The organism is Pseudomonas sp. HP_12, assembly GCF_055283955.1.
This window is the reverse complement of sequence record NZ_JBTOQG010000015.1, coordinates 1-54,377: the sequence shown is the minus strand read 5'-3', so window position 1 is coordinate 54,377 and position 54,377 is coordinate 1. Positions and strand designations below refer to the sequence as shown.

At 59.1% G+C, this 54,377-nt stretch carries 60 protein-coding genes (1 of these 60 running past the window's edge); 46 read left to right on the top strand and 14 right to left on the bottom strand.

Annotated features, from left to right (window positions below):
- The 22 genes from rpsC to bfr all read left to right on the top strand — a co-directional run.
- A protein-coding gene (rpsC, locus tag ACYASU_RS13110) for a 30S ribosomal protein S3 (protein WP_003176422.1) crosses the window boundary here: on the top strand, window positions 1–596 show its 3' portion. 91 nt of this gene lie to the left of the window's left edge; 596 of the gene's 687 nt are visible here — the last part of the coding sequence; its start codon lies off the left edge, out of view; it ends in the stop codon at window positions 594–596.
- 12 nt (window positions 597–608) lie between these two features.
- Window positions 609–1,022 carry a 50S ribosomal protein L16 gene (gene rplP, locus ACYASU_RS13105; RefSeq protein ID WP_003186052.1) on the top strand — a complete coding sequence of 138 codons (414 nt, stop codon included), beginning with the start codon at window positions 609–611 and terminating at the stop codon, window positions 1,020–1,022.
- Complete coding sequence (gene rpmC / locus ACYASU_RS13100) at window positions 1,022–1,213, top strand: 50S ribosomal protein L29 (RefSeq protein WP_002555481.1); 192 nt, start codon at window positions 1,022–1,024, stop codon at window positions 1,211–1,213. The genes rplP and rpmC overlap by 1 nt, the downstream gene beginning before the upstream one ends.
- Before the next feature lie 2 nt (window positions 1,214–1,215).
- A complete protein-coding gene (rpsQ, locus tag ACYASU_RS13095) occupies window positions 1,216–1,482 on the top strand; it encodes a 30S ribosomal protein S17 (protein WP_003194644.1) in 267 nt (88 codons plus the stop codon).
- Window positions 1,483–1,505: 23 nt separating this feature from the next.
- Window positions 1,506–1,874 (top strand): 50S ribosomal protein L14, encoded by a 369-nt coding sequence (gene rplN, locus ACYASU_RS13090; protein WP_002555479.1) that lies wholly within the window; start codon window positions 1,506–1,508, stop codon window positions 1,872–1,874.
- Between the two features lie 11 nt (window positions 1,875–1,885).
- Complete coding sequence (gene rplX / locus ACYASU_RS13085) at window positions 1,886–2,200, top strand: 50S ribosomal protein L24 (protein ID WP_002555478.1); 315 nt, start codon at window positions 1,886–1,888, stop codon at window positions 2,198–2,200.
- A 20-nt stretch (window positions 2,201–2,220) separates the two neighbouring features.
- Window positions 2,221–2,760, top strand: a complete 540-nt coding sequence (rplE, locus tag ACYASU_RS13080; protein ID WP_037017720.1) for a 50S ribosomal protein L5 — start codon at window positions 2,221–2,223, stop codon at window positions 2,758–2,760.
- 13 nt (window positions 2,761–2,773) lie between these two features.
- The gene (rpsN, locus tag ACYASU_RS13075) at window positions 2,774–3,079 is read left to right on the top strand and encodes a 30S ribosomal protein S14 (RefSeq protein WP_003186042.1); all 306 of its coding nucleotides are present in this window, start codon (window positions 2,774–2,776) and stop codon (window positions 3,077–3,079) included.
- A 214-nt stretch (window positions 3,080–3,293) separates the two neighbouring features.
- Complete coding sequence (gene rpsH, locus ACYASU_RS13070) at window positions 3,294–3,686, top strand: 30S ribosomal protein S8 (protein WP_037017722.1); 393 nt, start codon at window positions 3,294–3,296, stop codon at window positions 3,684–3,686.
- A gap of 12 nt (window positions 3,687–3,698) precedes the next feature.
- On the top strand, window positions 3,699–4,232 hold the full coding sequence (gene rplF / locus ACYASU_RS13065; RefSeq protein WP_108121485.1) for a 50S ribosomal protein L6: 534 nt from the start codon (window positions 3,699–3,701) through the stop codon (window positions 4,230–4,232).
- A 10-nt stretch (window positions 4,233–4,242) separates the two neighbouring features.
- Window positions 4,243–4,593, top strand: a complete 351-nt coding sequence (gene rplR, locus ACYASU_RS13060; RefSeq protein WP_037017727.1) for a 50S ribosomal protein L18 — start codon at window positions 4,243–4,245, stop codon at window positions 4,591–4,593.
- 3 nt (window positions 4,594–4,596) lie between these two features.
- On the top strand, window positions 4,597–5,097 hold the full coding sequence (gene rpsE, locus ACYASU_RS13055) for a 30S ribosomal protein S5 (protein ID WP_037017729.1): 501 nt from the start codon (window positions 4,597–4,599) through the stop codon (window positions 5,095–5,097).
- A gap of 2 nt (window positions 5,098–5,099) precedes the next feature.
- Entirely contained in the window at window positions 5,100–5,276 is a 177-nt protein-coding gene (gene rpmD / locus ACYASU_RS13050) for a 50S ribosomal protein L30 (protein ID WP_028621547.1), read from the top strand.
- Window positions 5,277–5,279: 3 nt separating this feature from the next.
- Window positions 5,280–5,711 carry a 50S ribosomal protein L15 gene (gene rplO, locus ACYASU_RS13045; protein WP_037017733.1) on the top strand — a complete coding sequence of 144 codons (432 nt, stop codon included), beginning with the start codon at window positions 5,280–5,282 and terminating at the stop codon, window positions 5,709–5,711.
- The gene (gene secY, locus ACYASU_RS13040; RefSeq protein WP_065988454.1) at window positions 5,712–7,043 is read left to right on the top strand and encodes a preprotein translocase subunit SecY; all 1,332 of its coding nucleotides are present in this window, start codon (window positions 5,712–5,714) and stop codon (window positions 7,041–7,043) included.
- Window positions 7,044–7,071: 28 nt separating this feature from the next.
- Window positions 7,072–7,188: a 50S ribosomal protein L36 gene (rpmJ, locus tag ACYASU_RS13035; protein ID WP_002555468.1), complete on the top strand. Its 117-nt coding sequence runs from the start codon at window positions 7,072–7,074 to the stop codon at window positions 7,186–7,188.
- 131 nt (window positions 7,189–7,319) lie between these two features.
- Complete coding sequence (gene rpsM, locus ACYASU_RS13030; protein WP_037017739.1) at window positions 7,320–7,676, top strand: 30S ribosomal protein S13; 357 nt, start codon at window positions 7,320–7,322, stop codon at window positions 7,674–7,676.
- Between the two features lie 30 nt (window positions 7,677–7,706).
- Window positions 7,707–8,096: a 30S ribosomal protein S11 gene (gene rpsK, locus ACYASU_RS13025; RefSeq protein ID WP_002555466.1), complete on the top strand. Its 390-nt coding sequence runs from the start codon at window positions 7,707–7,709 to the stop codon at window positions 8,094–8,096.
- A gap of 18 nt (window positions 8,097–8,114) precedes the next feature.
- Window positions 8,115–8,735: a 30S ribosomal protein S4 gene (rpsD, locus tag ACYASU_RS13020; RefSeq protein WP_037017742.1), complete on the top strand. Its 621-nt coding sequence runs from the start codon at window positions 8,115–8,117 to the stop codon at window positions 8,733–8,735.
- Between the two features lie 22 nt (window positions 8,736–8,757).
- A complete protein-coding gene (locus ACYASU_RS13015; protein WP_007970428.1) occupies window positions 8,758–9,759 on the top strand; it encodes a DNA-directed RNA polymerase subunit alpha in 1,002 nt (333 codons plus the stop codon).
- Window positions 9,760–9,801: 42 nt separating this feature from the next.
- Window positions 9,802–10,188 (top strand): 50S ribosomal protein L17, encoded by a 387-nt coding sequence (rplQ, locus tag ACYASU_RS13010; protein ID WP_074891753.1) that lies wholly within the window; start codon window positions 9,802–9,804, stop codon window positions 10,186–10,188.
- A gap of 252 nt (window positions 10,189–10,440) precedes the next feature.
- The gene (gene bfr / locus ACYASU_RS13005) at window positions 10,441–10,905 is read left to right on the top strand and encodes a bacterioferritin (protein WP_463583043.1); all 465 of its coding nucleotides are present in this window, start codon (window positions 10,441–10,443) and stop codon (window positions 10,903–10,905) included.
- Window positions 10,906–10,978: 73 nt separating this feature from the next.
- On the opposite strand, the gene uvrA is transcribed toward bfr, so the two are convergent.
- Window positions 10,979–13,813 carry an excinuclease ABC subunit UvrA gene (gene uvrA, locus ACYASU_RS13000; protein ID WP_463583042.1) on the bottom strand — a complete coding sequence of 945 codons (2,835 nt, stop codon included), beginning with the start codon at window positions 13,811–13,813 and terminating at the stop codon, window positions 10,979–10,981.
- Window positions 13,814–14,002: 189 nt separating this feature from the next.
- Here uvrA and ACYASU_RS12995 point away from each other — a divergent pair, with 189 nt between their 5' ends.
- From ACYASU_RS12995 to ACYASU_RS12960, 8 genes are all read left to right on the top strand, one after another.
- The gene (locus tag ACYASU_RS12995) at window positions 14,003–15,397 is read left to right on the top strand and encodes an MFS transporter (protein ID WP_282370170.1); all 1,395 of its coding nucleotides are present in this window, start codon (window positions 14,003–14,005) and stop codon (window positions 15,395–15,397) included.
- A 9-nt stretch (window positions 15,398–15,406) separates the two neighbouring features.
- On the top strand, window positions 15,407–15,946 hold the full coding sequence (locus ACYASU_RS12990) for a single-stranded DNA-binding protein (protein ID WP_037017756.1): 540 nt from the start codon (window positions 15,407–15,409) through the stop codon (window positions 15,944–15,946).
- A 215-nt stretch (window positions 15,947–16,161) separates the two neighbouring features.
- Window positions 16,162–17,298, top strand: coding sequence for a tyrosine-type recombinase/integrase (locus tag ACYASU_RS12985; RefSeq protein ID WP_463583041.1), 1,137 nt, complete (start codon window positions 16,162–16,164; stop codon window positions 17,296–17,298).
- Window positions 17,298–18,827: a site-specific integrase gene (locus tag ACYASU_RS12980; protein WP_463583040.1), complete on the top strand. Its 1,530-nt coding sequence runs from the start codon at window positions 17,298–17,300 to the stop codon at window positions 18,825–18,827. The genes ACYASU_RS12985 and ACYASU_RS12980 overlap by 1 nt, the downstream gene beginning before the upstream one ends.
- On the top strand, window positions 18,820–20,853 hold the full coding sequence (locus ACYASU_RS12975; RefSeq protein ID WP_258710607.1) for an integrase: 2,034 nt from the start codon (window positions 18,820–18,822) through the stop codon (window positions 20,851–20,853). The genes ACYASU_RS12980 and ACYASU_RS12975 overlap by 8 nt, the downstream gene beginning before the upstream one ends.
- Window positions 20,853–21,266 (top strand): hypothetical protein, encoded by a 414-nt coding sequence (locus ACYASU_RS12970; RefSeq protein WP_258710606.1) that lies wholly within the window; start codon window positions 20,853–20,855, stop codon window positions 21,264–21,266. Before ACYASU_RS12975 ends, ACYASU_RS12970 begins: the two co-directional genes overlap by 1 nt.
- A complete protein-coding gene (locus tag ACYASU_RS12965) occupies window positions 21,263–21,706 on the top strand; it encodes a VPA1267 family protein (protein WP_258710605.1) in 444 nt (147 codons plus the stop codon). Before ACYASU_RS12970 ends, ACYASU_RS12965 begins: the two co-directional genes overlap by 4 nt.
- Entirely contained in the window at window positions 21,703–23,985 is a 2,283-nt protein-coding gene (locus ACYASU_RS12960) for an ATP-dependent DNA helicase (protein ID WP_463583039.1), read from the top strand. Before ACYASU_RS12965 ends, ACYASU_RS12960 begins: the two co-directional genes overlap by 4 nt.
- A gap of 347 nt (window positions 23,986–24,332) precedes the next feature.
- Here ACYASU_RS12960 and ACYASU_RS12955 read toward each other — a convergent pair whose 3' ends face one another.
- The 3 genes from ACYASU_RS12955 to ACYASU_RS12945 are packed head-to-tail and all read right to left on the bottom strand — an operon-like array spanning window position 24,333 to window position 27,852.
- The gene (locus ACYASU_RS12955) at window positions 24,333–24,812 is read right to left on the bottom strand and encodes a nuclear transport factor 2 family protein (protein WP_282370165.1); all 480 of its coding nucleotides are present in this window, start codon (window positions 24,810–24,812) and stop codon (window positions 24,333–24,335) included.
- Window positions 24,813–24,861: 49 nt separating this feature from the next.
- Complete coding sequence (locus tag ACYASU_RS12950) at window positions 24,862–25,440, bottom strand: TetR/AcrR family transcriptional regulator (RefSeq protein WP_463583038.1); 579 nt, start codon at window positions 25,438–25,440, stop codon at window positions 24,862–24,864.
- A gap of 57 nt (window positions 25,441–25,497) precedes the next feature.
- Window positions 25,498–27,852 (bottom strand): FdhF/YdeP family oxidoreductase, encoded by a 2,355-nt coding sequence (locus ACYASU_RS12945; RefSeq protein ID WP_463583037.1) that lies wholly within the window; start codon window positions 27,850–27,852, stop codon window positions 25,498–25,500.
- Between ACYASU_RS12945 and ACYASU_RS12940 the strand changes: the two genes are divergently transcribed.
- Window positions 27,851–28,051, top strand: coding sequence for a hypothetical protein (locus ACYASU_RS12940; RefSeq protein ID WP_463583036.1), 201 nt, complete (start codon window positions 27,851–27,853; stop codon window positions 28,049–28,051). The two genes, ACYASU_RS12945 and ACYASU_RS12940, sit on opposite strands and share 2 nt — an antisense overlap.
- Before the next feature lie 20 nt (window positions 28,052–28,071).
- Window positions 28,072–30,225: a mechanosensitive ion channel family protein gene (locus tag ACYASU_RS12935; RefSeq protein ID WP_463583035.1), complete on the top strand. Its 2,154-nt coding sequence runs from the start codon at window positions 28,072–28,074 to the stop codon at window positions 30,223–30,225.
- Between the two features lie 3 nt (window positions 30,226–30,228).
- On the opposite strand, the gene ACYASU_RS12930 is transcribed toward ACYASU_RS12935, so the two are convergent.
- The gene (locus tag ACYASU_RS12930; RefSeq protein WP_463583034.1) at window positions 30,229–34,542 is read right to left on the bottom strand and encodes a DEAD/DEAH box helicase; all 4,314 of its coding nucleotides are present in this window, start codon (window positions 34,540–34,542) and stop codon (window positions 30,229–30,231) included.
- A gap of 202 nt (window positions 34,543–34,744) precedes the next feature.
- On the opposite strand from ACYASU_RS12930, the gene ACYASU_RS12925 reads away from it, so the two are divergent.
- Complete coding sequence (locus ACYASU_RS12925; protein WP_122536834.1) at window positions 34,745–35,629, top strand: sugar nucleotide-binding protein; 885 nt, start codon at window positions 34,745–34,747, stop codon at window positions 35,627–35,629.
- Complete coding sequence (locus ACYASU_RS12920) at window positions 35,622–36,551, top strand: NAD-dependent epimerase/dehydratase family protein (protein ID WP_463583033.1); 930 nt, start codon at window positions 35,622–35,624, stop codon at window positions 36,549–36,551. The genes ACYASU_RS12925 and ACYASU_RS12920 overlap by 8 nt, the downstream gene beginning before the upstream one ends.
- 82 nt (window positions 36,552–36,633) lie before the next feature.
- On the opposite strand, the gene ACYASU_RS12915 is transcribed toward ACYASU_RS12920, so the two are convergent.
- The 5 genes from ACYASU_RS12915 to ACYASU_RS12895 all read right to left on the bottom strand — a co-directional run bounded on the left by ACYASU_RS12915 (window position 36,634) and on the right by ACYASU_RS12895 (window position 40,797).
- Entirely contained in the window at window positions 36,634–37,320 is a 687-nt protein-coding gene (locus tag ACYASU_RS12915; protein ID WP_282370151.1) for an OmpW/AlkL family protein, read from the bottom strand.
- 322 nt (window positions 37,321–37,642) lie between these two features.
- Complete coding sequence (locus ACYASU_RS12910) at window positions 37,643–38,167, bottom strand: DUF3299 domain-containing protein (RefSeq protein ID WP_205487251.1); 525 nt, start codon at window positions 38,165–38,167, stop codon at window positions 37,643–37,645.
- Window positions 38,168–38,177: 10 nt separating this feature from the next.
- Window positions 38,178–39,443 (bottom strand): ABC transporter permease, encoded by a 1,266-nt coding sequence (locus tag ACYASU_RS12905; protein ID WP_463583032.1) that lies wholly within the window; start codon window positions 39,441–39,443, stop codon window positions 38,178–38,180.
- A 1-nt stretch (window position 39,444) separates the two neighbouring features.
- On the bottom strand, window positions 39,445–40,155 hold the full coding sequence (locus tag ACYASU_RS12900; protein ID WP_463583031.1) for an ABC transporter ATP-binding protein: 711 nt from the start codon (window positions 40,153–40,155) through the stop codon (window positions 39,445–39,447).
- Window positions 40,156–40,218: 63 nt separating this feature from the next.
- Entirely contained in the window at window positions 40,219–40,797 is a 579-nt protein-coding gene (locus ACYASU_RS12895; RefSeq protein ID WP_463583030.1) for a DUF2796 domain-containing protein, read from the bottom strand.
- A 173-nt stretch (window positions 40,798–40,970) separates the two neighbouring features.
- On the opposite strand from ACYASU_RS12895, the gene ACYASU_RS12890 reads away from it, so the two are divergent.
- The gene (locus ACYASU_RS12890; protein ID WP_463583029.1) at window positions 40,971–41,324 is read left to right on the top strand and encodes a hypothetical protein; all 354 of its coding nucleotides are present in this window, start codon (window positions 40,971–40,973) and stop codon (window positions 41,322–41,324) included.
- 184 nt (window positions 41,325–41,508) lie between these two features.
- Here the strand turns inward: ACYASU_RS12890 and trxA are convergent, their stop codons facing one another.
- From trxA to ACYASU_RS12875, 3 genes are all read right to left on the bottom strand, one after another.
- The gene (trxA, locus tag ACYASU_RS12885; protein ID WP_122623971.1) at window positions 41,509–42,381 is read right to left on the bottom strand and encodes a thioredoxin; all 873 of its coding nucleotides are present in this window, start codon (window positions 42,379–42,381) and stop codon (window positions 41,509–41,511) included.
- Window positions 42,382–42,484: 103 nt separating this feature from the next.
- Window positions 42,485–43,141, bottom strand: coding sequence for a class I SAM-dependent methyltransferase (locus tag ACYASU_RS12880; protein ID WP_463583028.1), 657 nt, complete (start codon window positions 43,139–43,141; stop codon window positions 42,485–42,487).
- A complete protein-coding gene (locus tag ACYASU_RS12875; protein ID WP_463583027.1) occupies window positions 43,138–43,590 on the bottom strand; it encodes a hypothetical protein in 453 nt (150 codons plus the stop codon). The genes ACYASU_RS12880 and ACYASU_RS12875 overlap by 4 nt, the downstream gene beginning before the upstream one ends.
- Before the next feature lie 174 nt (window positions 43,591–43,764).
- Between ACYASU_RS12875 and nrdR the strand changes: the two genes are divergently transcribed.
- The 11 genes from nrdR to ACYASU_RS12820 all read left to right on the top strand — a co-directional run bounded on the left by nrdR (window position 43,765) and on the right by ACYASU_RS12820 (window position 52,199).
- Window positions 43,765–44,229, top strand: a complete 465-nt coding sequence (nrdR, locus tag ACYASU_RS12870) for a transcriptional regulator NrdR (RefSeq protein WP_265388127.1) — start codon at window positions 43,765–43,767, stop codon at window positions 44,227–44,229.
- 2 nt (window positions 44,230–44,231) lie between these two features.
- Window positions 44,232–45,371 carry a bifunctional diaminohydroxyphosphoribosylaminopyrimidine deaminase/5-amino-6-(5-phosphoribosylamino)uracil reductase RibD gene (gene ribD, locus ACYASU_RS12865; protein ID WP_463583026.1) on the top strand — a complete coding sequence of 380 codons (1,140 nt, stop codon included), beginning with the start codon at window positions 44,232–44,234 and terminating at the stop codon, window positions 45,369–45,371.
- Window positions 45,372–45,417: 46 nt separating this feature from the next.
- Window positions 45,418–46,089 (top strand): riboflavin synthase, encoded by a 672-nt coding sequence (locus ACYASU_RS12860; RefSeq protein WP_192173802.1) that lies wholly within the window; start codon window positions 45,418–45,420, stop codon window positions 46,087–46,089.
- Between the two features lie 17 nt (window positions 46,090–46,106).
- Complete coding sequence (ribBA, locus tag ACYASU_RS12855) at window positions 46,107–47,198, top strand: bifunctional 3,4-dihydroxy-2-butanone-4-phosphate synthase/GTP cyclohydrolase II (protein WP_192173801.1); 1,092 nt, start codon at window positions 46,107–46,109, stop codon at window positions 47,196–47,198.
- A gap of 147 nt (window positions 47,199–47,345) precedes the next feature.
- A complete protein-coding gene (gene ribH / locus ACYASU_RS12850; RefSeq protein ID WP_037017809.1) occupies window positions 47,346–47,822 on the top strand; it encodes a 6,7-dimethyl-8-ribityllumazine synthase in 477 nt (158 codons plus the stop codon).
- On the top strand, window positions 47,819–48,319 hold the full coding sequence (nusB, locus tag ACYASU_RS12845; protein ID WP_282370125.1) for a transcription antitermination factor NusB: 501 nt from the start codon (window positions 47,819–47,821) through the stop codon (window positions 48,317–48,319). The genes ribH and nusB overlap by 4 nt, the downstream gene beginning before the upstream one ends.
- A 37-nt stretch (window positions 48,320–48,356) precedes the next feature.
- Window positions 48,357–49,322: a thiamine-phosphate kinase gene (thiL, locus tag ACYASU_RS12840; RefSeq protein WP_463583025.1), complete on the top strand. Its 966-nt coding sequence runs from the start codon at window positions 48,357–48,359 to the stop codon at window positions 49,320–49,322.
- On the top strand, window positions 49,319–49,828 hold the full coding sequence (locus ACYASU_RS12835) for a phosphatidylglycerophosphatase A family protein (RefSeq protein WP_346627625.1): 510 nt from the start codon (window positions 49,319–49,321) through the stop codon (window positions 49,826–49,828). The genes thiL and ACYASU_RS12835 overlap by 4 nt, the downstream gene beginning before the upstream one ends.
- 56 nt (window positions 49,829–49,884) lie before the next feature.
- Entirely contained in the window at window positions 49,885–50,631 is a 747-nt protein-coding gene (locus ACYASU_RS12830) for a substrate-binding periplasmic protein (RefSeq protein ID WP_463583024.1), read from the top strand.
- A 106-nt stretch (window positions 50,632–50,737) separates the two neighbouring features.
- The gene (ribA, locus tag ACYASU_RS12825; RefSeq protein WP_192173797.1) at window positions 50,738–51,355 is read left to right on the top strand and encodes a GTP cyclohydrolase II; all 618 of its coding nucleotides are present in this window, start codon (window positions 50,738–50,740) and stop codon (window positions 51,353–51,355) included.
- A 43-nt stretch (window positions 51,356–51,398) separates the two neighbouring features.
- A complete protein-coding gene (locus tag ACYASU_RS12820; protein WP_463583023.1) occupies window positions 51,399–52,199 on the top strand; it encodes a cobalamin-binding protein in 801 nt (266 codons plus the stop codon).
- Between the two features lie 18 nt (window positions 52,200–52,217).
- Here ACYASU_RS12820 and ACYASU_RS12815 read toward each other — a convergent pair whose 3' ends face one another.
- On the bottom strand, window positions 52,218–54,101 hold the full coding sequence (locus ACYASU_RS12815) for a TonB-dependent receptor domain-containing protein (RefSeq protein WP_463583022.1): 1,884 nt from the start codon (window positions 54,099–54,101) through the stop codon (window positions 52,218–52,220).
- Between the last annotated feature and the right edge of the window lie 276 nt (window positions 54,102–54,377).

The window sequence follows — 54,377 nt, the reverse complement described above, 5'->3', positions numbered from 1 at the left end:
ACTATTTGTTCGCTGATCTGAAGGTGCGAGAGTATCTCCAAGACAAACTAAAAAGCGCGTCCGTAAGCCGTATCGATATCCATCGTCCGGCGCAGACTGCACGCATCACCATCCACACCGCTCGTCCAGGTATCGTTATCGGGAAGAAAGGTGAGGATGTTGAGAAGCTGCGTCAGGACCTGACCAAGCAAATGGGTGTGCCTGTGCACATCAATATCGAAGAGATCCGCAAGCCGGAGCTCGACGGTATGCTGGTTGCGCAGAGCGTAGCTCAGCAGCTGGAGCGTCGCGTAATGTTCCGTCGCGCTATGAAGCGTGCAGTGCAGAACGCCATGCGCATTGGTGCCAAAGGCATCAAAATCCAAGTGAGCGGTCGTCTCGGCGGTGCTGAAATTGCACGTACTGAATGGTATCGCGAAGGTCGTGTGCCATTGCACACCCTGCGTGCCGACATCGACTATGCCAACTACGAAGCTCACACCACTTACGGTGTGATCGGTGTAAAGGTTTGGATCTTCAAAGGCGAAGTAATTGGTGGTCGCCAAGAAGAGCTGAAACCGCAAGCACCAGCGCCTCGTAAAAAAGCTGCTAAGTAAGGGGTACGCCAAATGTTGCAACCTAAGCGTACGAAGTTCCGCAAGCAGATGACCGGCCACAACCGTGGTCTGGCATTGCGCGGTAGCAAAGTCAGCTTCGGCGAGTTCGCGCTGAAGTCTGTTGCTCGTGGTCGTCTCACCGCTCGTCAGATCGAGTCAGCGCGTCGTGCACTGACCCGTCACGTTAAACGTGGCGGCAAGATCTGGATCCGTGTATTCCCGGACAAGCCTGTCACCAAAAAGCCACTCGAAGTTCGGATGGGTAAAGGTAAGGGTAACGTGGAGTACTGGGTTGCCCAGATTCAGCCAGGCAAAGTCCTGTATGAAATCGAGGGTGTTTCCGAAGAGTTGGCGCGTGAGGCTTTCGCCCTGGCTGCTGCAAAGCTGCCGCTCGCCACCTCCTTTGTTAAGCGGACGGTGATGTGATGAAAGCGAATGAACTTCGTGAAAAATCAGCACAGCAACTGAACGAGCAACTGCTCGGCTTGCTGCGCGACCAGTTCAATCTGCGCATGCAGAAAGCAACTGGCCAGTTGGGGCAGTCTCACCTGCTCTCGCAAGTTAAGCGTGACATCGCTCGCGTGAAGACTGTGCTCAACCAGCAGGCAGGTAAGTAATCATGGCTGAAGCCGAAAAAACCGTCCGTACGCTGACTGGCCGTGTCGTCAGCGACAAGATGGACAAGACCATCACCGTACTGATCGAGCGTCGCGTCAAGCACCCAATCTACGGTAAATACGTTAAGCGTTCGACTAAGCTGCACGCGCACGACGAAACCAATCAGTGCCACATCGGCGACAAGGTCACTATTCGTGAAACTCGTCCGATGGCCAAGACTAAGTCCTGGGCACTGGTTGATGTTCTCGAACGCGCTGTGGAAGTCTAAGGGCTAGGGGTCGGAGAAATTATATGATTCAGACTCAATCCATGCTCGATGTGGCCGATAACAGCGGCGCACGCCGCGTTATGTGCATCAAGGTGCTTGGTGGCTCTCATCGTCGTTACGCTGGTATCGGTGACATCATCAAAGTTACCGTCAAGGAAGCAATTCCGCGCGGTAAGGTGAAAAAAGGCCAAGTGATGACTGCAGTAGTAGTCCGCACTCGCCATGGTGTTCGTCGCGCAGACGGCTCCATCATCCGCTTTGATGGCAACGCTGCTGTTCTGTTGAACAACAAGCAAGAGCCGATCGGCACCCGTATCTTTGGGCCAGTGACCCGTGAACTTCGTACTGAGAAGTTCATGAAGATCGTCTCGCTCGCCCCAGAAGTGCTGTAAGGAGATCCGACATGCAAAAGATTCGTCGTGACGACGAGATCATCGTGATCGCCGGCAAAGACAAAGGTAAGCGCGGTAAGGTGCTCAAGGTTCTCGCTGACGACCGCTTGGTCGTTGGTGGGATCAACCTGGTGAAGCGTCATACCAAGCCAAACCCGATGTCGGGCGTACAGGGCGGTATCGTCGAGAAAGAAGCGCCATTGCACGCTTCTAACGTCGCCATTTTCAACGGCGCAACCAACAAGGCTGACCGCGTTGGTTTCAAAGTTGAAGACGGCAAGAAAATTCGTGTCTTCAAGTCGACCCAAAAAGCGGTTGATGCTTGAACACTGCTAGGTAGAAGACCATGGCACGACTAAAAGAGATTTACTGGAAAGAAATCGCACCGAAGCTTAAGGAAGAACTTAAGCTTTCGAACGTGATGGAAGTTCCACGCGTTACCAAGATCACCCTGAACATGGGTCTGGGCGAAGCGATCGGCGACAAAAAAGTCATCGAGCACGCTGTTGCAGATCTGGAGAAAATCACCGGCCAAAAAGTCGTCGTGACCTACGCTCGCAAATCTATCGCTGGCTTTAAAGTCCGTGAAGGTTGGCCGATCGGCGTCAAAGTGACTCTGCGCCGTGAGCGTATGTATGAATTCCTGGATCGTCTGCTGTCGATCTCCCTGCCTCGGGTCCGCGACTTCCGCGGCCTGAATGCCAAGTCCTTCGATGGTCGTGGTAACTACAGCATGGGCGTTAAAGAGCAGATCATTTTCCCGGAAATCGACTACGACAAGATCGATGCCCTGCGCGGTCTGGACATTACCCTGACCACCACTGCTCGTACGGACGAAGAAGGTCGCGCATTGCTGCGTGCTTTCAAGTTCCCGTTCCGCAACTGATTGGAGTAGGACCATGGCCAAGAAGAGCATGAAAAACCGTGAGCTGAAGCGTCAGCTCACCGTTGCCAAGTACGCTACCAAGCGTGCTGCGCTGAAAGCGATCATCGTGGATCTGAACGCAAGTCCAGAAGCACGTTGGGAAGCTACGGTCGCACTGCAGAAGCAGCCACGTGACGCAAGTGCCTCGCGCATGCGTAACCGTTGCCGCCTGACAGGTCGTCCGCACGGCGTGTACCGCAAGTTCGGCCTCGGCCGTAACATGCTGCGTCAAGCAGCAATGCGTGGCGACGTACCAGGTCTGGTTAAAGCCAGCTGGTAAGGAGTTATTCACGCAGTACTCCCATTGTGTTCACGTCGAACCGATGGGCGTAGAGCCTGAATTTGAATCAAGCCCCTTTTGGGGCTTGATTCATTTCTGGGGTGCGCCTAGAATTGCCGGCTCGCCAGAGCCCGTGCTCGCACGTGCCCGGAATTTTAAGGCGACAGGTTGTAGCCGTAAGGCTCATTTTTTTTGTATCAGGAGCGTCTAGCCCATGAGTATGCAGGACCCGTTAGCGGACATGCTAACTCGTATCCGTAATGCCCAGATGGCTGAAAAGCCCGTCGTAAGCATGCCATCCTCCACGTTGAAGGTGGCTGTAGCCAAAGTCCTGAAGGACGAAGGTTACATTGCGGGTTATCAGATCAGCAGCGAAACAAAGCCGTTGCTATCCATCGAGCTGAAGTACTTCGAAGGCCGTCCGGTCATCGAGGAAGTGAAGCGCGTTAGCCGTCCAGGCCTGCGTCAGTACAAGTCCGTCGATGAGTTGCCAAAAGTTCGTGGCGGCCTCGGTGTGTCTATCGTCTCCACCAACAAAGGTGTGATGACGGATCGTGCTGCGCGCGCTGCCGGTGTCGGCGGCGAAGTGCTTTGCACTGTGTTCTAAGGGGGGATAAGCATGTCACGCGTAGCTAAGAACCCCGTTAAGTTGCCAGCAGGCGTCGAAGTCAAGCTCGTCGGCCAGCAGCTTTCGGTGAAGGGTGCCAAGGGCACTCTAGACCTGAACATTCATTCGTCCGTTGAAATTGTTGAAGAGTCCGGTGAGCTGCGTTTTGCTGCTCGCAACGGCGATCAACAAACTCGCGCAATGGCCGGTACCACTCGTGCATTGGTAAACAACATGGTCCAAGGCGTAAGCCAAGGCTTCGAGCGCAAGCTCCAGCTGGTCGGTGTTGGTTACAAAGCGCAAGCAAAAGGCACGGTACTGAACCTGGCCCTTGGCTTCTCGCACCCAGTGGACTACGAATTGCCGGAAGGCATCACCGCTGAGACTCCCAACCAAACCGATATCGTTATTCGCGGTATCGACAAGCAGTTGGTTGGTCAAGTGGCCGCTGAGATCCGCGACTTCCGCCGTCCAGAGCCGTACAAAGGCAAAGGCGTGCGTTACGCGGACGAAGTCGTCCGTCGTAAAGAAGCCAAGAAGAAGTAGGGCATAGCAAATGACCGTCAAAAAAGTTACCCGACTGCGTCGCGCTCGCAAAGCACGCCTGAAAATGCACGAACTCGAAGTCGTGCGTCTCTGCGTGTACCGCTCTTCGCAGCACATTTATGCCCAGGTCATCTCGGCCGACGGCAGCAAAGTCCTGGCAAACGCCTCGACTTTGGACAAAGAACTGCGTGATGGCGCCACTGGCAACATCGACGCGGCCACTAAAGTTGGCCAGCTGATCGCTGAGCGTGCGAAAGCCGCCGGTGTATCGCAAGTGGCTTTTGATCGTTCTGGCTTCAAGTACCACGGTCGCGTTAAGGCGCTGGCTGATGCTGCTCGTGAAGGCGGGCTGGAGTTCTAAGTTATGTCAAATAACGACCAAAAACGCGACGAAGGCTACATCGAGAAGCTGGTACAAGTTAATCGCGTAGCAAAAACCGTTAAAGGCGGCCGTATCTTCACTTTCACCGCGTTGACCGTGGTTGGTGATGGTAAGGGGCGTGTTGGCTTCGGCCGTGGCAAGTCACGTGAAGTGCCTGCTGCGATCCAGAAGGCAATGGAAGCTGCTCGCCGCAACATGATCCAGGTTGATCTGAACGGCACCACGCTGCAGTACGCTATCAAGTCCGCTCATGGGGCTTCGAAGGTCTATATGCAGCCTGCGTCGGAAGGTACTGGCATCATCGCTGGCGGCGCAATGCGCGCCGTTCTCGAAGTTGCTGGCGTCCACAACGTTCTGGCCAAGTGCTACGGTTCGACTAACCCGGTCAACGTTGTTCACGCAACGTTCAAGGGTTTGAAGACCATGCAGTCCCCTGAGTCCATCGCTGCTAAACGCGGCCTGAACGTCCAGGAGATCTTCTGATCATGGCTACCGTTAAAGTAACGCTGATCAAAAGCATGACCGGCCGCATCCCTAACCACAAATTGTGCGTTAAGGGTTTGGGTCTGCGTCGCATCGGTCACACTGTAGAAGTCGTTGATACCCCGGAAAACCGTGGGATGATCAACAAGGCTTACTACATGCTGCGAGTCGAGGGTTAATCGATGAAACTCAATGATCTGAGTCCAGCGCCGGGTTCCCGTCGCGAAAAGCATCGTCCGGGCCGTGGTATCGGTAGTGGTTTGGGTAAGACCGGTGGCCGTGGCCACAAAGGTCAGACCTCCCGCTCCGGTGGCACCATTGCTCCGGGCTTCGAAGGCGGCCAACAGCCGTTGCATCGTCGTCTGCCCAAGTTCGGCTTCGTCTCTTTGAAAGCTATGGATCGTGCTGAAGTTCGCACCTCCGAGCTGGCTAAAGTAGAAGGCGTCGTCACTGTGCAGTCCCTGAAGGATGCCAACGTGATCAACCAAAACGTACAGCGTGTGAAAATCATGCTGTCCGGTGAGGTTACTCGCGCAGTCACCCTCAAAGGTATCGCAGCCACCAAAGGTGCGCGTGCGGCTATCGAAGCAGCTGGCGGCAAGTTCGAGGAATAAATGGCTAAGCAAGGTGCTCTCTCAGCGCTAGGCAAAAGCGGCGGGTTGTCCGAACTCTGGGCTCGTCTGCGTTTCCTGTTCCTGGCGATTATCGTCTATCGGATCGGTGCGCATATCCCAGTTCCGGGTATCAACCCTGACCGTCTGGCGGACCTGTTTCGACAGAATGAGGGGACCATTCTTAGCTTGTTCAACATGTTTTCAGGTGGTGCGCTGGAGCGCATGAGCATTTTTGCACTGGGGATCATGCCGTACATCTCGGCATCGATCATCATGCAGCTCATGACCGCGGTCAGCCCGCAGCTGGAGCAGTTGAAGAAGGAAGGTGAGGCTGGTCGGCGTAAGATCAGCCAGTACACCCGCTATGGCACCGTCGTCCTGGCCCTTGTTCAAGCTATTGGTATGTCCATTGGTTTGGCCGGTCAGGGCGTTGCGTTCTCAGCAGATATCGGCTTCCACTTCGTTGCAGTCACCACCTTTGTTGCTGGTGCGCTGTTCATGATGTGGCTGGGCGAGCAGATCACTGAGCGAGGTGTTGGCAACGGTATCTCGATGTTGATTTTTTCGGGTATCGTCGCCGGTCTTCCGAGAGCGATCGGGCAGTCTTTCGAGTCTGCACGTCAGGGTGATATCAATATCTTCGCCTTGGTCGCCATCGGTTTGCTGGCAGTAGCGATCATCGGTTTCGTGGTGTTCATAGAGCGTGGTCAGCGTCGTATTGCTGTTCACTACGCCAAACGTCAGCAGGGCCGCAAGGTCTTCGCTGCGCAGACGAGCCACTTGCCGTTGAAAGTGAACATGGCGGGCGTTATTCCTGCCATCTTCGCTAGCAGCATCTTGCTGTTTCCGGCTTCGCTGGGTGCCTGGTTCGGTCAGTCTGAAGGTATGGGCTGGTTGCAGGACATCTCGCAGTCGATCGCACCTGGTCAGCCGTTGAATATTCTGCTGTTTAGTGCAGGGATTATTTTCTTCTGCTTCTTCTATACGGCGTTGATGTTCAATCCGAAAGACGTAGCGGAAAACCTGAAGAAGTCCGGTGCCTTTATTCCGGGCATTCGTCCTGGTGAGCAGTCTGCGCGCTATATTGATGGCGTTCTGACCCGTCTGACCATGTTCGGTGCTCTCTATATGATGGCCGTGTGCTTGCTTCCACAGTTTCTGGTGGTCGCTGCAAACGTGCCGTTTTACCTTGGCGGGACCTCGTTGCTGATCGTGGTCGTGGTTGTGATGGACTTTATGTCCCAAGTGCAATCGCACCTCGTTTCGCACCAGTATGAATCCCTGATGAAGAAAGCCAACCTGAAGGGCTACGGCAGCGGCATGCTGCGCTGAAGCACCCATAAGGTTCGAGGAGTTGGTGATGAAAGTTCGTGCATCGGTGAAAAAGCTGTGCCGCAACTGCAAGATTATTCGCCGCGAAGGTGTTGTTCGAGTAATTTGCAGCGCGGAACCACGTCACAAGCAGCGCCAAGGCTAAATGTGATCTGTGCTAAAAGCCCAGCAGCTAGTGCGCTGCTGGGTTGATTATTTGTTATTACAGCGATATTATCTCGCGCCCTATTTCTTGGCTTCCGGGGCGTAGGTAGCTGTCAATTGGAGTCCCACTGAATGGCCCGTATTGCAGGCGTTAACATTCCAGATAACAAGCATACTGTTATCTCGCTGACCTACATCTATGGTGTTGGTCGCACAACTGCACACAAAATCTGTGCTACTACCGGGGTTAACCCGGCGGTAAAGATCAAAGATCTGAGCGACGAGCAGATTGAACAGCTGCGTGGCGAAGTCGCGAAGTTCACCACTGAAGGTGATCTGCGTCGCGAAATCAACATGAAAATCAAGCGCTTGATGGACCTCGGTTGCTATCGCGGTCTGCGTCATCGTCGTGGTCTTCCAGTACGCGGTCAGCGTACCAAGACTAACGCGCGTACCCGTAAAGGTCCGCGTAAGCCGATCCGCAAGTAATCGCCCCAGCGAATCGACAGGAATTAAATCATGGCAAAACCTGCTGCTCGTCCTCGTAAAAAAGTTAAAAAGACAGTGGTTGATGGCATCGCCCACATCCATGCATCTTTTAACAACACAATCGTGACCATCACCGACCGTCAAGGTAACGCTCTGTCCTGGGCAACCTCCGGTGGTTCGGGTTTCCGCGGTTCCCGCAAGTCCACGCCGTTTGCTGCTCAAGTAGCTGCCGAACGTGCTGGTCAAGCTGCGCTGGAATATGGCCTGAAAAACCTCGACGTCAACGTCAAAGGTCCAGGTCCAGGTCGTGAATCTGCTGTCCGTGCTTTGAACGGCTGCGGCTACAAGATCGCCAGCATCACCGACGTGACGCCAATCCCGCACAACGGGTGCCGTCCGCCGAAGAAGCGCCGCGTGTAATCCAGGAGATTGTAAAGAATGGCTCGTTACATTGGTCCAAAATGCAAACTCGCTCGTCGCGAAGGCACCGATCTCTTTTTGAAGAGCGGCGTGCGCGCGATCGAATCGAAGTGCAACATCGAAGCAGCACCTGGTATCCACGGCCAACGCCGCGGTCGCCAGTCCGACTACGGCACCCAACTGCGTGAAAAGCAGAAAGTCCGTCGTATTTATGGCGTTCTCGAGCGTCAGTTTAGCGGTTACTACAAAGAAGCTGCCGGCAAGAAAGGCGCAACTGGTGAGAACCTGCTGCAACTGCTCGAATGCCGTCTGGACAACGTTGTATACCGCATGGGCTTTGGTTCGACTCGTGCCGAATCGCGTCAGCTGGTATCGCACAAGTCGGTCAGCGTAAACGGCAAAACCGTTAACGTTCCGTCCTACCAGGTCCGTGCTGGTGACGTAGTGGCAATTCGCGAAAAAGCGAAGAACCAGCTGCGTATTGTCCAGGCTCTCGATCTGTGTGCCCAACGTGGCCGCGTAGAATGGGTAGAAGTAGACACTGAGAAAAAGTCTGGCGTCTTCAAAAGCGTCCCAGCTCGCAGTGATCTGTCCGCCGACATCAACGAAAGCCTGATTGTCGAGCTCTACTCCAAGTAAGGGCTAGAAAATAGGTGCATCCATGCAGATTTCGGTAAATGAGTTCCTGACACCCCGCCACATTGATGTGCAGGTTGTCAGTCCGACCCGCGCCAAAATCACTCTCGAGCCTCTCGAGCGTGGTTTCGGCCATACCCTGGGCAACGCGCTGCGCCGCATCCTGTTGTCCTCCATGCCCGGCTGTGCAGTAGTCGAGGCCGAGATTGATGGTGTACTCCATGAGTACAGCGCAATCGAAGGTGTACAGGAAGATGTCATTGAAATCCTGTTGAACCTGAAAGGTCTGGCTATCAAACTGCACGGTCGAGACGAAGTTACGCTGACCTTGTCGAAGAAGGGTTCGGGGGTGGTTACCGCTGCCGATATTCAGCTGGATCATGATGTCGAGATCGTTAACCCCGATCACGTAATCGCTAACCTGGCGTCTAACGGCGCCCTGAACATGAAGCTCGTTGTAGCTCGTGGTCGCGGTTATGAACCAGCAGACTCGCGTCAGAGCGATGAAGACGAAAGCCGCAGCATTGGTCGCTTGCAGCTCGACTCTTCGTTCAGCCCGGTTCGTCGCATTGCATACGTGGTGGAAAACGCCCGTGTCGAGCAACGTACCAACCTGGACAAGCTGGTTATCGATCTGGAAACCAACGGTACTCTGGATCCTGAAGAGGCTATCCGTCGTGCAGCAACCATTCTGCAACAGCAGTTGGCTGCGTTCGTCGACCTCAAAGGTGACAGCGAACCCGTTGTAGTCGAACAGGAAGACGAGATCGATCCGATCCTGCTTCGTCCGGTTGACGATTTGGAACTGACCGTACGTTCGGCCAACTGCCTTAAGGCGGAGAACATTTACTACATCGGCGACCTGATTCAGCGCACCGAAGTAGAACTGTTGAAGACTCCGAACCTGGGCAAGAAATCCTTGACCGAGATCAAGGACGTTCTGGCTTCTCGTGGTCTCTCCCTCGGCATGCGCCTCGACAACTGGCCGCCTGCAAGTCTTAAGAAGGACGACAAGGCGACTGCCTGATCGTCGTAATCACCGAACGTACTGTTTGGTAAGGAATGAACCATGCGTCATCGTAAAAGTGGACGTCACCTGAGCCGTACCAGCTCTCACCGTAAGGCCATGTTCCAAAACATGGCGGTGTCGCTGTTCGAGCACGAGCTGATCAAGACTACCCTGCCGAAAGCCAAAGAACTGCGCCGCGTTGCTGAGCCGCTGATCACCTTGGCCAAGATTGACAGCGTTGCTAACCGTCGTCTGGCATTTGACCGTACCCGTTCGAAAGAAATGGTCGGCAAATTGTTTAACGATCTGGGCAAGCGTTATGCAACTCGTGAGGGTGGCTACCTGCGCATCCTCAAGTGCGGCTTCCGCGCTGGCGACAACGCGCCTATGGCGTACGTCGAACTGGTTGATCGTCCTGTCGGTGGCTCTGTAGAAGCCGCTGAATAAGACATCAGTCAATACAAAGAACCGGGCCTAGTGCCCGGTTTTTTGTTGTCCGCACCAAAGCCTCCCGGAGCGCTAGACTCAGCGCAATTCGTGGTGATTCTAAGTGATAAACGGAACCCTCCTCATTTATCCGTCTTTTCGGTACCAAATGTCCGACTTTCGCCGGATTTCTATGTTTATTTGCTATGCCATAGGGTGACCAACCAGTCTGGTTGGTTCAAACTAACGCCTTTCACGTGGAGATGGACGGCGATGCAAGGCCACCCGGATGTAATTGATTACCTCAACACGCTGTTGACTGGCGAACTGGCTGCGCGCGACCAGTATTTCGTCCACTCGCGGATGTACGAAGATTGGGGCTTCAGCAAGCTGTACGAACGTATCAATCACGAGATGGAAGAAGAGGCTCAACACGCTGATGCGTTGATGCGCCGGATTCTGATGCTCGAAGGCACTCCCCGTATGCGTCCTGACGATCTGGATGTGGGCACTACGGTACCGGAGATGCTCGCCAGCGATCTTCGCCTGGAATACAAGGTGCGAGCCGCACTGTGCAAAGGTATTGCGCTCTGTGAGCAGCACAAAGACTACGTCAGCCGCGACATCCTCCGCATTCAGCTCGCCGACACCGAAGAAGACCATACCTATTGGCTTGAGAAGCAATTAGGCCTGATCAAGTCCATCGGCCTCGAAAACTATCTTCAGTCGCAGTTCTGATTGCTCAGACCGCCGCTACAAAAAAAGCCCTTGCCGCATATTGCGACAAGGGCTTTTTGTTAAGCCCATGCAATCAGGCGCGATCGCGCTCCAGAAGCGGCTTCAGATAGTGGCCGGTGTAGGACTGTTTCATTTCCGCCACCTGCTCTGGCGTACCTGTCGCGATGATCTGTCCGCCTTTCGAACCTCCTTCAGGGCCCAGGTCGACCAGCCAGTCGGCGGTCTTGATCACATCCAGGTTGTGCTCGATCACAACGACTGTGTTGCCGTGGTCGCGAAGTCGATGCAAAACATCCAGCAATTGCTGAATATCCGCGAAGTGCAGGCCGGTGGTGGGCTCGTCGAGGATGTACAGGGTCTTGCCGGTGTCACGCTTGGACAGCTCGCGCGACAGCTTCACCCGCTGCGCTTCACCACCAGAAAGCGTGGTCGCTGACTGGCCAAGTTTGATATAGGACAGCCCCACATCCATCAGCGTCTGCAGCTTCCGGGCAAGGGCAGGCACTGCGTCGAAGAATGTCCGCGCTTCCTCGATCGTCATTTCCAGGACCTCGTGGACGTTTTTACCCTTGTACTTAACCTCGAGCGTCTCACGGTTGTATCGCTTGCTCTTGCACACATCGCAAGGAACGTAGATGTCAGGCAGAAAATGCATCTCAACCTTGATCAAGCCGTCGCCCTGGCACGCTTCGCAGCGACCACCCTTGACGTTGAAAGAGAATCGGCCAGGGCCGTAGCCACGAGACCTTGACTCAGGCACGCCGGCGAATAGCTCACGGATTGGCGTGAACAGCCCGGTATAGGTCGCAGGATTAGACCGTGGGGTACGCCCGATTGGGCTCTGGTCAATATCAACGACTTTATCCAGATGCTGCAGGCCGTCAATGCTGTCGTGTGCCGAAGCCTCAAGCGTCGTTGCGCCATTTAGCGCAGTAGCGCTGAGAGGGAACAGCGTGTTGTTGATCAGCGTAGATTTGCCCGATCCCGATACACCGGTCACGCAGGTCAGCAAGCCGATTGGAATTTCCAGATCGACGTTGCGCAGGTTATTGCCGCGCGCGCCTTTGAGTTTGAGCGAGAGCTTTTTATTGCGAGGCGTCCGCTTGGCAGGGACCGCGATCTTCACCCGGCCCGACAGGTATTTACCGGTCAGCGAGTCCGGATGATCCATCACCTCCTGTGGTGTGCCCTCCGCGACAATCTTGCCGCCATGCACGCCTGCGCCCGGGCCGATGTCGACCACGTAGTCGGCCAGTCGGATGGCGTCCTCGTCGTGCTCCACCACAATCACCGTGTTGCCGATGTCTCGCAGGTGCCGCAACGTGTCCAGCAGCCGATCGTTATCGCGCTGGTGCAAGCCGATTGACGGCTCATCGAGGATGTACATCACGCCGACGAGGCCTGCACCGATCTGGCTGGCCAGACGAATCCGCTGCGCCTCGCCGCCGGAAAGCGTATCGGCGCTTCGATCCAGTGTCAGGTAGTCCAGCCCGACGTTAACGAGGAACTGCAGGCGCTCGCGAATTTCCTTGAGAATTTTGTCAGCGATTTCGCCGCGTCGCCCCGTGAGCTTCAGCTCACCAAAATAATTGGTTGCGTCGCCAATCGGCATGTTGGTGACGGCGGGAAGTGTCTTCTCGCCAACCCACACATGACGGGCCTCTCGGCGCAACCGCGTGCCACGACATTCGGGGCAGGGTTGGGTACTGAGAAACTTCGCCAGCTCCTCGCGAACCGTTGTCGATTCGGTTTCCCGGTACCGGCGCTCAAGATTCGGGACAATGCCTTCGAACGGGTGCGCACGTTTGACGATGTCGCCGCGGTCGTTCAGGTAACGGAAGTCAACGCTGTCCTTACCGCTGCCGCCCAGCAGGACTTTCTGCAAGTCGGCAGGCAGTTCCTTGAACGGCACCTCCAGGCTGAAGCCGTAATGCTTCGCCAACGAGCCGAGCATCTGGAAGTAATAGACGTTTCGCCGGTCCCAGCCACGAATCGCGCCTTCTGCGAGGGTAAGTTCGCCATTGACCAGACGTTTGGTGTCGAAGAATTGCTTCACGCCCAGCCCGTCGCAGGTCGGGCATGCGCCGGCGGGGTTGTTGAACGAGAACAGCTTTGGCTCAAGCTCGCTGATCGCATGGCCACAGATTGGGCAAGCGAATCGCGCGGAGAAAATGATCTCTTCGCCGGGCTCGTCGTCCATCGGCGCAACCAGCGCGATGCCGTCGGCCAGCTTCAGCGCGGTCTCGAAGGACTCAGCCAAGCGCTGTTGCAAGTCCGAGCGCACCTTGAAGCGGTCAACGACGACATCGATCGAGTGCTTCTTCTGTTTATCGAGCTTGGGAAGTTCGTCCAGCTCGCACAGCCGACCGTTCACCCGAGCGCGGACGAAACCCTGAGCGCGAAGCTCTTCGAAGACGGCCAAATGCTCGCCTTTGCGCTCCCGTACCACGGGGGCAAGCAGCATCAGTTTGGCGCCTTCCGGCTGGGCCAGGACCAGGTCGACCATCTGGCTGACGGTTTGCGCCTCCAGAGGAATGTCGTGATCCGGGCAACGCGGCTGCCCCACGCGCGCATACAGCAGACGCAGGTAGTCGTAGATCTCGGTGATGGTGCCCACGGTCGAGCGCGGGTTGTGGGACGTGGACTTCTGCTCGATGGAAATGGCCGGCGACAGGCCTTCGATCGTGTCGACGTCCGGCTTCTCCATCATCGACAGGAACTGACGCGCGTAGGCGGACAGCGACTCGACGTAGCGGCGCTGGCCCTCGGCGTAGAGCGTATCGAACGCCAGGGACGATTTTCCTGAGCCGGACAATCCGGTGATGACGATCAGCTTGTCGCGTGGAAGGGTCAGGTCGATGTTCTTCAGGTTGTGGGTTCGAGCCCCACGAATCAAGATCTTGTCCAAAGCTGGCCTCGCACGGCGGGCGTGTAAAACGTGGAAGTATACGGGGAAATACTGGATGGATACACACTGTTGAGGATCGCGCGGCCTCACTCGGAAAAAAGAAAATTCCTGCGATGCGCGGCAAACCGTCGTATGTGCTCTAAACGATGGGACTGGTAGAATCGCCGCCGGTTCATACGAGGTTCCTTCATGCACGATTCTCACAGCGAGCGCATGAGCGGCAGCGAAACCCGCGCCGCGGGCGGTCTGGCGCTGGTGTTCGCCTTCCGTATGCTTGGCATGTTCATGGTGCTGCCCGTCCTCGCCACTTACGGGATGGACCTCGCGGGCGCCAGCCCGGCACTCATCGGTCTGGCGATCGGCGCTTACGGCCTGACACAAGCGGTGCTGCAGATTCCATTTGGCATTATTTCTGATCGCATCGGCCGTCGTCCCGTCATTTATCTGGGACTGATCGTGTTTGCGCTCGGCAGCGTGCTGGCCGCTCAGTCGACCTCGATCTGGGGCGTGATCGCCGGTCGAGTTCTGCAAGGCGCGGGCGCTATCTCCGCTGCGGTCATGGCGTTGCTGTCGGATCTGACCCGCGAGCAGCATCGCACCAAAGCCATGGCGATGATCGGCATGACTATTGGTGTGTCCTTCGCCGTTGCGATGGTGGTCGGCCCCATTCTCACCAGTGCTTTCGGATTGTCAGGCCTGTTTCTGGCGACCGGCGCGATGGCGCTGGTGGGCGTGGCAATCGTCGCCTTCGTCGTGCCCAAGTCCACGGTAACCCTGCAGCACCGGGAGTCCGGTCTGGCGCGACAGGCATTGGGCGCGACGCTTCGTCATCCTGACCTGTTGCGTCTGGACTTGGGTATCTTCGCGTTGCACGCCATGCTGATGTCCAGTTTCGTGGCATTGCCGCTGGCGCTCGTCGAGAAAGCCGGCCTGCCCAAAGAGCAGCACTGGTGGGTGTATCTGACCGCACTGCTGATTTCGTTCTTCGCAATGATCCCTTTCATCATCTACGGCGAAAAGAAGCGTCAGATGAAGCGCGTGTTACTCGGCGCCGTACTGGTGCTGATGCTCACTGAGCTATTCTTCTGGGAGTTCGGCAACACGCTGCGAGCACTGGTCATCGGTACCGTGGTCTTTTTCACCGCATTCAATTTGCTCGAAGCGTCGCTGCCGTCGCTGATCAGCAAAGTGTCTCCGGCGGGCGGGAAGGGCACGGCGATGGGGATTTATTCCACCAGTCAGTTCCTGGGTTCTGCAGCGGGGGGCATCCTCGGTGGGTGGCTGTTCCAGCACGGCGGACTGGATGTGGTGTTCCTGGGAGGCGCCGGGCTGGCCGCCCTCTGGCTAACGTTTGCTGTTACCATGCGCGAACCTCCCTACGTAACCAGCCTTCGCTTGCCGTTGTCGCCCGAGGCTCAACGCGACACAGGCCTTGCCGATCGCGTGTTGGCCGTACGTGGAGTAACAGATGCAGTAGTGGTGGCCGACGAGGCTGCCATCTATATCAAATTTGACAAAGAACTGTTGGATCGGGCGTCTTTCGACGAAGTGGTCAATCCAGCGTCGGAAACGTGTGAAGCCTAGGAGAACGTTATGGCCCGTGGGGTAAACAAAGTCATATTGGTCGGCACATGCGGCCAGGATCCCGAAGTCCGCTACATGCCTAACGGTAATGCCGTGACCAACCTGAGTCTGGCGACAAGCGAACAGTGGACCGACAAGCAAACCGGTCAGAAGGTCGAGAAGACTGAGTGGCACCGCGTATCGATGTTCGGCAAAGTCGCCGAAATCGCCGGCGAGTACCTGCGCAAGGGTTCGCAGGTTTACATCGAAGGCAAGCTGCAGACCCGCGAGTGGGAAAAAGACGGCATCAAGCGCTACACGACTGAAATCGTCGTCGACATGCAAGGCACCATGCAGTTGCTCGGTGGCCGTCCTCAGGGCGACGGCGCTCCTCAGGGCCAGGGCGGTGGCGGTTATCAGAACTCCCAGAACTCCGCGCCGCGTCCGCAGCAGCAGGCCCGCCCGCAGCAGTCCGCTCCTCAGCCACAGCGTGAATCGCGTCCCGCGCCGCAACAAGCGCCGCAGCCGGCACCGGATTTCGACAGCTTCGATGACGACATCCCGTTCTAGCTAGCCGTAGAGACTTTTTTGTAAAGTTTCTCTTGAGAGCCCCCGCACTGCGGGGGTTTTCTCGTTTTGGGCGCGTAAAAAAATTCTTGACCCATTTTAGCTACCCTCATACCTTGAATTTAGGTTAAGAATTCGAGGTGTGTATGCAACTGGCGGTGCGGAGATTCATAGCGGACTCAGGGGAGAGGTTTGCAGTACTCGTTGACGATACGGGTATGCCGCTCTTCTACCCCAACCTCTTCGTGACCGCGAAGCTGCGGAACGCATCGCTTGCTTTCAACACGATCGCTCAGGCCTTCACCGCTCTCAAAGTCGTCCTAGCTTGGGAGCGTTACTTCGCCCTGGATATAGAGTCGCGCTTTAAGCGAAGCGAGCTGCTTGAAGCACATGAAATCCATGCGCTAAGGGACTTTATGCAAGTCCCTCTCGGGCTCGATCGCGACGTCAAACCAAAGGTATCGCCCCTTCGTGCAACGCCTAAGGTTGTCTCGACAGAGTCGCAGTACAACCGCATGACCATAGCTGCAGAGTATTTGGAATTCTTGGCTGAGCGTCTGCATCCTGCCGGCGCGACGAAGCTCAAGGCCATTGCTTCCATGACGAGTCAGATCAAGGCCAACAGGCCGAAGGTCAAAGACAAGGGCGCGACTGACCGTGAGGACAAACACCTAGAAGAAGCATTGCTCGATTCCTTGGAAGAGGTGCTCCGGCCAGGATCTCCCGATAATCCTGTCGACGATTTCGGTCTCCAGGTGCGAAACGGGCTGATGTTCATGATTCTGCGGCTCACAGGTATTCGTCGGGGGGAGTTACTCAATCTCAAGATTGAAGACTTCAACTTCGCCAAGAACACTATGAAAATTGTCCGTCGTCCCGATTCGCGAGGAGATGTGAGGGTTTTCCAGCCTGTAGCGAAGACCCGTCAACGTACATTCCCGTTGCATGCGAGCGTCATGGAGAAGATCTTTGATTATGTCAAAGATGTTCGCAGTAAGATCCCTGGTACTCAGCGCCATGGGTATCTGTTTGTCACCCATAAAATTTGTCAGACGCGGGGGCTGCCTCTCTCGTATTCAGCGTTTGGCAAGTTCTTCGGCACATTATCGAAATGTGCAGGTGGTATCGAAGGTGTCCATGCTCATTCGTTGCGCCACCACTGGAACTACATATTCTCGCAGAGCATGGATGCTCAGGGAGTTTCTCCTGAGCGAGAGATTAAAATCCGCACCAACCTAATGGGTTGGAGTCCCACGTCAAAAACGGCGGCAACTTACAATCAGCGACATATCAAAGAAGCTGCGGGGGTCGCCATGACTGCTATCCAAACACGCATCCTTGAGAGAGTTAAATGATGTCCATGCCAATTTCGGTTGTATCTTCAGCAGGCGAAAAACTCTCAGGTGCTGTACTTTTCTCGTCGATGGGTTATGAGTTCGATCTGCGTTCAAATCATTGGAGGCTAAGCAAGGATGATGGCTTTCGACTAGATACCCTTCCTGAGTATTTTGGTTTTGAGCTGATGGATTCATTTAGAAGCGTTTTAGCTCATTATGCTAAGTCCTACTCGCCAAAGCATACATCGGCGATGTATTACAGGATGAAGCATTACTTGGAAGCTACTCGTGGGCACAGTCCATTGAGCATGGAGTCATTTATCTCATACCGCGCTCAGCTCGGAGAAGATGACTGGATGCTCAGTTCTCTCCGCTCAATGCTGAGTAAATGGTCATCCCTAGGCTACCCTGGAATTCCAGATGACACCTTGAGACTTCTCAAGAAATGGAAAATCAAGGGAAATAGAAAGGGCTATGCAGTCCAATCTATGTGCCCCGAAAGCGGCCCTCTAACAGATATTGAGATGGATGCACTGATCTCGAAGCTGTTGGAAGGGTACGCAAATGACTCGGTTAGTTTGCGTGATGCCTGTTATGTCATGATTCTTTCCATGACTGGCAGGCGGTCTTCTCAAATCACTGCACTCAAGATTAAAGATTTGATGCCTGAGAATGGGGGCTACTGGATCGCATTCCCTCGTGTGAAACAGAAGAGCGTAGGGTGGCGAAAGTCTTTTCGAAAATTGAGGGTTGTTGAGGATCTCTGGCTCCTGCTACAGCGTAAGGCAGAGACAGTAGTCGCGGAATTCAAAGAACGGGTGGCTGGAGAGATACCAGCTCAGCTTATTGGAAACCTTCCACTTTTCCCAGTTCTCAATGCTTATGATCCTGGCGTTGCCTTGGACAGTCAGCTTGCAGGCGACTTCTTGCACGCTCGAACTAACGAGGTCTATGAGAGTCTTCAACTGTTCACTGCGAAAAATACCGTAATCAGTGAACGTACGGGCGAGGCTTTGCATCTGCATCCCTACCGTTTTCGATACACCCTTGGCACCAACTTGGCACGTGAGGGTAAGGGAGAGTATTTGATTGCGGAAGCACTCGATCACTCGGATACCCAGAACACTGGGGTCTATGTAAAGAACATCCCGGACATCGTTGAGCGAATTGATAAGGCTGTGGCTTTGCAGCTCGCGCCGCTCGCACAGGCTTTTCAGGGAGTAGTGGTAGCCAGTGAAGCTTCAGCCAGGCGCGGCAAAAACCCTGACAGCCGAGTGTATAGCCCACGTGGCAATGTTGGGAGCTGCGGTAGCTACGGTTTCTGCGGCGCTCTAGCTCCGATTGCTTGTTACACATGCTCCCATTTCCAGCCATGGCTCGATGGCCCTCATGAGGCTGTTCTCGATGGCCTGATCAGCGATCGTGATCGCGTCTACGCCGAAACGGGCGACCTCAAAATCGCTGCGGTGAATGACCGTTTGATATTGGCTGTAAGCGATGTGGTGACTCGCTGCAACGAGATGCGGATCAAGGTGAAAAATGTCTAACGTATTGCTCTTTACGCCTAAAGCGAATCTCACCGCGAAACAGAATCTGTCCGACTTTGTCGTTATGTGCCGGGATAGGTTGACTGTTTTTGGTGCTGATCTGGATTGGTACAATAGCTCTTGGCCCGGAGTGGGTAACTTTACAAAGAAAGATGTTCCGTCACGGGGGTATAGTCCGGATCAGCTGCTTCATCCGGACATCATGTCTTTCGCCAAAGCCTATGTCCGATATCAACAAGGTCATAACCCCACTAAGCTGAGGAATGAGTTCAAGGCTCTGCGATGCATTGAGCAAGGGCTGTTGAATATCAAGGGCTGTGCAGACATCACCTTAACTGACTTGAGTGTTATGGATGAGGCTGGGCGCATTGCACAAACCTATGATAAGACGGCCTATCAAGCAGGGTTGGCTCTGGTAATTCTTCTCGAATTCCTTAATGAAAGCGGGATCATTGCCGAGAGCATTTCTTGGAAGAACCCAGCGAAGAAGGGTAAGGAAATCCATCGCACTGATGATGAGGCCAAACAGCAGCGGGCAGATAAGATGCCGGAACCTCATCTTCTCGATGCCATGGCAGAAATGTTTTCGAATGACTTGCTAGACGCTCGGGACAGATTTACGACCTCGATGTTTGCGTTATGCATGTGCGCCCCAGCCCGAATAACTGAGGTTCAGGATCTGCCTGTCAACTGCATTCATGAAGAGACTGACAACAAAGGCGTGTTACGCCTGGGCTTGCGTTTCTTCGGAGGCAAGGGGTATGGATCCGATATTAAATACGTCTCCACCTCATTCCGTGACGTCGCCGTAGAAGCGGTTAGGCGCTTGTCCGAGCTGTCCGCCCCTGGGCGCGCATTAGCAAAATGGCTGGAGAACCATCCCGATAAATTCTACCGTCATGCGAATTGTCCAAACGTCGGTGAGCATCAGCCGTTGACCAACACTCAGGCATGCGAAGCATTAGGCATCACTCCTGGGGAACGGCCTAGAGCAATGGTCGCGCTAGCATTCAGAGGCTACACGCCCTATCAAGACTTGGTGAATGGGGGAGGAAGTGTGACGCTTTCTTTCATCAATGAGTTCGTCCATAGCCGATTGCCGAAGGGATGGCCATGGAAGAACAAAGAGCGGCATATTAAGTACTCCGATGCGCTGTGCTGCTTCCGTCAAAACGAATTGCGTGCCGATTTTCCACCGAGGCCGATCCTGCTGTGGACGCCTGGTAAGTCTACGTTTACCACTGACATCAATTTTATCGCAGGACAAGAGAGAAGCATCTGGATCAGAAACGGGTACACGAACCCAGACGGCAGCCCGATGAACATGACTTCGCATCAAATCCGTCATTACCTCAACACTGCCGCAAACCTCGGAGATATGAGCCAGTTGGACATCGCCAAGTGGTCTGGGCGAGCCAACATCCACCAGAACCCGGTGTACAACCACATGAGTGACGATGACTATGTGGAACAGGCCCGTGAGGTCGGGGTGGGCGTCGCCCTAGCGAAGGTGCGTACGCATTCTCCGGTAACGCTTGCCGATCTTGACGCAGTGGGGCAGGGCATCGCTCACATCACCGAATTTGGATTCTGTGTTCACGATTATTCGATGCTTCCGTGCCAGAAGAATCGCGATTGCTTGAACTGCACGGAGCAGGTTTGCCTCAAGGGTTGGCAACCGAAACTGGAAAGCCTCAAGGCTCGCCAAGCACTTATCAGAGACCAATTGGCCAAGGCTGAATCCGCAAATGATGCTGGGGTTTACGGAGCCGACCGATGGAGTCAGCACCAGAGAAAGACACTCGCTCGCGCTGACCAGCTGATCGAAATCATGGAAAACCCTGATATCCCAGAAGGAACGGTCGTCCGCCTTAGTAATGACCAGGAATTCAGCCCACTGAAACGCGCTCTGGCTGCCCAGTCTACGGACGTAGCGCTGGCATCGCCGGCAAAGCAGATCGCAGCAGAGAACGCTGATGACGAGCTGGATGTTGAAGAACTCCGTGATCTGCTGGGAGCTTTCTGATGGCCAAGCATCTAGCAGCAAAAGACTTGGATGTAATCGTCACTTTGATTGATGGCTGGGATGGGAAGCTGAACTGGGAAGCTCTCTGCGATGCCATCAAACCGCTGATTGGTACACGGCCCACTCGTCAGACTCTCTATGCACATCAGCGCATCAAGGACGCATTCGCGCATCAAAAGGCAAGGCTGAAATCCGGATTCGTCTCCACTAAGCGACCCGCGAGCCTGAGCATCGCCGAGCAGAGGATTCGTCGCTTGGAAGCGGAGAACAGTCGACTGCAACGCGAGAATGATTTGCTCCTGGAGCGATTCGTGCGCTGGCAGTACAACGCTCACAAGTTCAACGTGTCGGCAGAAAAGCTGGATGCACCGTTGCCATTCGCTGATCGTGATTCCTCAGAAGGAAGGCAATGATGGCGAACGGACAACAGATCGCCGAAGAAAACCATGCCGCGTTCCTGGCTTGGGCAGCGGGCAAGTCAGACGGAGACTTCCGCGAGTACGTGCATCGCGGCAAGCTTAAGCGCTCGGAGATTGCTACTGAATGTGGGTTTGGTAAAAGCGCTCTCACACAGAACCCTGCTATCCGTATGGCCCTGGATAACCTTGAAACGGAGCTTAGGGCGGCTGGCGTGCTACCCCCTTTGGTCGTCTCTTTGCCTGCTGGCCAGAAAGCAGAGCCTGCCCTGAGAGATCCAAGCGCCAAGCAAAGACAGCGGGACGGGCAACGGCTGAACTCGCTTGAGCAAGAGAACGCGGCTCTACGCGCTGAGCTGCAAGCTGCGAAGCAGATGCTTGATCGCCATGCCCTGATCAACGAGTTCCTAGAAGAAACGGGAAGGATGCCACGATGAATGCCATCGCTCCCGCATTGATCAACTTGAGCGTCCGGGTCACGAGCATCCGCTCGGCAAATCGGAAAGGATGCATTGCCTTCGGTCATCGGATGGATGTGGTGTGCGGCATCAATGACAGGTCGAGTCCAGTTGTTCTCCGAGTAGCGGAATCCATTGCAAGGCTGTCGGATATCGCTGTGGGGGCGATCTTCGAGATCTACGGAGAGGTCACTACAGTCCTGCGTGCGCATGGCTCGTTCGCAATCAACGAGATGACAATTGACGTCCAGGACATCCGGCTTGTCCGACCTAGCGGTTCTCAGGTCATACAGTGGCTGGGTGACAACGTCAAAGGTGTTGGTGAGGTGAAGGCCACCAAATTGTGGGACGCTCTCGGTGAGCGGCTTTACGATGCCCTTGATAATTCAGATCACACTGCAATTGAGCGCATCATTCCAACCGAGGATGTCAGGGAGAGGTTGTTCAATCGATGGCAGGTAGATGGCGATGCCAGAACTCTGCGATTCGTCCAGGACAAGCGCATTCCGCTAGACATTGCACGCAAAGCCATCCGGTTTCACCGGAAGAATCTCATAGTCGCGCTGACGAATGACCCGTATAGACTGCTGAGCTTTGCAGGTGCCTGGGCAGACGTTGACAAGGTCGCTCGTGAAAGCTTCGGCGTTAGCCTGGATGACCCTCGACGGCTTACAGCGGCCCTGGAAGAGTCGCTCTACAGGGCATCGGAAAAGGGCCATACCTGTAGCTCGCTCGCTGATCTGCATGCCACGGTGTCATCGCTAGTCAAACCTCATTCAGCACCGACAGCTGCGATGTCAAAAGCCCTGCTATCCGGAGCGGCAGTCGGTCAGTTTGTCTGCAAAGAGCTGGGCGAGCTTGGGTTCATGCTGTTTGCTCCCGGCTCGTGGCTGATGGAGCGCCGCTGTGCTCAGTTTGTTCGAGATCTGATCCTGACGCCTGCGTACCAGCCCCAGTTGTTTCCGGTCGATGTGGGCGACGTCATCAGTCGCTTCGAAGAGGCCGAGCGAGCTCATCTCGCCCTACCTTCGTTTGGCTTAAACCACGCTCAGCGCAACGCGGTTGCCACATCATTCTCGAATCGGTTCAGCGTCATCACGGGCGGGGCCGGAGTCGGCAAAACCACAGTTTTGAAAGCTCTCTATAAGGCGCTTGATACGACTGGCCGTCCTCGCTTCCAGATGGCTCTCTCAGGCAGGGCTACAGCCCGAATGATCGAGGCAACGGGCGAAGAGGCCAGAACCATTGCGGGTTTCCTTCGGAAGGTCAGCGACAAGGACATGGGCCCAGCACCGGTCATCGTGATTGATGAGGCGTCGATGCTTGATCTAGTGACGTTCTACCGGCTTGTTCAGAAGCTGCCTGCTGAGTGCCAAGTGATCCTCGTCGGCGATCCGTACCAGCTTCCACCCATCGGCTCTGGACTCATCCTACACGTGCTCTGCGAGCTGGCTGGTGTACCCACCACGGAGCTAGTCGAGGTGAAGCGCCAGGCGAAGGATTCTGCGATTCCAAAAGCTGCGCTGCAGATTCGAGACGGCCAGGTTCCCAGGTTCAGCTCCGACGAGAGTGATGACGTCGTGTTTTTGCGGTGCGCTGATGAAGAAATTCTTCCGACTGTGCTCAGGCTCTATGAACACGATCGAGAGAACACACAGATCCTTTCGGCAACCAAATCGTGCGATTTTGCCGGAGTGACGGCACTGAACCGCACTTGTCACCAGCGATACGCTGATCATGCCCAGCAGTTGCTGGCCGAAAATCCTGAAACAGGTGAGATCGAGTCAACCGGGCTGTGTGTCGGCGATTTGGTGATGTACACAGCTAACGACTGGGGCCGGAACCTGCAGAATGGCTCTCTGGGACAGATCGATGAGATCTTCGAAAGGCCACGCTCCGTAGAGCTTGGAGATGACGAGAAGTCGCGTGTCTGTGTTGCGCTGGGGAGAGCAACATTCGACGGTGTGGGCCATTACATCTTGGACACAGATGTCGATGCATTGGAGCTTTCCTACTCGATCACGGTTCATAAAGCCCAGGGCTCTCAGTTCAGGCGTGTGATCATTCCCCTGCGCAAGTCACGTATCCTGGACAGAACCTTTGTCTACACAGCCGCTACCAGGGCACAGATTCAGGTGATCTTTGTAGGCGACTTCAAGGCCGTTGAAGAGGCTATCGTGCTGCCACCCAAGGCGTTCTCTCGCCAAGTTGGGCTGCGTGCGCTCCTAGCGGCGGAACTTGGCGCACCGGCGACGTAGGCTGGAGGAGAACGGTGCCTGTACCGTTCGTCGGGTTTCTGGGCGGCTCGGTTCCAAGCAGCAAATTCCGAAAGGCTTTTAGATTTTGTAAAGTTTTAGAGCCTGAAGTGGTGATCCTGGATGAAAATATTACGAAATTCTGTACGTTTTGAATGGGGGTTAGGGGCTGTATAGCCTCATCTGCCCAATGCCTACGGGGCAGTCACTCACTCACTCGCTCACGAAGCCAGCTTTCCGGTGTTAATAACCGTTCTAAGTAGCGCGTTACCCAAACGCAATAACGCTGCAAACAAAAGCCCCCGCACAGCTCAGCTGTCGGGGGCTTTGTTTTGGGTCGCGTTCGAGGATTACAAACCCAGATCCGACAACCCGGGATGATCGTCAGGACGACGGCCCAGCGGCCAGTGAAACTTGCGATCCGCTTCTTTGATCGGCATGTCATTGATGCAAGCGAATCGCCGCGCCATCAAGCCGTCTTCATTGAATTCCCAATTCTCGTTGCCATACGAGCGGAACCAATTGCCTGAGTCGTCGTGCCATTCGTACGCGTAACGCACCGCGATGCGGTTATCGGTGAACGCCCAGAGTTCTTTGATCAGGCGGTAGTCGAGCTCCTTGTTCCACTTGCGGATCAGGAAATTTTTCGCCTCTTCACGGTTCTCGGCGAAATCGGCGCGGTTGCGCCACTTGGTGTCGAGTGTGTAGGCCAGGGAAACCTTTTCGGCGTCACGGCTGTTCCAGCCATCTTCAGCCAGGCGAACCTTCTCGATGGCGGATTCGCGGGTGAATGGGGGAAGTGGCGGGCGAGTTTGGGCATTGGACGACATGGTGGACCTCCAGGCAGTGATGATTCGGCGGTGGGTGGGACGTTTGAGGCTAGGAACTGGAGCGCAGGCGCTGCTCAAGCAGCAACTGCGCAACCGCCTTGGCGCTTTCTGCAGCGCTGTAGTCACCCATGACGCGGGTGACGGTGATCGCGCCTTCCATGAGGATGAGTAACTGCTTGGCCAAGGCTTGCGGATCGGCAATCCCAATCTGCTCGCAGAGCTCCAGCGTGTAATCAAGCAGCTTCTGTTTGTGCAGTTTGGCGATCAGACGGATGGGGTCTTGCGGGTCGCCCACTTCACCTGCCGTATTGATGAACGCGCAGCCGCGAAAGCCTTCGGACTCGAACCAGCCTTTGAGCACGTCAAACATATTCAGGATGCGCGCTTCAGGGGTGTCAGCCTTGTCGGACTCAGTCCGGAACCAGTCCATCCAGCGCACGTCGCGGGCGTTGAGTGCAGCGGCGGCCACATCGTCTTTGGTGGCGAAATAGCGATAGATGCTTTTCCTCGCGACGCCCGACGTCTTCACCAGAAGGTCCATGCCGGTGGCCTGGATGCCGTTCTGATAAATGAGTTGCTCGGCAGTCGCGAGGATTTTCTCGCGGGTGAGGTTCGTTGATGTATTCATGACGCAGAAGGTAGAACGTACGTTCTCCCGCGTCAAGCCACTCATTCAAAAACAGACTCAACGCACCTGATCGGAGTCCGGCAGCGCACGTTTCAAATCGGCTGCGCTGGGTGAGGCCTTGGCCAGTGTCACGGGGATGGATTTGGCCGCAGGCACCTTGCTGCGTTCAGCGTGGTGCCACAACGGAACGAGTGGGTTGCACTCAGGGTAGTACGCTGCGCAGCAGTTTTCGGGGATGTCGTAAGCGATGATCTGCAGAGGCCCTACCGAACGCGTGACCTGGGGCTCGATGGCGGTGGTGACGTTGACCCAGTCCCCCGGTTTGAAGCCCATTCGCAGGACATCGTTGCGGTTCATGAAGATGACCGCGCGGGTGCCGCTGACGCCACGGAAGCGATCTTCGTAGCCGTAGATCGTGGTGTTGAACTGGTCGTTGCTGCGCAGCGTCATCAGTTGCAGCACGTCGCGGCGAGTATGGTTCGGGTACACGTCATCGTTTTCTTCAAGCAGCTCGGGCGTAATGAACATTGCGCGACCGCTCTCGGTTTTCCATTCACGCTTCGCTGCGGCAATAGGGCGATGAAAACCGCCGGTTTCCCACATGCGGGTTTCCATGTCGTGGAAAATCTCGGGGTAGACCTGAGCGATGCCGTGACGAATCAGCGCGTAATCGCGGCGCCAGGCGTCCCAATCGATTTGAGTGGTCCCAGGTAACGTTGCCTCGGCGATGCCTGCGAGGATGGCGATTTCGGCGCGGAGATGGGCGCTGGCCGGTTCGCTATTACCCTGCCAGGCCCGCACGCAGCCGGTGCTGTCTTCAGTGGTATAGACCTGCTCGACGCCATTTTGCACATCCTTTTCGATGCGCCCGAGGCAGGGCAGGATCCACGCATTTTTCCCCGGAACCAGATGTGTGCGGTTCAGCTTGGTCGCGATCTGGACGTTCAGGTCCAACGTGTTCCAGGCCGGCTCCATGCGGGACGTGTCCGGGATCGCCCGCAGAAAATTGCCGCCGAGCCCGATGAATCCGCGCACGCTCCCGTCCAGCAGTCCTTCGCAGGTCTCAACGGTGTTCAAGCCTTTTTTCGACGGGACCGAGAAGCCATACAGCGCCTCAATCTTATCCACAGGAATTTTTTGCGGGTCTTCGGTAATGCCAACCGTGCGCTGCCCCTGCACATTGGAGTGACCTCGCACCGGGCAAATCCCGGCGCCGCGCTTGCCGATGTTGCCGCGCAGCAGGAGCAAATTCACCAGCATTTGCACGTTGGTCACCCCGCGCCGGTGTTGGGTGATGCCCATGCCGTACACCAGCATCACGCGCTCGTGTCTGGCGTACACCGTCGCCACTGCCTCCAGCGCGCTACGGCTGAGTCCTGCCTGACGCTCGATGGTTTCCCACGGTGTTTCGAGCACGCAGTTGCAGAACTCGGCGAACCCTTCAGTGTGCTGGGCGATAAACGCCTGATCGATAATCCCGGGCTGACCCTTTGCCAGCGCCGCTTCATCCATTTCAAACAGCGACTTGGCGATGCCTAGCACAACCGCCGTGTCGCCACCGATCGCCAATTGATGGTATTGGGTGCTGATGACCGTCGACTTCGGCCCGAGCATTTCCACCGGGGACTGCGGATTGACGAAGCGCTCGAGGCCGCGCTCGCGGATCGGGTTGAACGTGATGATCGGCACGTCACGCTGCCGGGCTTCACGCAGTTGATGCAGCATCCGTGGGCTGTTGCTGCCTACGTTCTGGCCGAAAAACAGGATGCAGTCGGTGTGCTCGAAGTCATCCAGCGTCACCGTTCCTACAGGTACCCCGATACTTTCCTGCAAGCCCACCGAGGTGCTCTCGTGGCACATGTTCGAGCTGTCGGGCAGATTGTTGTTGCCGTAGGCGCGGGCGATGAGCTGGTACATGAACGATGTTTCCAGCGAGGCCCGGCCCGACGCGTAAAAAACCACGCTGTCGGGCGTCATGCTTTTCAGCTGCGCGCCGATGTCACGGTAGGCTTCCTCCCACGTGGTTTCCTGGTAGCGATCGGTCGCAGCGTTGTACCGCATGGGGTGCGTGAGGCGGCCCTGTTGCTCCAGGTCGTAATCGGGCCACTGGCGCAGTTCGGTGAGCGTGTGACGGGCGAAAAAGGCCGGGTCGGTCTTGCGCGACGTCAGCTCCCAGGCCGTGGCCTTCGCGCCGTTTTCGCAGAACTCCAGGCTGTGGGGTTTGCCGGGCTTGGCCCACGCGCAGCTGACGCAGGCGAATCCGCCCGGTTTGTTTTGCTTGATCAGCGGCAGCCCGGCTCGAATCGGCGCCTGCTCGCGCCAGAGAATCTCCATCACCGACTTTGCCGAGCCCCAGCCGCCGGCGGCAGACGTGTAGGGACGGAAATGAGCTTTGGGATGGATGAGCGACATGGGGTTGATCCTCGGCGGAGCGGGCGCACTGGAGACAGTCGCCCTCGTTAAGGCTACGACGAAGCGGCTCGGTAAAGGTTCGTTACATTTGCTGGCGGGCGGACCGTCAACGGCCAACATGACGATTGCGCCTGGGAAACGAACTTGCCGGATGAAATTCGATCAGTTCCAGAAGGCCTATTTTTCCACGGTTCCCTAACCGAAGGAGTGACTCGCGTTTTGCCGAATTTCAAACCCTTTCTGTTGCTGTGCCTGCTGTTAAGCGTTTGCAGCGTCAATGTTCAAGCCGCCGACGCCCCTGCCGCTACCACTGCTCCGGCTGCCGCACCTGCTGATCCGGCGCCCGAGGACCCTGCCAAAGCGGAGATTCTGGTAAAAGGCGGATTGCTCGGCGCCATCAGTTCCAGCATCGACAGCGTGCAAGACAAGCTCGATGTAGATGGCCACTTGCTCGACTCCTGGCGCCTGCGCGCCGACCGAGCCGCTGACGAAATCGACGCGCTGGTCAACAAGCCGCAGTCGCGTTCGGCGTGGCGGATCGCCGGCGACTTCGTGATGCTGTCCCTGGTGTGGGCGGGGGCGTTCCTGCTGCTCAACCGCATCGGCGCGTTTCTTGTCACGCGGCTATCACGGCATCGGTTTTTGATCCGCCGCGATCGCGTGGTCGGCGTGCTGGGCTATGTGTTGCCTTACATGGTGCCGGCGCTGATCTGCCTGCCGCTGACGCTCTACGTCAGTCACTTCATGCCGACCTCGGTGGGGCGCGCGCTGGCGCTGTGTCTGGCGTACTCGACCAGCAGCGGGATTTTCTCCACATCCGTGCTGTTGTCGCTGATCGTGCTGTTCAATTCGGGCCACAAACGGCCGGCGGTGCGCATCATTCGTCACTACGCGCCGCACCCGTTGTTCATCATCGGCTTTCTCGCGGCGTTGAGCGACGCGCTGACCAGTCCGCAGATTGCCCGGCTGTTCGGCGGTAACGTGACCACCAGCATCGCCGCGTTTACCGGGCTGATGGCGTCGGTCATGTTTGGCATGGTCGTCATCCGCATGCGTCGGCCGATTGCGCATCTGATCCGCAACCGTTCCCTCGGCGCCCGGCTGGCGCGGCCCGCGGTGCAACAGACGCTGAAGATTTTCTCCAGCCTGTGGCACTTGCCGATCCTGCTGATGATTCTGGTCTCGGCGGTGAATCTGATCGGCGCCGGCGAAGGCAGCCAGGAAGCCTTGCGTTGCGCGTTGCTGACGACGGTCCTGTTGATCGGCGCGGTGTTTCTCAGCACCTTGTTCCAGCACGTGTTCAAGCCCACCGAGGCGCGGACCGACAGTGTTTACAAGGAGCGTTTGCTGAGCCTGTTGCACGCAGTCATGCGTATTGCGCTGGCGATTGGCTTCATCGAGTTGCTGGGCCGGATCTGGGGTTTCTCGCTGTTTGAATTCGCCCAACGCAATGCGCTGGGCAAAGTGATCAGCGATTCGCTGAGCAGCATCGGTCTGATTCTGCTGGTGACCTGGCTGCTGTGGGTGGTGATGGATACAGCCATTCAGGAAGCCCTGAAGCCTCCGGCCAATGGACGTTCCGCGCGTCAGCCGAGCACGCGGGTGAAGACCATCCTGCCGCTGTTACGCAACGCGATGAAGATCATCCTGGTGGTCATCTGCACCATCACGACCATGGCCAATCTGGGCATCAACGTCGCGCCACTGCTGGCCGGTGCCGGGGTTGTCGGGCTGGCGATCGGTTTCGGTTCGCAGCAGTTGGTGCAGGACGTCATTACCGGGCTGTTCATCATCATCGAGGACACCATCTCCATCGGCGACTGGGTGGTGCTGGATTCGGGCCACGCCGGCACAGTCGAGAGCCTGACCATCCGCACCCTGCGTCTGCGCGACGGCAAGGGCTTCGTGCACTCGGTGCCATTCGGCCAGATCAAGGCCGTCACCAACCAGTCGCGCCAGTTTGCCTACGCGTTCTTCTCGTTCCAGTTCACTTACGACACGGACGTTGACGCGGCGACCTCGCTGATTCGTGAAGCGGGCCAGTCGATCAGCGACGATTTGCTGCTGGCGAGCAAACTGCAGGGGCCGCTGGAGGTGTTCGGGCTGGACCGCATGGACATGAACGGCATTGTCATCACGGCGCAGTTCCGCACCTCTTCGGGTGGGCAGTACGCGGTGAGCCGTGCATTCAACGACCGGCTCAAGCGGCTTGTGGATAAGTCAGCTGAGGTGCGCTTCGCGCAAACTTATCCACAACTGGTAATGAGCCCGCACAATCGTCAGGCACCTGAGGGGGAAGAAGGTGCAGAGCAACAAGCGCTGCCCGGCAAGACATCGGTGGTGAACAAGGACGGGTCCGAAAGCCCGGCTTGAGATCTACCGGAACAGCCGATCACGCACCTGCAACATCAGCGCCTCATCCACCTCGCCCCAGTACTGCGGCTTGCCGGCGATGATGGCGGCGATGGGAATGCCGTCGCGGTAAACCAGTTTGTTGCCGACAATCGCCGGGACTTTCGCGCCGGGCAGCAGCGTCCCGGCGAGGTTGAGCGGGTCGACTCCGCTGACGGCAATCAAGCTGCCGTCCAGCGGGCGGTTGCGGACTTCGCGCAATAACGGGATGGCTTCGGGTAACGCGAATTGCTCACCGGCCAGGCCGGCAACGAAGCGCCCGCCGCGAATCTCTCCGCGAGCTTCAAGCCGATGGAACGTGCGCAGCAACTCGCGCCACGTCGGCAGCCAGTCCGCCTCGCGCTCCAACAGGCGCCAGAACACCACGCCGTATCGACGCAGCAAGGTCATGGCGACATGCTCCAGCGTGTCGCTGTCGATCCTTTGCGACGCGCCTTCTTCCTTCGCCGGCGCGCGACGCAACAACGCCCAGCGCCCGGCATCGTCCATGCCGCCAATGAACGCGCCGCGATTACGTCGACTGGTGTGGCTGGCGCGTTTGCTTGCCGGCGTGATCAGCGCGCGCAGCCCGGCGAAGCTGTCGGCATTGACCAGCCCGGCGCCCACCAATTCCTGCAGCGCCGTTTCCAGTTCAGCCCGCAGCAAATGAGCTTCGGAGGTCAGCTCATCGAAAAACATCGCGCCCTGGCTCGACAACACTTCATGAGCCTTCTGCGCGCGCAGTGATAACTCGGTCGGCGCCGGCTGTTCGGTCAGCCCGGTCCACAGGCGAACCTGCGGTCGCGGCAGCAGCACAATCGGCGTACTGCGCAACGCAGCACTGCCGACCTTGTTACGACTGGTCAGGCGCATCCACACCACCTTGCCGGACCGACACAGATCATCCAGCCAGATCGATGAATAGTCTTTCAAGCGTGCCGGAAGCAGATCACTGTCCCACGCGCCTGCGGCTGACGAAAAACCCTCCAGTTGCGCGACGACTTCCGGCAGCGCGGCTTTGCCCTGACTCTGGGTCGTGGCGGACAGATGCTGCCAATCGAACAGAAAGAGGGTGAAGTCCTGCAGCGACACCGGCTCGATTTCCCGGCGCAGGCGTTTGACCGTATACCGGTGGATACGCGACAGCAGATGCCGCTCGCACCATTGCTCCTCGCGGGCGTCAGGGTTGAACTGGCCGCGCAGCACATAACCTTCGTTCTCCAGCTGGACCAGCGCCTGTGCGACTTCGCTGTGCGTCAGCGCCAACGGCTCGGCAATGGCGGGAACCGTCAGCGGGCCGAAACCGCCAAGCCGCGCACGGACGATTTCTACGCGCGCTTCCTCCTCGCTCCACGTTTCATCGAACCCGGCCAATGCCGCCAAGGGCGGGTGCATTTCGGCGGCGGGATAGATCGCCTGCAAACAGGTCAGCCGCTCCAGCGGAATCCACAGCGCCTGCTCCGGGGTGACCTGCAAGCGCGTGCCCCGGCCTGAGCGGGCCAGGCTCTCCAGCCATTTCATCCAGTCGCCGTGCTCGCGGGCCTCAACGCCGGTGATGCAGCCCAGGGTCATCAGCGTCTCGTGCATCTCATCCACATTTTGCGGCTGCGGCCAGGCTTCATCAGCCACCGCTTTGATCGCATCGACATCCAGCGCGCCGAGATCGTCGGTGGATTCCGGGTCGCTCCAGCGCCGATTGAGCACCGCCTGGGTGCGACGTTCTTCCAGCGGCGCGTTGTCGAGAAACGCATACGGCTTGGCGTTGAGAATTTCCGCTGCGAGCGGAGAGGGCGCGGGCAGATCGCGACTGACCAGGCGCACCTCGCCGTTTTCCATGCGCCGCAGCAGTTTCAGCCAGCCTTCGGCGTCCATGGCTTCGTGCAGGCAGTCGTCCAGGGTCTGTTCGATCAGCGGATGCTCCGGGACCTCCCGCTCGCCCACCAGATTTTCCAAGCAGGCGATTTGGTCCGGAAATACCGTGGCGATCAGGTCATCGCTCTTGATGCGCTGCAGTTGCGGCGCCACTTTTCGCCCGCCGGTGTAACGCGGCAGGGCCAGTGCCACACCGGCGTTCCAGCGCCAGCGCACGCCGAACAGCGGCGCATCCAGCACTGCCTGAATCAGTAAATGCTCGGCAGTGGCGGAGTTGAGATAACGCCAGACTTCATCGAGCGCAAAACTGTGCGCCGTGGACAGCGACAGCACGATGGCGTCCTCGCTGGCGGCGGCTTGCAGCTCGAAGTTGAAGGTGCGGCAGAAGCGCTTGCGCAGCGCCAGGCCCCACGCGCGATTGACCCGGCTGCCAAACGGGGAATGAATCACCAGTTGCGTGCCGCCGGATTGATCGAAAAAGCGCTCAATGACCAGCGTGTCCTGTGACGGCAGCGCACCCAGGGCCGAGTGCGCGCGGGCGAGGTATTCAATGATCTGCTCGGCGCTCGCGAGGTCCAGGCCCAGGCTTTTCATCAGCCAGTCCGTGCAGGCCAGAAGGTTGCCGGGATGGGCGCTGAGCTGCTCATCGATGTCGGCCTGCAAACGTGCGACGGCGAAAGACAGTTCATCGCTGCGCCCCGGCGCCTCACCCATCCAGAACGGAATGTTTGGCGGCATGCCGTGGGCGTCCTCGACCCGCACGCGGCCGGACTCGATCCGCAGAATCCGGTAGGACGTGTTGCCCAGCTGGAAGATGTCACCCGCCGCGCTTTCCACGGCGAAGTCTTCGTTGACGGTGCCGATGTTCAGCGCCTGAGGTTCGAGGACCACGCTGTAATCGGCGTTGTCCGGAATCGTGCCGCCACTGGTGACCGCCGTGAGTTTGCTGCCGCGCCGACCGCGTAACGTGCGGGTTACCGCGTCGCGATGCAGGTACGCCGCGCGCACGCCCTGACGCCCGCTGTAACCCTCGGCGAGCATGCTGAGCAGCGCCTGATAATGGGTTTCGTCGACTTCGGCGTAAGGCGAAGCCTTGCGGAACAGCGCCAGCAGATCCTGCTCCTGCCATTCCTGACAGCTGACCTCGGCAATGATCTGCTGCGCCAGCACATCCAGCGGCGCCTCGGGAATGACCAGTGTGTCGAGCTCGCCGCGACGCACGCAATCCAGCAGCGCCGCGCACTCGATCAGATCATCCCGGGAAACAGCAAACAACCGTCCCTTGGGCGTCCCGCCTACGTGGTGCCCGGAACGACCGACCCGCTGCAAGAAGGAAGCGATGGATCGGGGCGAACTGATCTGGCAAACCAGATCGACGTCACCGATATCAATGCCCAGCTCCAGCGAGGCCGTGGCGATCAATACCTGCAGGTCACCGCGCTTGAGGCGCTGCTCGGCGTCGAGTCGTTGCTCTTTTGCCATGCTGCCGTGGTGGGCGGCGACCGCCTCTTTGCCCAGTCGCTCACTCAGATGCCGCGCCATGCGCTCAGCGAGTCGCCGGGTGTTGACGAAAATGAGAGTGGTGCGGTGTTCGCGCGCCAGCACCGCGAGCCGGTCATAGACCAGTTGCCAGACGTCACTGGACATCACGGCGCTCAAGGCAACCGGCGGCACTTCGATGGCCAGATCCCGAGGACGCGCGTGGCCGATGTCAACGATGGCGCAAGGGCGACTGACCGGATCGCTGCCGACCAGAAAACGTGATACGCGCTCGATGGGTTTCTGCGTCGCCGACAGCCCGATGCGCAGCAGCGGTTTTGCACACAGCGCCTGCAAACGCTCCAGCGTCAGGGCGAGATGGCTGCCACGCTTGCCGGCCGCGATCGCATGAATTTCATCGACGATGACGGTCTGCGTGCTCGACAACATGCGCCGACCGGAGTCGGAGCCCAGCAGCACGTACAGCGACTCCGGCGTCGTGACCAAGATGTTCGGCGCGGTTTTGCGCATGGCCGTACGTTCTTTCTGCGGCGTGTCACCGGTGCGCACGGCGGTGGTGATGCGCAGCCCAGGCAGGCCTTGCTGAACCAATTGATCGGTGATGCCCGCCAACGGATTCTGCAGGTTGATCTGGATGTCGTTGGACAGCGCTTTCAGAGGCGAGACGTAGACCACGAAGGTCTCATTCGGCAGCTCGCCGCCGTGCTCCAGCCCTTGATGCACCAGATCATCGATGACTGCCAGAAACGCCGTCAGGGTTTTACCGGAACCGGTGGGCGCGGCGATCAACGTGGACTGGCGGCCCTTCATCAGCGGCCACGCCTGGGCCTGGGCCGCAGTAATGGCCGGGAACGTGGAGCGAAACCACGCGCTGACCGCCGGATGAAAGGCGTCGAGCACCGGGTCGGGCGTCTGGAGAAGGTTCATGCGCGATTAATGCGGGCGCCGGCGGGTAGATGCAAGGGTCAGATGCTCAGGGGAAGACACAAGGGCGAGTGATCGGAGACGCGTTTCAGGGCGCCGCACGCGCGCATGCCCGCCGTTGTTGGGACTTGCCCGATGACGTGTTATGTTTGCGGACGTTTTTCACCTATTTTTAATCGACCTGAAGACTGAGCCTGCTGACTCTATGCGAATGCGCCTTATGCTGTTGGGCGGCGGGAATGCCCTCGGGCAGGCGTTGATTCGTCTAGGTGCCGAGGAGAACATTGGTTTCCTCGCGCCGCGTCCACCCCAAGACGGTTGGGACGCGGCAAGCCTGACGCAACTGCTCGATGACACCCGCCCGGATGCCTTGATCAATCTCGCTTACTACTTCGACTGGTTTCAGGCGGAGCGGGTGAGCGCTGACAGGCTGGATAATCAGGAACGCTCCGTCGAGCGTCTCGCTGAACTGTGCCAGCACCACAATATCGTCCTCGTCCAACCCTCCAGCTACCGCGTGTTCGACGGTTCGCGGGCGACGGCTTACAGCGAAAAAGACGAGCCCGTGCCGCTGGGTTCCCGTGGTCAGGCCTTGTGGCGCATCGAGCAAAGCGTGCGCGCCACCTGCCCGCAACATGTGCTGCTGCGTTTCGGCTGGCTGCTCGACGACAGCGCCGAAGGCGTGCTCGGGCGCTTTCTCAGCCGCGCCGAATCTCCCGGTGAATTGCTGCTGGCAGACGACCGTCGTGGCAATCCGACCCCGGTCGATGACGCCGCAAGGGTCATCATTTCGGTGCTCAAACAGCTCGATTGCGCCGCGCCGCTGTGGGGCACTTACCACTACGCCGGGCACGAAGCGACCACGCCACTGGCGTTCGGTCAGGCCGTGTTGACCGAAGCCCGTCTGCTGCGTCCGCTGGCAATCGAAACGCCGACCGCCCAGGCCCACGCCGCACGTCCGGACGCCAGCGAAGAGCCGCAGAACGCCGTGCTCGCCTGCAAGAAAATTCTCCACACTTTCGGTATCAAGCCACGCGCCTGGCGTGCTGGTTTGCCCAACCTACTGGACCGCTACTACCGCCATGTCTGATGCTCCTGTCCTCATCACCGGCGGCGCCGGTTTCATCGGTTCGCACCTGACCAACGCGCTGCTCGCCAAGGGCTACGCCGTACGCATTCTCGACGATCTCTCCACTGGTAAACGCGCCAACTTGCCGCTGGACAACCCCCGTGTCGAGTTGATCGAAGGTGATGTCGCCGATGCCGCGCTGGTGGCCCGGGCGGCGGTGGGTTGTCAGGCCGTGGCGCACCTGGCTGCCGTCGCGTCGGTGCAGGCCTCGGTGGACGATCCGGTGAAGACGCACCAGAGCAATTTCATCGGCACGCTGAATGTCTGTGAAGCGATGCGTCAGGCCGGCATCAAGCGCGTAGTATTTGCTTCAAGCGCTGCGGTTTACGGCAACAACGGTGAGGGCGAGGCCATCACCGAAGACACGCCCAAAGCGCCGCTGACCCCCTACGCGTCGGACAAACTGGCCGGTGAGCACTACTTCGATTTCTATCGCCGCCAGCACGGTTTCGAGCCTGTCGTGTTCCGCTTCTTCAACATCTTCGGCCCGCGTCAGGACCCTTCTTCGCCGTACTCGGGCGTGATCAGCATCTTCGCGGAGCGGGCGGTAAACGGCCTGCCGATTGCGGTCTTCGGCGACGGCGAGCAGACCCGGGACTTCTTCTACGTCGAGGACCTGGTTGACCTCGTGGTGCAGGGCATCGAGATGCCGACGGTGGCAGAGGGCGCAGTCAATGTCGGGCTGAACGCGACGACTTCGCTGAATGAGCTGCTGGGCGCCCTTGCCGAGGTGGTGGGAGATCTGCCGCCGGTGAGCTACTTGCCCGCACGCTCGGGTGACATCAAGCATTCACGTGCCAGCAATCAGCGTCTGCTTGAGCGCTTTAAGGTGCCCGAGCCGACGCCGCTGAAAGTCGGGCTGGCGCGGCTGCTGGGGCGCTGAAACCTGCGCAGCAAAAAGGCACCGAGGAGGTGCCTTTTTTGTGCCTGCTGGTTCGGGCGCAAGCGCTTCGAACTTCAAGCGCTTAGAACTTGTAGCCCACGCCGACCATGTACACCCACGGATCGACGTCCACGTTCACTTTGGTTCGGCCGACGCCCAGCGCCGACGGACCGTCGAGCGTGGCTTGGGTGTCGATGTCCACGTACCAGACGGCGGCGTTGAGCATGATCTTGTCCGTCAGCATGTAGTCCGCGCCGATCTGACCGGCCCAGCCCCACGAATTCTTGATGTGCAGGTTGTTCATGCCCTGGCCTTTGCGTTCGCTGCTCAGGTTTTCGTCGTAGAACCAGGTGTAGTTCACGCCGACACCGGCATAGGGCTGGAATTTCGACGTCGCGTCCATCGGGTAGTACTGCAGCGACAGGGTTGGCGGCAGCTGTTTCACGTCCGCCAGCTTGCCATCCAGACCCGGGCCCAGGCCTTTAACCGCGACGGTGTGCTGGAAGGGCGTTGCCGCCAGCAACTCAAGGCCCACGTGATCGGTGAGCATGTAGGCGAAGGCCAGCCCCAGTTGGGTGTCGCTGTCCAGCGTCGCTTTGGTACCCGGGACTTTGGTGCCGTCCAGCTTCAGGTTTCCGCTTTCTTCGTTGGGCGCCGTCGTGGCAGCACCGGCGCGAATGATGAAGTCACCGGCCTGGTGAGCGTGAGCGGCGAGGGGGACACCGAGTGCAAGCGCGAGCAAGGGCACGCTGAGCAGGGACTTGTGCATGGGGGCTCCGTAAGGGCATAAAAAGAGATGCCGTATGTTACGAAGCGTCTAGCTCGCGGTTTTTGACCTGGCTCAATGAAACGTTAATTAGGACGGCCAATGGTAGTCAGGCCGGCTTACTTCTTGTCGTTCTGTGGCAGATCCTCGGTCGTCCTGGCGTCGCGCTGTCGTGCAGCATACACAGCCTCTGTGGGAGTGAGCTTGCTCACGAAGACGGTGATTCAGGCGCTAAAGATGCAGCGGTTGTCTTGTCCCTTTCGCGAGCAAGCTCGCTCCCACGAGGACTGCGTGTTTCCGGTAATACGCCGTCTGCTAACGACCCTCACTGCTCATCTGGCATTTCGTACACCAGAATCTTGTCCGCTTCCATCTGGTAACCCGCGTCGGCCAGTTCGGTGGTCGAGGATTTGACCTGCATCGGGCCTTCGATCCAGTAGGGCTGGTACAGCTCGTCCACCTTGACGCCCAGTTCGCTGGTCACGTGGACGATCTGATTCGGCGGCGGTGGAGGCACATGAATGCAGGCGCCGAAATACGGGACCAACAGAAACTCCGTCACCCGGCCTTCCTCGCTGACTTCCAGCGGCACGATGTAACCCGGCAGACGCACTCGCTCGCCGTCCAGCGACTTGACCACCGGCGCATGGGGCGCCAGTTGATGGGCGGCCGGCGCGGACTCGACGGACAGGGTGTCTGCCATGCTCGACAGGTTATGGATCGGCGCGGTGATCAGCTTCACCGGTGGCGCGTCGGGCGGGATCATTTCCTGCCACGTCAGCACGCGCAGGTCCTGGGCCCACAACGGCGTAGCGACAATCATCAAACACAGCAGCCAACCCATCCGCATCACAACGACCTCATAAACGAATCGACAGCCCGTCTGCCAACGACTGGCGATAGGCACGCCACGCGGGAACGGTGCCCATCAACACCGCAGCGCCGAGAATGCCTGCCAGCAGCGTCCACTCGTATGTGCTTGGCAGGGACAGCGGCAGGTACAAACCGTAATTGGCCTGCACGTAACCCTGCGCGGAGGCAATGCCGATGTAAAGCAGCGCCAGTCCGCAAACCGATCCTCCCAGCGCCAGGGCAAACGCTTCCAGCACCAGCAGACTGGCGATGTGCCAAGGGCGTGCGCCCACCGAGCGCAGAATAGCCATTTCCCGACGCCGTTCGTTGAGGCTGGTGAGAATCGCCGTGAGCATGCCGATCAACCCGGTCAGCACGACGAACAACGAGATCACGAACAGCGCTTTTTCCGCCGTGCCCATCAGGCTCCACAGCTCCTGCAACGCCACCCCCGGCAGAATCGCCAGCATCGGCTCACCGCGGAATTCGTTGATGTCCCGTTGCACGGCGAAGGTCGCGATCTTGCTGTTCAGCCCGAGCATGAAGGCGGTGATGGCAGTGGGCGTGAGGTCCATGTTGCGGGCCTGATCGGCACTGATACGCCCGGCGCCCTGGGCGGGCACGCCGTTGTGCCAGTCGATGTGAATCGCTTCCATGCCGCCCAGGCTGATGTGGAGCGTGCGGTCCACCGGCGTGCCGGTGCGCTTGAGAATGCCGACCACCGTGAACGGCTTGTCGTCATGCTTGACCAGGCTCACCGTCGCAACGCCGTGGGCCAGCACCAGTTTGTCGCCGAGTTTGTAATGCAGCGCGTCGGCCACTTCCGCGCCGAGCACGACTTCAAACGGGTCGGTGGCGAACGGCCGACCGTCGGCCAGCTCCAGGTGCTGCTGACGGCCGTACTGGTAATGCTCGAAATACGATTCGTTGGTGCCCATCACGCGATAGCCTCGATGGCTGTCGCCGAGGGAAATCGGGATCGCCCACTTCACCTGCTTGCTGTTGGCGAAGTGCTCGAAACTGTCCCAGCGAATGTTGTTGGTGGCGTTGCCGATGCGGAACACCGAGTACAGCAGCAGGTTGACCGACCCCGAGCGTGCGCCGACGATCAGGTCCGTGCCGCTGATGGTGCTGGCAAAACTGGCGCGTGCTTCGGTGCGCACCCGTTCGACCGCCAGCAGCAGGCAGACGGAGAGGGCGATGGCGAACGCGGTGAGGAAGGCAGTGAAGCAGCGGTTGGCGAGGCTGGCCAGCGCCAGGCGAAGAAGATACATCTCAAACCTCTGAAGCGATGGCGGCGCGATTGAGTTCGGCCAGCGACAGGTTGCGGTCGAACAGCGGCGCCAGGCTCTGATCGTGGCTGACGAACAGCAGGCTGGCGCCGGCCTCGCGGCATTCGGCGAACAGCAACTGAATGAACGCTTCGCGGGCGTCGGCATCCAGCGCCGAGGTGGGTTCGTCAGCGATCACCAGCTCCGGCTGGCCGATCAGGGCGCGAGCGGCAGCAACCCGTTGCTGCTGACCGATGGACAGCGAATCGGCGCGGCGGCTGAGCATTTCGGGGTCTTTCAAACCCAAGTGAGCGAGCAAGGTTTCGGCCGCTATGTCGACGCTGCCGTGGCGTTGGGTCGCCCGCTGCGTGCGTAGTTTGGAAAAGCGGCACGGCAGCTCGACGTTCTCACGCACCGACAAAAACGGCAGCAAATTGAATTGCTGAAAGATGTAGCCGGTGTGGTCGACACGAAACCTGTCCCGGGCGCCGGCCGAGAGCTGTGTCAGTTCTTGGCCGAGCAGGCGAACGCTGCCGCGGCTGGGGCGCTGCACACCGCCCAGCAGACCGAGCAGCGTGGTTTTGCCACTGCCGCTGGGGCCTTTGAGAAACAGGGTTTCGCCGGCATCGAGGCGAAACGCCGGAATGTCCAGCAGCTGCGGATGCCCCGGCCAGCTGAAGCCGAGTTCGGACAATTCAATGAGCGCTTGAGTCATGGCCACACGTGCGTTTGAAAAGTGATCGACCGGGAAGCCCGGTCGCTGATGGAGTGGCGTTGGTTAAAACTTGACCACCGGATTGCTCGGACGCACTTCAGCGCCCATCTGGCGTTTCGGTGTCACCAGCTGCACCTGAATGGTCTGGGTGGCCGGGAAGCTTTTGAACAGCTGGGTCAGATCGAGCTTGTTGAGCACGTTCGGCGCGCTGCAGGTGAACTGATAGTGGCCGTGAATTTCGCTGTGCTCGTGTTCAGCCGCGTCGCCCTCGGCGTGGTCGTGATCGTCGTCATCCTTGTCGCCGAACAGCGTGCTTTCCACCCGCTGTTTGGTCGCGGTGCATCCGGCTGCTTCCGGGAGACTGAACAGGGCATGGGGTTTGAGCAGGGTTTCCTTGGCCAGAGCAAGCGTCATCTTGTCTGCGTCCGTGGTTGCCGGGTGCTCGAAGCCGACGATGTTCATCGCTGGCGTGTCGAGTTCCAGTTCCAGGGTGCGACCGTCCAGCGCCATGTCCAGCCGCGCGACACCATGCACATGCGCGCCGAGACTGCCGTGCTCATGATCGTGGTCATGTTCATCAGCCGCTTGAGCAGCAGCGAGGGGCAGCAAGGCGAAGGGCAGGGCGAGTAGCAAACGACGCATGGGGAAGCTCCGGGGGCGAGTCTGAAATTTGTTATGTGATCTTATAACAATGCGTCGCGCTGTTTCTTAACTTTTTCAATCAGCCTTGTGGGAGGGTGAGCTTTCAGGGATCACGTGCAGGTCGACAATTCCTGTGGGACCATGCCGGTCCGCCCTATCAGAGGACATACCCCATGCTGCGAATCCGTGGAACCGTCGGCGATCTGCCGGTGGATCTGACTTTGGAAATGGACGACGCCGACTGGGCACGGCTGGGTATTCAGCCAGGCGCGCAGGTGCAGGCAACGTCGGCGCCGGTTGATACGTCCGTCAAGCCTGCGGCCAGTCGCAACGATGCTGTCTGGGATATCGCTCAAGAGCTGTTGCGCAAAGCGGGCCATCTGACCGGGCCGGATCTGCTCGGTCAGCTGGAAGGTTTGTCGGGTAGCACCGCTGCGGGCAAACGCCTGATGGTGCGGATGCGCCACAGCGCCAACGTGAAAGTGGAAAGCCAGGGCGACACGCCGGTGTATCACTGGGTTGAGTGATACACACAACCGTTTTTGGACCCGTGTAGGACCGGCTTTAGCCGGGAATGCTTCAGCCGTCACACCACAAAATTGAGGGTGCTGGTGCGGGCCTCTTCCCGGCTAAAGCCGGTCCCACAAGTAGACCGCGTACATTCCTTGGGACTGGCTCGGTCCATTAAAAGACCGGCTTCAGCAGGGAAGGCTAGTAGAGCGCCGCAAACAGCCGACGACGGTAGGTCGTGACCAGCGGGTGATCATTCCCCAGCAAGTCAAACACCTGCAGCAGCGTCTTGTGCGGCTGGCCTTCGTTGTAGCTGCGGTTGCGGATGAACAGCTTGAGCAGTCCTTCCAGCGCGGCTTCGTATTGCTGACGGGACAATTGCTGGATAGCCAGTTGGTGCGCGGCTTCGTCGTCCTGCGGGTTCTGCGCCAGGCGCGACTTCAGCTCGGCGACGTCAGGCAACGCGGCGGCTTCACCCAGGAACGTCAATTGCGCCTTCGCCCCTGCCAGCGCGGCTTTGTGCTCATCGCTCTTCACCGCGTCCAGCACCGTGCGGGCTTCTGTCAGCTCGCCCCGTTCGGCCAGGCAGCGCGCATACAGAATCAGCGCGGCAGCGTTTGTGTTGTCCTCGGCGAGGATGGTCTGCAGAACCGCTTCTGCTTCGGCGAAATGGCTCTCGGCGAACATCGCCTGCGCGGTTTTCAGCGGGTCGGCGGCGGCCGGCGGTGGCATTTGCACATGGGGCTCAAGCAGTGCGCGGATTTGCGATTCAGGCTGGGCGCCGGAGAACCCATCCACCGGCTGGCCGTCCTTGAACAGCACCACGGTGGGCAGGCTGCGAATGCCGAAGCGCGCCACGATGTCCTGTTCAGCGTCGCAGTCGACCTTTGCCAGCAGCAACTCGCCCTGATAACTCTCGGCAATCTGCTGCAGCAGCGGCATCAGCACCTTGCACGGCGCACACCACTCGGCCCAGAAATCCACCAGCACGGGTTTGTGAAAGGAGTTCTCGATAACCATCTGATCGAAAGTGGCGGTGGTCGCATCGAAGATGTACGGCGTGTCCTGGCTCATCGCGGGTCTCGAAAAAAGGCTTGATGGCGCGAACTATAAAGCGCTGGGGGGATTGTCGGAAGCGGGGTTGATGCCTGGCGCTAAATTGCAGGCGCGAAGCGAGTCATGACCTGACCGCATGATAAAGACTCACCCTGCGAAACTCCCACGGCTCGGCCAGATCGGGCAGCGTCAGCGCCTCCAGAATCCCCAGTCTTTTATAAAGAGGATGCTGGAAATCCCGCACCCGGGAATCGGCCACCAACGCCTCTTCTCCGCGACTGAGAAACTGATCCAGCAGCGGCAGGTTGGCGCGGTCGTACAGCACGTCGGCCACCAGGATCAGGTCGAAACGATCCTCCTCGGCGAAGAAGTCGCCCGAATACTGAAGCGTCACGCCGTTCAGCTCAGCGTTGGCTCGGCAGGCCCCGATCGCCAGCGGATCGAGATCACAGGCGACGACTTCGAGCGCCCCGGCCTTCATCGCCGCGACGCCTGCGACACCCGAGCCCGCGCCGAAATCCAGCACGCGCTTGCCCGCGACCCACTGCGGCTGCTCGGCGAGAAAGCGCGCCAGCGCCAAGCCACTGGCCCAGCAGAAACTCCAGTAGGGCGGGTCTTCAAGAATGCGCCGGGTTTCTTCGGGGCTGAACGCGCGATCCATATTGTTTGCGTCGATCAGCCACAGCTTCAGGTCCGTCCCCGGCAGCGCTTCGGCAACCAGTTGCGCATCACCCAACAGTTCGCCCAATGCGGCTTGCAGGTGAAACGGCGCGGTCACGGCGCGGGAGCGAATTGCAGCTGACCCAGCGCCTGAGTGGTGGGCTGGGTGATTAGCACGGACGGCAGATGCAGAATCAGCTGCCCCGACTTGCTGGCGCGGCCGCGCAGTTCAACGCGCGCGCCCACCGGAAAGGCCTCAGGATTGAAGCGCAGCTGGAACGGCAGCGACTGGTTGTTACCCATCAGTTTGGTACTGGTCAGCAGCTTCTGCGGGCGATTGCGATCGTCGATGACCAGCAGCGCCAGTTCGACTTCTGCGCCGGCCGGCACGCCCAGCAACTGGCCGCTCAATTCGCGCTGGAACGGCTGCAACGGACCTTGCCCTTCCGGCAGCGTAATGGCGTTGGGCGCAGGTTTGGCGGGTGCCGCAGGTTTCGGCGCTTCGGCCGTGCTGCAGGCAGCGAGCAGGCCCACAAGGCTGATTACAGCAAGCGTACGTAGCGTCATGAACAGCTCCAGACAAAGCAGAATGCGGGCGAGATACGCACGGGATGGCGCAGTATCGCTGAGTGCGACAGGTTTCACCGCACTGAATGCGCGTCTATATACCTTAAAGCCCCGGACTTGTCTTGCCAGCGAGATGCGCTACCATGGCCCTCCCTTTTTTTGTTGCCTGCCACCATGCACTGTCCCTTTTGCGGTGCCAACGACACCAAAGTCATTGACTCGCGCCTCGTTGCTGAAGGCGATCAGGTTCGCCGCCGCCGCGAATGCGTCGCCTGCGAAGAACGCTTCACCACATTCGAAACCGCTGAACTGGTTCTGCCCCGGCTGATCAAGCAGGACGGCAGCCGTCAGCCCTTCGACGAAGAGAAGCTGCGCGCCGGCATGCAGCGCGCGCTGGAGAAGCGCCCGGTCAGCGTCGAGCGTCTCGAAGCGGCCCTGGCCCATATCAAAAGCAAACTGCGTGCGACCGGCGAGCGCGAGGTCAAATCGCTGATCGTTGGAGAGCTGGTCATGGGCGAATTGCAGAAGCTCGACGAAGTGGCCTACATCCGCTTTGCTTCTGTTTATCGGCGGTTTCAGGACCTCAACGAATTCCGCGAAGAAATCGACCGACTGGCCCGCGAGCCGGCTAAAGAGTGAGCATGACCTCGACAGAGCAAGGCGTGCTCGACGCAGCCTACATGGCGCGGGCGCTGGAACTGGCGCGCAAGGGCGTCTACTCGACGCATCCCAACCCGCGTGTTGGCTGCGTGATCGTGCGTGATGGCGCAATTGTTGGCGAAGGCTGGCACGTCCGCGCCGGCGAGCCCCACGCTGAAGTGCATGCGCTGCGCGAGGCGGGCGACAAGGCGAAGGGCGCCACCGCTTACGTCACCCTCGAACCCTGCAGTCATCATGGCCGCACCCCGCCGTGCGCCGACGCGCTGGTCAACGCCGGTGTGGCGCGTGTGGTCGCCGCCATGCAAGACCCCAATCCCGACGTCGCCGGCCGTGGCCTGTTGCGCCTGATGAACGCGGGCATTGCGGTGCAGAGCGGCGTGCTCGAAAGCGAAGCGCGGGCGCTGAACAAAGGGTTTCTCAAGCGCATGGAACACGGCCTGCCCTACGTGCGGGTCAAGCTGGCGATGAGCCTCGACGGACGCACGGCCATGGCCAGCGGCGAAAGCCAGTGGATCACCGGCCCTGAAGCGCGATCTGCCGTGCAGCGCCTGCGTGCGCAGTCGAGCGTGGTGCTGACCGGCGCCGATACCGTGCTCGCCGACAACGCGCGGCTCACCGTGCGCCCTGACGAGTTGGGCCTGAACGCCGAACTCTGCGCCTTGGCCGCGACCCGACCGCCGTTGCGCGTGTTGATCGACGGGCGTTTGCGGGTGCCCCTCGATGCGCCGTTCTTTACAACGGGCAACGCGCTGGTGGTGACCTGCGCCGCTGCATCGGCCCGCGAGCGCTACCACGACGAAGGGCACGAACTGCTGGCACTGCCCAGCAGCGGCGGGCATGTCGACCTGCGCAAGTTGCTGGTTGAACTGGCGGCCCGGGGCGTGAATGACGTGCTGGTCGAAGCCGGTCCCAAACTGGCCGGCGCGTTTACCCGGCTGGGCCTGGTGGATGAATTTCAGATCTTCGTGGCGGGCAAGTTCATGGGCTCGTCGGCGCGACCGTTGCTAGACCTGCCGCTGGCGCAGATGAGCGAGGCGCTCGAACTCAAGATCGTCGAAATGCGCGCGGTCGGCAATGACTGGCGAGTCATTGCAATACCCGCGTCGCACCCCGGCGTATAATTCCGGCTTCCGCGCTCAGCGCTGGCCCTGTTTTCCAGGAGCACCCATGTTTACCGGCATCATCGAATCCATCGGCAGCATCCGCGCCATCACTCCGAAAGGCGGCGACGTCCGCGTTTACGTAGAGACCGGCAAGCTCGACCTTTCCGACGTCAAACTGGGCGACAGCATCGCGGTCAACGGCGTCTGCCTGACCGCCGTTGAATTGCCAGGCGACGGCTTCTGGGCTGACGTCAGCCGCGAAACCCTGAACGTCACTGCCTTCGTCGATCTGAAAACCGGCAGCCGGGTCAATCTGGAAAAAGCCCTGACCCCGACCACCCGCCTGGGCGGCCATCTGGTCAGCGGCCACGTCGACGGCGTCGGCGAAGTACTGTCCCGAGAAGAAAACGCCCGTGCGATCCAGTTCCGCATGCGCGCCCCTCGCGAGCTGGCCAAGTACATCTCCCACAAGGGCTCGATCACCGTCGACGGCACCAGCCTGACCGTAAACGCCGTCAACGGCGCTGAGTTCGAGCTGACCATCGTGCCGCACACGCTCGCCGAAACCATCATGGGCGACTACCGCCCGGGCCGTAAGATCAACCTGGAAGTCGACCTGCTGGCGCGTTACCTCGAGCGTTTGCTGCTCGGTGACAAAGCGGCCGATCCGACACCAGCCCAGGGCGGCAACATCAGCGAAAGCTTTCTGGCCGCCAACGGCTACCTCAAATCCTGAATCGAAGGGGGTGCCGCGTGGCGCTCAACAGCATCGAAGAACTGGTTGAAGACATTCGCCAAGGCAAGATGGTCATCCTCATGGATGACGAAGACCGCGAGAACGAAGGCGATCTGATCATGGCCTCCGAGTGCGTCAAGGCCGAGCACATCAACTTCATGGCGCGTTACGCCCGTGGCCTGATCTGCATGCCGATGACCCGCGAGCGCTGCGAGACCCTGAAACTGCCCCTGATGGCGCCGCGCAATGGCTCGGGCTTCGGCACCAAGTTCACCGTGTCCATTGAAGCCGCCGAGGGTGTGACCACCGGGATTTCCGCCGCCGACCGCGCGCGCACCGTTCAGGCGGCTGCTGCCAAGGATGCCAAGGCCGAAGACATCGTCAGCCCGGGCCACATCTTCCCGCTGATGGCCCAGGCCGGCGGCACGTTGTCCCGCGCAGGCCACACGGAAGCGGCATGCGACTTGGCGCGCATGGCCGGTTTCGAGCCGACCGGCGTGATCTGCGAAGTCATGAACGACGACGGCACCATGTCCCGTCGTACTGAACTGGAAGCTTTCGCGGCCGAGCACAACATCAAGATCGGTACCATTGCCGACCTGATCCATTACCGGATGATCCACGAACGTACCGTTCAGCGGATCGCCGAGCAGCCTCTCGACAGCGAACTGGGCCATTTCAATCTGGTGACCTACCGCGATTCCGTCGAAGGTGACGTGCACCTGGCGCTGACGCTGGGCAAGATCTGCGCGGAAGAAGCCACACTGGTTCGGGTGCATAACATGGACCCGCTGCGCGACCTGTTGATGGTCAAGCAGCCCGGCCGCTGGAGCCTGCGCGCTGCCATGAAGACCGTGGCCGAGGCCGGCAGCGGCGTCGTGCTGCTGCTCGGTCACCCCCTCGATGGCGACACGGTTCTGGCCCATGTGCGTGAAACCGCTGGCGGCACGCCGATCAAGACGCCGACCACTTACAGTACGGTCGGTGCCGGTTCGCAGATCCTTCGTGACCTCGGCGTGCGCAAAATGCGCCTGATGAGTTCGCCAATGAAGTTCAATGCGATATCCGGTTTCGATCTGGAAGTTGTAGAATACGTGCCCTCCGAATAATGGCCGGCAGGTGACAGGCCCCGACAGCGTTCAGCCGTGGGTGGTTCTGGTCCCTGCAGTCGTCCATTCGTGGCCTAAAATCCCTGAAAGCGCGCGCCCGATGCGCGCTTTCATGCTCTTTAATACGAGAACACGAGACTCAGCCGAATGACCCTGAAGACCATCGAAGGTACCTTCATCGCCCCCCAAGGTCGCTATGCCCTGGTGGTTGGCCGCTTCAACAGCTTCGTCGTCGAAAGCCTGGTGAGCGGTGCCGTTGATGCCCTGGTTCGCCATGGCGTGAGCGAAAGCGACATCACCATCATCCGCGCACCGGGCGCGTTCGAAATCCCGCTGGTCGTGCAGAAGGTCGCTCAACGCAGCGAATTCGCCGCCATCATCGCCCTCGGCGCCGTCATTCGTGGCGGCACCCCGCACTTCGAATACGTCGCTGGCGAATGCACCAAGGGCCTGTCCCAGGTGTCCATGGAGTTCGGCGTACCGGTCGCGTTCGGCGTCCTGACTGTCGATTCCATCGAGCAGGCGATCGAGCGTTCCGGCACCAAGGCCGGCAACAAAGGCGCTGAAGCTGCCTTGTCAGCCATCGAGATGGTCAGCCTGTTGGCGCAGTTGGAGGCCAAGTGATTAACGACGAAAGCGATCAGTTCAACCCGCGTGATCCACGTGCGGCAGACGCTGGCAAGCCATCGAAAAGCGAAAAGCGCCGTGCGGCTCGCCAGATGGCGATGCAGGCCCTTTACCAGCGCCACATGGCTGGCCAGTCGCTGAACGAAATCGAAGCACAATTCCGCGTCGACAACGACTTCACCTCCGTCGATGCCGCTTACTTCCACGACATCCTCCACGGTGTTCCGGGCAATCAGGACAAGATCGACGCAGCGCTGGCGCCATGTCTGGACCTGACCATCGACGAGCTGGACCCGGTTGAGCTGGCGGTTCTGCGTCTGTCGACCTGGGAGCTGCTGGAGCGCATCGACGTGCCGTACCGTGTGGTCATCAACGAAGGTATCGAGCTGGCGAAAGTCTACGGTTCGACCGACGGCCACAAGTTCGTCAACGGCGTGCTCGACAAGCTGGCTCCGCGTCTGCGCGAAGTCGAAGTGAAGGCGCACAAGCGCTGAGGCTTCTGGGTTTCTCCAGAACCTGAGCGTCTCCGCCATGGGCGAGTTCGAGCTGATCCGCAATTACTTTGCCGCTGCGCCCTGCGCGCAGCCCGGCGAAGGCGTTGCCTTGGGGATCGGCGACGACTGCGCCCTGTTGTCGGTGGCCGCTGGCGAGCAACTCGCCGTCTCCACTGACACGCTGGTCGCCGGGGTGCATTTCCCCGACGTCTGCGCTCCTTTCCTGCTCGGCCAGCGCGCTCTCGGCGTGTCGGCCAGCGACCTGGCTGCCATGGGCGCCAGTCCTCTCGCTTTTACCCTTGCTCTGACCCTGCCGCAGGTTTCCGCCGACTGGCTGGAAGCGTTCGCCCGTGGTTTGAACGCCATGGCCCAAAGCTGCGGCCTGCGTCTGATCGGTGGCGACACGACGCGCGGGCCGTTCAGCCTGACCGTCACCGTATTCGGCACCGTTCCCACCGGGCAGGCCTTGACCCGAAGCGGTGCACGGCCCGGCGATTTGTTGTGCGTGGGCGGTCCGCTGGGCGACGGGGCCGGAGCGCTGCCGTTGGTGTTGAACCAGCGCAGCACCGAGGCGTCTACCACTCAGGCCTTGCTGGCGCGTTACTGGTCGCCGCAGCCGCAGTTCGAGCTGGGCATCGCGTTGCGCGGCAAGGCCAGCGCGGCGCTGGACATCTCTGACGGACTGCTCGCCGACTGCGGACATATCGCCACCGCCTCGGGCGTGCGCTTGCTCGTTGAGCGCGAAAAAGTGCCGATGTCTGACGCGCTGCTGAGTTTTTTCGGGCCTGATGCGGCGTTGAATGCGGCGCTTGCCGGGGGCGATGACTACAGACTGGCCTTCACCTTGCCGCCATCATGGCTGGCTGAACTGCAGGCCGCCGGCTTGCCTGTTTTCGTTCTGGGTCGGGTGGTCGAAGGCCACGGCGTGGCGCTGATCGACGCACTTGGGCAGGACGTCACCCCGTTGATTCGGGGCTATCAACATTTTCAGGAGACACGGTGACAGATCATCCTAATCAGGTCCCGGCGGAGAACGTTCCTCCGTCCGTTTGGACCAATCCGTGGCATTTCCTGGCCTTCGGTTTCGGCTCCGGCACATTGCCCAAAGCGCCCGGCACCTGGGGTTCGATGGTTGCCGTGCCGTTTATCCCGCTGTGGCAAATGCTGCCGGACTGGGGCTACTGGCTGGTGCTCGGCCTGACGATACTGTTCGGCTTCTGGCTGTGCGGCAAGGTGGCGGACGACCTGCGCGTTCACGACCATGAAGGCATCGTCTGGGACGAGATGGTCGGGATGTGGATTACTTTGTGGCTGGTACCCGAAGGCTGGGGCTGGCTGCTGGTGGGTTTCCTGGTATTCCGCTTTTTCGACATTCTCAAGCCCTGGCCCATTCACTGGATCGACAAGCATGTGCACGGCGGCGTCGGCATCATGCTCGATGATGTCTTGGCCGGTGTTTTCGCATGGCTGGCAATGCAAGGGCTGGTCTGGCTGTGGGCCGTGATGTAGGGGCTACGCTCATGAGGCGTTCAGGGGTGGGATGGCTGCTCGCTGTGTGGTTGCTGATGACAAGTGTCTGGGCGACTGCCGATGCGGCAACCCCTGCGCCGATGTCTGACAAGCCTACTGACATCCAGCTGGTCAGCGAGCACTGGATTGGTTACACCGAAACCGACGGCACGGGGCTGGGTTGGGATTTGATGCATGAGATCTTCGAGCCGGCCGGCGTCAAGGTCGAGCAGCGCATCGAGCCGTACACCCGCGCGGTCGGGCTGGTGCAGCGGGGCGAGGCCGACGCGTGGATTGCCGCCTACAAGGATGAGGTCGAGGGCACGCTCTACTCGAAGTGGAACTACGACACCGACGAGATTTACACGCTGGGTCTGGCCTCCAAGCCGCTTCCTTCTCTGCAGACGCTGGGCAAATACCGCTTGGCCTGGGTGCGTGGCTACGAGTATCAGCACTATCTGCCCAACGTGACGCACTTCAACGAGGTCGCCCGGCGCGATCACATTCTGCCGATGCTCGAATACGGGCGCGCGGATCTGTATATCGATGCCAAACCGGAAATGGACTTCGTCCTCGCCCAAAGCGACGATCCTCAGCGTTATCGGCTGACCTATCTCACGTCCATTCCTTTGTACCTGAGCTTTGCGGATACCCCGCGAGGGCACGCGCTGCGCGATCTGTTTGACGTACGGATGGGCGAACTTGTGCACAGCGGCAAGCTGCGGCCGATCTTTGCACGCTGGAAGCATGCGTATCCGTTCGACACAGACGGTCGTCAATCCGGTAATGACGCTGCCCACTGATCAAACTTGTTGATCTGATTGGCCGACAATTCAGCCTAAGCGTCTGCAGGAACCTGCTGTTACAATGTTGCGAATTTCCAGCCCTCATACTGATCAGGAGCACCCGGTGCCCGTCGTATTTGTCGCGGCTTCCAAGCTGCCTACCCCTTTTGCCACTTTCAAGATGAACGGCTTTCTCGAGCAGGAAAACGGTCGCGAGCATGTCGTGCTGACCCTCGGCGATGTGTCAGACGGGGCCCCGGTACTCGGCCGTGTGCATTCCGAATGCCTGACCGGTGATGCGCTGTTCAGTCAGCGCTGCGACTGCGGTTCCCAGCTCGAGGCGGCGTTGCGCGCCATCGCCGCCGAAGGCCGCGGCGTGCTGTTGTACCTGCGCCAGGAAGGCCGCGGCATAGGCTTGATGAACAAGATCCGCGCGTATGAATTGCAGGACGGCGGTGCCGACACCGTTGAAGCGAACGAGCGCCTGGGCTTCGCCGCTGACCAGCGCGATTACGGCATTTGCCTGCCGATGCTGGAGCATCTGGGCATCCAGTCCCTGCGTCTGATGACCAATAATCCGCGCAAGGTCAAAGCGCTGACCGACATGGGCATCACCGTCGCCGAGCGTGTGCCGCTGCACACCGGCCACAATCCGCACAACAAGCTCTATCTGGCGACCAAGGCCGGCAAGCTGGGCCACATGATGGGCAACGAGCATCAAAGCGAAGTCGATCCGGCGTGATGCTTTGCAGTCTGCGCCGTCGTCTGGCGCAGGCTGGACGCGCTTGATGCGCCGCTGGGTTGCCTTTCTCCTGTTGCTGGTTGCTTTTCAGGCCGGCGCTGCGCAGCGGGTCGTTAGCCTCGCACCTTCTCTTACTGAAATTGTTATCGAACTGGATGCCGCCGATCTGTTGGTCGGTGTGCTCGACGGCGGTCCACGCCCGACAAAGGTGGCACGCCTGCCATCGGTGGGTCGCTACGGGCAGCTCGACATCGAGCGTTTGCTCAGTTTGCAGCCGGATCTTTTGCTGCTGTGGCCCGGCAGCGTCAGCGCGGCACAGCGCGACCAACTGAAGCGCCTGAACATTCCCGCCTACACCGCCGAGCCTCACACGCTGAAAGAACTGGCTGATCAGATCGAGCAGATGGGCGAACGCCTTGGCCTCGCCGATCGTGGACGACAAGTAGCGGGGGATTTCCGTCAGCGATTGGCCGGATTGCGTGAGCGTTATCGCCGCGATGTCCCGCTGAAGGTGTTCTACCAAGTGTGGGATCAGCCGCTTTACACCGTAGGCGGCGGCCAGATCATCAGCGATGCACTGACCGTCTGCGGCGCACGCAACGTGTTTGAAGACCTGACCCTGCCGGCGCCGCAGGTGAGTATCGAGTCAGTGCTGCAGCGAGATCCGGACGTGATTCTCGCCAGCGACGCTGCATTGTTGCCGGCATGGAAAAGCTGGTCGCAGTTGAAGGCCGTAAAAGCCGGTCGCCTGTTTGCCGTGCCCGATAAAGGCCTCGAACGAGCAAGCGGGCAGATGGTGGAAGCGGTGGCGAAGGTGTGCAGCGTAATAGCGCCAGAACGCTAGATCAGGCGGGCTGCAAATCTACAGCTCAGGCGTCCAGGTCACGCCAAACATCCACGTTCGACCCTCTTCGCGATAGCCGTGATTGCTGCCATCGAAGCTGTACAGCGTGCGGCTGTAGCGTTTGTCCAGGGCGTTATCCAGCTTGAACTCAAGCTTCACTTCGTCGCTGGCTTTCCAGCTGCTGCGCAACCCGAACAACGAATAGCCGCCGATGTGCTGGGTGTTGGCTTCATCGTTGTAGCTGTCGCTGACGGCCTGCCAACTGGCGCCGACACCGAGGCGATCGAACTGCCGATCAAGATCGAGGTTCAGGGTGCGGCGAGCGCGACGGTTGAGCGTGTGCCCAGTGTCACGGTCACGCGGGTCGATGACCGACGCGCCGAGCTTGCCGGTCCAGCCGAACAATTGCTGCTCAAGGGACGCTTCGACACCATTGATCCGTGCCGAGCCGATGTTCTGAGGGCGAAAGTCGCTGTCGAGGGCAATCGCGTCCTGCAGATCAGTGCGATACAGCGAGGCCTCAAGGCGGGCGGTTTCGCTCAGGCGACTGCGCCATTGCAGCTCGTAGCTTTTGGAGTGCTCGGGTTTGAGATTCGGGTTACTGAAGTCCGGGTAATACAGGTCATTGAATGTCGGCGCGCGGAAGCCTTCGCTGTAGGACAGCAGCACGTCGTTGGCGTCATTGAGTGGAACGGTGAGGGTGCCGCTCCAGGTGTTCTGGCTGCCGAACTGCTCGTTCTGATCGTGGCGCAGGCCCAGCTCGGTCGAGAAGTGCTCGCCTTTGAAACGATGCTGGATGAACGCCGCGCGGTTCCAGCGGCTTTCCTCGTCGAACGCCGTGCTGCTGTTGACGCGGTCTTCGTACCAGTCGGCTCCCAGCATCAGGCTGTTGCGGTCGTCCAGGGTCAGGTCGTTCTGCCAATTGAACGAGTCGCGGTAGGTGTTGAACACGTAGTGATCGTCGCTCAGCTTATCCAGCGTCTTTTCGCGGTTCTCGCTGTGGCCCAGCTCCAGACGGGTTTTCCAGGTCTGGTTGATGCGGGCGTCGACGTAGGTGCCGAGGCTGCTCAGGTCAAACTTGCTGTACTGCTGCTGACCCACGGTGTTGAACGTCACCGGGTCGAACAGACCGAACGGGTTGTCGAACTCGGTCTTGCCCCGATTATCCAGAGCGTTGAAGCCGACCTCCACGTCGTCGCTGAGCCAGTGGCTTAGGTTCAGGCTCAGGAATTTATTGCGGTAGGCGTCGTGATCGTCATCGCTGGCGAAGGACGGGCCGGTGCGGTCGATGCCTGCCGTTTCATCCAGGCTGGTGCTGAGGTTGAAATGCGTCTGTTGATCGCCGCCCGACACGCCGAGGCTCTGCTGCTGGGTGCCGCGATTGCCAAAACCCGTATGCAGGCGGGCCTGGAGGCCTTGCTCGGCGCCCCGTCGGGTGAAGATCTGGATCACGCCGCCAATGGCGTCAGCGCCGTAGATGACCGAGCGTGATCCGCGCAGCACTTCCACTCGCTCGATCTGCTCGACGTTGAGGTATTGCAGGTTACTGTCCGCCGACGTCGCATTGGCAATGCGCTGGCCATCGACCAACACCAGACTCTGCGCAGCCTTGGTCCCGCGAATGAAAATCCCCGGCAAACTGCCCCGGCCGCCGCTGGGCGCCACTTGCACGCCGGGCACGCGACTCAGCAGGTCAGTGACGCTACTCGGTTGCAGCCGCTCGATGTCGGCACGGGTGAATACGGTGCTCGCCGCAGTGCTGGCATCACGCTGCTCGACCTGGCGATTGGCGCTGATCACCACGCTGTCCAGCTTCAGGGCGCTTTCGCGATCAGGCTGATCGGCGAAGGCCTGGGTGGCGGGGATGAGGGAGAAAGCGAGGGCGAGGCGGGAAATCGTCATGTTCTATACAAGTATGCTGTCTGACACCCCTGGCCCCAGTGGGAGCGAGCTTGCTCGCGAATGCCGGGTTACAGGCGATGAAGATACGTTAAATGGGCAGACGTCTTCGTGAGCAAGCTCACTCCCACAGGATTCGCGTTTGTCAGCTGATTGCGGTGTACAAAAACAGCAGGACAGTCTCACGCCTCCGATCACCCGGACAATGCCATAGATGGACCTGCTGAAAAATTAACTGTGGGAGCGAGCTTGCTCGCGAATGCTGAGTGTCAGGCGATG

Excerpts from the sequence above, each read along its gene's own strand:
- rplP (WP_003186052.1), top strand. The coding sequence starts at position 609 with ATGTTGCAACCTAAGCGTACGAAGTTCCGCAAGCAGATGACCGGCCAC.
- rpmC (WP_002555481.1), top strand. The coding sequence starts at position 1,022 with ATGAAAGCGAATGAACTTCGTGAAAAATCAGCACAGCAACTGAACGAG.
- rpsQ (WP_003194644.1), top strand. The coding sequence starts at position 1,216 with ATGGCTGAAGCCGAAAAAACCGTCCGTACGCTGACTGGCCGTGTCGTC.
- rplN (WP_002555479.1), top strand. The coding sequence starts at position 1,506 with ATGATTCAGACTCAATCCATGCTCGATGTGGCCGATAACAGCGGCGCA.
- rplX (WP_002555478.1), top strand. The coding sequence starts at position 1,886 with ATGCAAAAGATTCGTCGTGACGACGAGATCATCGTGATCGCCGGCAAA.
- rplE (WP_037017720.1), top strand. The coding sequence starts at position 2,221 with ATGGCACGACTAAAAGAGATTTACTGGAAAGAAATCGCACCGAAGCTT.
- rpsN (WP_003186042.1), top strand. The coding sequence starts at position 2,774 with ATGGCCAAGAAGAGCATGAAAAACCGTGAGCTGAAGCGTCAGCTCACC.
- rpsH (WP_037017722.1), top strand. The coding sequence starts at position 3,294 with ATGAGTATGCAGGACCCGTTAGCGGACATGCTAACTCGTATCCGTAAT.
- rplF (WP_108121485.1), top strand. The coding sequence starts at position 3,699 with ATGTCACGCGTAGCTAAGAACCCCGTTAAGTTGCCAGCAGGCGTCGAA.
- rplR (WP_037017727.1), top strand. The coding sequence starts at position 4,243 with ATGACCGTCAAAAAAGTTACCCGACTGCGTCGCGCTCGCAAAGCACGC.
- rpsE (WP_037017729.1), top strand. The coding sequence starts at position 4,597 with ATGTCAAATAACGACCAAAAACGCGACGAAGGCTACATCGAGAAGCTG.
- rpmD (WP_028621547.1), top strand. The coding sequence starts at position 5,100 with ATGGCTACCGTTAAAGTAACGCTGATCAAAAGCATGACCGGCCGCATC.
- rplO (WP_037017733.1), top strand. The coding sequence starts at position 5,280 with ATGAAACTCAATGATCTGAGTCCAGCGCCGGGTTCCCGTCGCGAAAAG.
- secY (WP_065988454.1), top strand. The coding sequence starts at position 5,712 with ATGGCTAAGCAAGGTGCTCTCTCAGCGCTAGGCAAAAGCGGCGGGTTG.
- rpmJ (WP_002555468.1), top strand. The coding sequence starts at position 7,072 with ATGAAAGTTCGTGCATCGGTGAAAAAGCTGTGCCGCAACTGCAAGATT.
- rpsM (WP_037017739.1), top strand. The coding sequence starts at position 7,320 with ATGGCCCGTATTGCAGGCGTTAACATTCCAGATAACAAGCATACTGTT.
- rpsK (WP_002555466.1), top strand. The coding sequence starts at position 7,707 with ATGGCAAAACCTGCTGCTCGTCCTCGTAAAAAAGTTAAAAAGACAGTG.
- rpsD (WP_037017742.1), top strand. The coding sequence starts at position 8,115 with ATGGCTCGTTACATTGGTCCAAAATGCAAACTCGCTCGTCGCGAAGGC.
- ACYASU_RS13015 (WP_007970428.1), top strand. The coding sequence starts at position 8,758 with ATGCAGATTTCGGTAAATGAGTTCCTGACACCCCGCCACATTGATGTG.
- rplQ (WP_074891753.1), top strand. The coding sequence starts at position 9,802 with ATGCGTCATCGTAAAAGTGGACGTCACCTGAGCCGTACCAGCTCTCAC.
- bfr (WP_463583043.1), top strand. The coding sequence starts at position 10,441 with ATGCAAGGCCACCCGGATGTAATTGATTACCTCAACACGCTGTTGACT.
- ACYASU_RS12995 (WP_282370170.1), top strand. The coding sequence starts at position 14,003 with ATGCACGATTCTCACAGCGAGCGCATGAGCGGCAGCGAAACCCGCGCC.
- ACYASU_RS12990 (WP_037017756.1), top strand. The coding sequence starts at position 15,407 with ATGGCCCGTGGGGTAAACAAAGTCATATTGGTCGGCACATGCGGCCAG.
- ACYASU_RS12985 (WP_463583041.1), top strand. The coding sequence starts at position 16,162 with ATGCCGCTCTTCTACCCCAACCTCTTCGTGACCGCGAAGCTGCGGAAC.
- ACYASU_RS12980 (WP_463583040.1), top strand. The coding sequence starts at position 17,298 with ATGTCCATGCCAATTTCGGTTGTATCTTCAGCAGGCGAAAAACTCTCA.
- ACYASU_RS12975 (WP_258710607.1), top strand. The coding sequence starts at position 18,820 with ATGTCTAACGTATTGCTCTTTACGCCTAAAGCGAATCTCACCGCGAAA.
- ACYASU_RS12970 (WP_258710606.1), top strand. The coding sequence starts at position 20,853 with ATGGCCAAGCATCTAGCAGCAAAAGACTTGGATGTAATCGTCACTTTG.
- ACYASU_RS12965 (WP_258710605.1), top strand. The coding sequence starts at position 21,263 with ATGATGGCGAACGGACAACAGATCGCCGAAGAAAACCATGCCGCGTTC.
- ACYASU_RS12960 (WP_463583039.1), top strand. The coding sequence starts at position 21,703 with ATGAATGCCATCGCTCCCGCATTGATCAACTTGAGCGTCCGGGTCACG.
- ACYASU_RS12955 (WP_282370165.1), bottom strand. The coding sequence starts at position 24,812 with ATGTCGTCCAATGCCCAAACTCGCCCGCCACTTCCCCCATTCACCCGC.
- ACYASU_RS12950 (WP_463583038.1), bottom strand. The coding sequence starts at position 25,440 with ATGAATACATCAACGAACCTCACCCGCGAGAAAATCCTCGCGACTGCC.
- ACYASU_RS12940 (WP_463583036.1), top strand. The coding sequence starts at position 27,851 with ATGGGGTTGATCCTCGGCGGAGCGGGCGCACTGGAGACAGTCGCCCTC.
- ACYASU_RS12945 (WP_463583037.1), bottom strand. The coding sequence starts at position 27,852 with ATGTCGCTCATCCATCCCAAAGCTCATTTCCGTCCCTACACGTCTGCC.
- ACYASU_RS12930 (WP_463583034.1), bottom strand. The coding sequence starts at position 34,542 with ATGAACCTTCTCCAGACGCCCGACCCGGTGCTCGACGCCTTTCATCCG.
- ACYASU_RS12925 (WP_122536834.1), top strand. The coding sequence starts at position 34,745 with ATGCGAATGCGCCTTATGCTGTTGGGCGGCGGGAATGCCCTCGGGCAG.
- ACYASU_RS12920 (WP_463583033.1), top strand. The coding sequence starts at position 35,622 with ATGTCTGATGCTCCTGTCCTCATCACCGGCGGCGCCGGTTTCATCGGT.
- ACYASU_RS12915 (WP_282370151.1), bottom strand. The coding sequence starts at position 37,320 with ATGCACAAGTCCCTGCTCAGCGTGCCCTTGCTCGCGCTTGCACTCGGT.
- ACYASU_RS12910 (WP_205487251.1), bottom strand. The coding sequence starts at position 38,167 with ATGCGGATGGGTTGGCTGCTGTGTTTGATGATTGTCGCTACGCCGTTG.
- ACYASU_RS12905 (WP_463583032.1), bottom strand. The coding sequence starts at position 39,443 with ATGTATCTTCTTCGCCTGGCGCTGGCCAGCCTCGCCAACCGCTGCTTC.
- ACYASU_RS12900 (WP_463583031.1), bottom strand. The coding sequence starts at position 40,155 with ATGACTCAAGCGCTCATTGAATTGTCCGAACTCGGCTTCAGCTGGCCG.
- ACYASU_RS12895 (WP_463583030.1), bottom strand. The coding sequence starts at position 40,797 with ATGCGTCGTTTGCTACTCGCCCTGCCCTTCGCCTTGCTGCCCCTCGCT.
- ACYASU_RS12890 (WP_463583029.1), top strand. The coding sequence starts at position 40,971 with ATGCTGCGAATCCGTGGAACCGTCGGCGATCTGCCGGTGGATCTGACT.
- trxA (WP_122623971.1), bottom strand. The coding sequence starts at position 42,381 with ATGAGCCAGGACACGCCGTACATCTTCGATGCGACCACCGCCACTTTC.
- ACYASU_RS12875 (WP_463583027.1), bottom strand. The coding sequence starts at position 43,590 with ATGACGCTACGTACGCTTGCTGTAATCAGCCTTGTGGGCCTGCTCGCT.
- nrdR (WP_265388127.1), top strand. The coding sequence starts at position 43,765 with ATGCACTGTCCCTTTTGCGGTGCCAACGACACCAAAGTCATTGACTCG.
- ribD (WP_463583026.1), top strand. The coding sequence starts at position 44,232 with ATGACCTCGACAGAGCAAGGCGTGCTCGACGCAGCCTACATGGCGCGG.
- ACYASU_RS12860 (WP_192173802.1), top strand. The coding sequence starts at position 45,418 with ATGTTTACCGGCATCATCGAATCCATCGGCAGCATCCGCGCCATCACT.
- ribH (WP_037017809.1), top strand. The coding sequence starts at position 47,346 with ATGACCCTGAAGACCATCGAAGGTACCTTCATCGCCCCCCAAGGTCGC.
- thiL (WP_463583025.1), top strand. The coding sequence starts at position 48,357 with ATGGGCGAGTTCGAGCTGATCCGCAATTACTTTGCCGCTGCGCCCTGC.
- ACYASU_RS12830 (WP_463583024.1), top strand. The coding sequence starts at position 49,885 with ATGACAAGTGTCTGGGCGACTGCCGATGCGGCAACCCCTGCGCCGATG.
- ACYASU_RS12815 (WP_463583022.1), bottom strand. The coding sequence starts at position 54,101 with ATGACGATTTCCCGCCTCGCCCTCGCTTTCTCCCTCATCCCCGCCACC.